This window comes from Zhengella mangrovi (assembly GCF_002727065.1).
Lineage (GTDB): Bacteria > Pseudomonadota > Alphaproteobacteria > Rhizobiales > Rhizobiaceae > Zhengella > Zhengella mangrovi.
In genome coordinates this window covers 1-55404 of sequence record NZ_PDVP01000002.1, presented here as the reverse complement: position 1 = coordinate 55404, position 55404 = coordinate 1, and the positions used below count along the sequence as shown (strand labels likewise).

56 protein-coding genes and 1 pseudogene (1 of these 57 only partly in view) are annotated in these 55404 nt (G+C 65.6%); 41 read left to right on the top strand and 16 right to left on the bottom strand.

All coding sequences use genetic code 11. The features are described 5' to 3' along the window. The 7 genes from CSC94_RS04160 to kdsA all read left to right on the top strand — a co-directional run. On the top strand, nt 1-446 hold the final stretch of the coding sequence (locus CSC94_RS04160; protein ID WP_099304127.1) for a hydantoinase B/oxoprolinase family protein. It extends 1315 nt beyond the left edge of the window; only the last 446 of its 1761 coding nucleotides appear in the window; its start codon lies beyond the left edge, outside the window; its stop codon occupies nt 444-446. Between the two features lie 90 nt (nt 447-536). Continuing rightward, entirely contained in the window at nt 537-1835 is a 1299-nt protein-coding gene (locus tag CSC94_RS04155; protein WP_099304125.1) for a flavin-dependent oxidoreductase, read from the top strand. Nucleotides 1836-1966: 131 nt separating this feature from the next. Further along, nucleotides 1967-3802, top strand: a complete 1836-nt coding sequence (gene ilvD, locus CSC94_RS04150; protein WP_099304123.1) for a dihydroxy-acid dehydratase — start codon at nt 1967-1969, stop codon at nt 3800-3802. Nucleotides 3803-3911: 109 nt separating this feature from the next. After that, on the top strand, nt 3912-4064 hold the full coding sequence (locus CSC94_RS24495; RefSeq protein ID WP_165784313.1) for a hypothetical protein: 153 nt from the start codon (nt 3912-3914) through the stop codon (nt 4062-4064). 33 nt (nt 4065-4097) lie between these two features. Continuing rightward, nucleotides 4098-4241 carry a YdgA family protein gene (locus tag CSC94_RS24490; RefSeq protein ID WP_165784312.1) on the top strand — a complete coding sequence of 48 codons (144 nt, stop codon included), beginning with the start codon at nt 4098-4100 and terminating at the stop codon, nt 4239-4241. A 57-nt stretch (nt 4242-4298) separates the two neighbouring features. Then, nucleotides 4299-5141 (top strand): VOC family protein, encoded by an 843-nt coding sequence (locus tag CSC94_RS04145; protein ID WP_099304121.1) that lies wholly within the window; start codon nt 4299-4301, stop codon nt 5139-5141. Between the two features lie 6 nt (nt 5142-5147). After that, the gene (kdsA, locus tag CSC94_RS04140) at nt 5148-5990 is read left to right on the top strand and encodes a 3-deoxy-8-phosphooctulonate synthase (RefSeq protein ID WP_099304119.1); all 843 of its coding nucleotides are present in this window, start codon (nt 5148-5150) and stop codon (nt 5988-5990) included. Between the two features lie 11 nt (nt 5991-6001). Here the strand turns inward: kdsA and CSC94_RS25140 are convergent, their stop codons facing one another. Beyond that, nucleotides 6002-6130, bottom strand: a complete 129-nt coding sequence (locus tag CSC94_RS25140) for a hypothetical protein (RefSeq protein ID WP_280949974.1) — start codon at nt 6128-6130, stop codon at nt 6002-6004. Between the two features lie 230 nt (nt 6131-6360). Here CSC94_RS25140 and eno point away from each other — a divergent pair, with 230 nt between their 5' ends. From eno to CSC94_RS04105, 7 genes are all read left to right on the top strand, one after another. Beyond that, nucleotides 6361-7635, top strand: a complete 1275-nt coding sequence (eno, locus tag CSC94_RS04135; RefSeq protein ID WP_099304117.1) for a phosphopyruvate hydratase — start codon at nt 6361-6363, stop codon at nt 7633-7635. A 162-nt stretch (nt 7636-7797) separates the two neighbouring features. Beyond that, nucleotides 7798-8118, top strand: coding sequence for an FtsB family cell division protein (locus CSC94_RS04130; RefSeq protein ID WP_099304115.1), 321 nt, complete (start codon nt 7798-7800; stop codon nt 8116-8118). Nucleotides 8119-8320: 202 nt separating this feature from the next. Beyond that, entirely contained in the window at nt 8321-9364 is a 1044-nt protein-coding gene (gene pdhA / locus CSC94_RS04125) for a pyruvate dehydrogenase (acetyl-transferring) E1 component subunit alpha (RefSeq protein ID WP_099304113.1), read from the top strand. Between the two features lie 12 nt (nt 9365-9376). Beyond that, complete coding sequence (locus CSC94_RS04120) at nt 9377-10825, top strand: pyruvate dehydrogenase complex E1 component subunit beta (protein WP_099304111.1); 1449 nt, start codon at nt 9377-9379, stop codon at nt 10823-10825. A gap of 10 nt (nt 10826-10835) precedes the next feature. Then, nucleotides 10836-12203 carry a pyruvate dehydrogenase complex dihydrolipoamide acetyltransferase gene (locus CSC94_RS04115; protein ID WP_099304109.1) on the top strand — a complete coding sequence of 456 codons (1368 nt, stop codon included), beginning with the start codon at nt 10836-10838 and terminating at the stop codon, nt 12201-12203. A gap of 3 nt (nt 12204-12206) precedes the next feature. Beyond that, nucleotides 12207-12848, top strand: coding sequence for an SGNH/GDSL hydrolase family protein (locus CSC94_RS04110; RefSeq protein WP_099304107.1), 642 nt, complete (start codon nt 12207-12209; stop codon nt 12846-12848). A gap of 70 nt (nt 12849-12918) precedes the next feature. Further along, nucleotides 12919-13155: an HP1242/YdcH family protein gene (locus CSC94_RS04105; protein WP_099304105.1), complete on the top strand. Its 237-nt coding sequence runs from the start codon at nt 12919-12921 to the stop codon at nt 13153-13155. On the opposite strand, the gene CSC94_RS04100 is transcribed toward CSC94_RS04105, so the two are convergent. Next, nucleotides 13134-13463, bottom strand: a complete 330-nt coding sequence (locus tag CSC94_RS04100; protein WP_099304103.1) for a hypothetical protein — start codon at nt 13461-13463, stop codon at nt 13134-13136. The two genes, CSC94_RS04105 and CSC94_RS04100, sit on opposite strands and share 22 nt — an antisense overlap. Between CSC94_RS04100 and lpdA the strand changes: the two genes are divergently transcribed. The 5 genes from lpdA to CSC94_RS04075 all read left to right on the top strand — a co-directional run bounded on the left by lpdA (nt 13462) and on the right by CSC94_RS04075 (nt 17255). Further along, complete coding sequence (lpdA, locus tag CSC94_RS04095; protein WP_099304101.1) at nt 13462-14910, top strand: dihydrolipoyl dehydrogenase; 1449 nt, start codon at nt 13462-13464, stop codon at nt 14908-14910. The genes CSC94_RS04100 and lpdA overlap by 2 nt on opposite strands. A gap of 92 nt (nt 14911-15002) precedes the next feature. Beyond that, nucleotides 15003-15431 (top strand): hypothetical protein, encoded by a 429-nt coding sequence (locus CSC94_RS04090; RefSeq protein ID WP_205853229.1) that lies wholly within the window; start codon nt 15003-15005, stop codon nt 15429-15431. A gap of 66 nt (nt 15432-15497) precedes the next feature. Further along, complete coding sequence (locus tag CSC94_RS04085) at nt 15498-15794, top strand: GlsB/YeaQ/YmgE family stress response membrane protein (protein ID WP_099305196.1); 297 nt, start codon at nt 15498-15500, stop codon at nt 15792-15794. Nucleotides 15795-15820: 26 nt separating this feature from the next. Next, nucleotides 15821-16789: a lipoyl synthase gene (lipA, locus tag CSC94_RS04080; RefSeq protein ID WP_099304099.1), complete on the top strand. Its 969-nt coding sequence runs from the start codon at nt 15821-15823 to the stop codon at nt 16787-16789. Between the two features lie 10 nt (nt 16790-16799). After that, the gene (locus CSC94_RS04075) at nt 16800-17255 is read left to right on the top strand and encodes a type II toxin-antitoxin system RatA family toxin (RefSeq protein ID WP_099304097.1); all 456 of its coding nucleotides are present in this window, start codon (nt 16800-16802) and stop codon (nt 17253-17255) included. Between the two features lie 35 nt (nt 17256-17290). Here the strand turns inward: CSC94_RS04075 and CSC94_RS04070 are convergent, their stop codons facing one another. From CSC94_RS04070 to CSC94_RS04050, 5 genes are all read right to left on the bottom strand, one after another. After that, complete coding sequence (locus CSC94_RS04070; RefSeq protein ID WP_099304095.1) at nt 17291-18109, bottom strand: class I SAM-dependent methyltransferase; 819 nt, start codon at nt 18107-18109, stop codon at nt 17291-17293. 142 nt (nt 18110-18251) lie between these two features. After that, nucleotides 18252-19037, bottom strand: a complete 786-nt coding sequence (locus CSC94_RS04065) for an MliC family protein (RefSeq protein WP_099304093.1) — start codon at nt 19035-19037, stop codon at nt 18252-18254. Then, nucleotides 19034-19819 (bottom strand): SH3 domain-containing protein, encoded by a 786-nt coding sequence (locus CSC94_RS04060; RefSeq protein ID WP_099304091.1) that lies wholly within the window; start codon nt 19817-19819, stop codon nt 19034-19036. The genes CSC94_RS04065 and CSC94_RS04060 overlap by 4 nt, the downstream gene beginning before the upstream one ends. Before the next feature lie 209 nt (nt 19820-20028). Further along, nucleotides 20029-21264, bottom strand: coding sequence for a vWA domain-containing protein (locus tag CSC94_RS04055; RefSeq protein WP_165784311.1), 1236 nt, complete (start codon nt 21262-21264; stop codon nt 20029-20031). Between the two features lie 264 nt (nt 21265-21528). After that, nucleotides 21529-22473 carry a hypothetical protein gene (locus tag CSC94_RS04050; RefSeq protein WP_245408250.1) on the bottom strand — a complete coding sequence of 315 codons (945 nt, stop codon included), beginning with the start codon at nt 22471-22473 and terminating at the stop codon, nt 21529-21531. Between the two features lie 171 nt (nt 22474-22644). Between CSC94_RS04050 and CSC94_RS04045 the strand changes: the two genes are divergently transcribed. The 15 genes from CSC94_RS04045 to CSC94_RS03975 all read left to right on the top strand — a co-directional run bounded on the left by CSC94_RS04045 (nt 22645) and on the right by CSC94_RS03975 (nt 37093). Next, nucleotides 22645-23175: a nitroreductase family protein gene (locus CSC94_RS04045; RefSeq protein WP_099305192.1), complete on the top strand. Its 531-nt coding sequence runs from the start codon at nt 22645-22647 to the stop codon at nt 23173-23175. Next, a complete protein-coding gene (locus tag CSC94_RS04040; protein WP_099304087.1) occupies nt 23175-23777 on the top strand; it encodes a flavin reductase family protein in 603 nt (200 codons plus the stop codon). Before CSC94_RS04045 ends, CSC94_RS04040 begins: the two co-directional genes overlap by 1 nt. 173 nt (nt 23778-23950) lie before the next feature. Next, entirely contained in the window at nt 23951-24736 is a 786-nt protein-coding gene (rpsB, locus tag CSC94_RS04035) for a 30S ribosomal protein S2 (protein WP_099304085.1), read from the top strand. Nucleotides 24737-24890: 154 nt separating this feature from the next. Then, complete coding sequence (gene tsf, locus CSC94_RS04030) at nt 24891-25814, top strand: translation elongation factor Ts (protein ID WP_099304083.1); 924 nt, start codon at nt 24891-24893, stop codon at nt 25812-25814. 112 nt (nt 25815-25926) lie between these two features. Then, the gene (gene pyrH, locus CSC94_RS04025) at nt 25927-26649 is read left to right on the top strand and encodes a UMP kinase (protein WP_099305190.1); all 723 of its coding nucleotides are present in this window, start codon (nt 25927-25929) and stop codon (nt 26647-26649) included. A 40-nt stretch (nt 26650-26689) separates the two neighbouring features. Further along, the gene (gene frr / locus CSC94_RS04020; protein ID WP_099304081.1) at nt 26690-27250 is read left to right on the top strand and encodes a ribosome recycling factor; all 561 of its coding nucleotides are present in this window, start codon (nt 26690-26692) and stop codon (nt 27248-27250) included. A 51-nt stretch (nt 27251-27301) separates the two neighbouring features. Next, nucleotides 27302-28021, top strand: coding sequence for an isoprenyl transferase (locus tag CSC94_RS04015; protein WP_099304079.1), 720 nt, complete (start codon nt 27302-27304; stop codon nt 28019-28021). Continuing rightward, a complete protein-coding gene (locus CSC94_RS04010; protein WP_099304077.1) occupies nt 28018-28839 on the top strand; it encodes a phosphatidate cytidylyltransferase in 822 nt (273 codons plus the stop codon). Before CSC94_RS04015 ends, CSC94_RS04010 begins: the two co-directional genes overlap by 4 nt. A gap of 91 nt (nt 28840-28930) precedes the next feature. After that, entirely contained in the window at nt 28931-30061 is a 1131-nt protein-coding gene (rseP, locus tag CSC94_RS04005) for an RIP metalloprotease RseP (protein WP_245408280.1), read from the top strand. A gap of 215 nt (nt 30062-30276) precedes the next feature. Beyond that, nucleotides 30277-32655, top strand: a complete 2379-nt coding sequence (gene bamA, locus CSC94_RS04000) for an outer membrane protein assembly factor BamA (RefSeq protein WP_099305186.1) — start codon at nt 30277-30279, stop codon at nt 32653-32655. A 51-nt stretch (nt 32656-32706) separates the two neighbouring features. Further along, nucleotides 32707-33768 carry a UDP-3-O-(3-hydroxymyristoyl)glucosamine N-acyltransferase gene (gene lpxD, locus CSC94_RS03995; RefSeq protein ID WP_099304075.1) on the top strand — a complete coding sequence of 354 codons (1062 nt, stop codon included), beginning with the start codon at nt 32707-32709 and terminating at the stop codon, nt 33766-33768. Further along, nucleotides 33761-34231: a 3-hydroxyacyl-ACP dehydratase FabZ gene (fabZ, locus tag CSC94_RS03990; protein ID WP_099304073.1), complete on the top strand. Its 471-nt coding sequence runs from the start codon at nt 33761-33763 to the stop codon at nt 34229-34231. Before lpxD ends, fabZ begins: the two co-directional genes overlap by 8 nt. Further along, a complete protein-coding gene (gene lpxA, locus CSC94_RS03985; protein ID WP_342585944.1) occupies nt 34232-35074 on the top strand; it encodes an acyl-ACP--UDP-N-acetylglucosamine O-acyltransferase in 843 nt (280 codons plus the stop codon). Beyond that, the gene (locus tag CSC94_RS03980) at nt 35061-35939 is read left to right on the top strand and encodes an LpxI family protein (RefSeq protein WP_099304071.1); all 879 of its coding nucleotides are present in this window, start codon (nt 35061-35063) and stop codon (nt 35937-35939) included. Before lpxA ends, CSC94_RS03980 begins: the two co-directional genes overlap by 14 nt. Next, complete coding sequence (locus CSC94_RS03975) at nt 35936-37093, top strand: lipid-A-disaccharide synthase (RefSeq protein WP_099304069.1); 1158 nt, start codon at nt 35936-35938, stop codon at nt 37091-37093. The genes CSC94_RS03980 and CSC94_RS03975 overlap by 4 nt, the downstream gene beginning before the upstream one ends. A 76-nt stretch (nt 37094-37169) precedes the next feature. Here CSC94_RS03975 and gltA read toward each other — a convergent pair whose 3' ends face one another. Both gltA and gltX read right to left on the bottom strand, forming a co-directional pair. Then, nucleotides 37170-38459: a citrate synthase gene (gene gltA, locus CSC94_RS03970; RefSeq protein ID WP_099304067.1), complete on the bottom strand. Its 1290-nt coding sequence runs from the start codon at nt 38457-38459 to the stop codon at nt 37170-37172. A gap of 180 nt (nt 38460-38639) precedes the next feature. Further along, nucleotides 38640-40061 (bottom strand): glutamate--tRNA ligase, encoded by a 1422-nt coding sequence (gene gltX, locus CSC94_RS03965; RefSeq protein WP_099304065.1) that lies wholly within the window; start codon nt 40059-40061, stop codon nt 38640-38642. A 146-nt stretch (nt 40062-40207) separates the two neighbouring features. Between gltX and CSC94_RS03960 the strand changes: the two genes are divergently transcribed. After that, the gene (locus CSC94_RS03960) at nt 40208-42604 is read left to right on the top strand and encodes a ComEC/Rec2 family competence protein (protein ID WP_133122815.1); all 2397 of its coding nucleotides are present in this window, start codon (nt 40208-40210) and stop codon (nt 42602-42604) included. A 67-nt stretch (nt 42605-42671) separates the two neighbouring features. Next, nucleotides 42672-43487, top strand: coding sequence for an FTR1 family iron permease (locus CSC94_RS03955; RefSeq protein WP_342585943.1), 816 nt, complete (start codon nt 42672-42674; stop codon nt 43485-43487). 310 nt (nt 43488-43797) lie between these two features. Here the strand turns inward: CSC94_RS03955 and lexA are convergent, their stop codons facing one another. From lexA to CSC94_RS03925, 6 genes are all read right to left on the bottom strand, one after another. Beyond that, nucleotides 43798-44505, bottom strand: a complete 708-nt coding sequence (gene lexA, locus CSC94_RS03950; protein WP_099305182.1) for a transcriptional repressor LexA — start codon at nt 44503-44505, stop codon at nt 43798-43800. 90 nt (nt 44506-44595) lie between these two features. Next, the gene (locus CSC94_RS03945) at nt 44596-45816 is read right to left on the bottom strand and encodes a molybdopterin molybdotransferase MoeA (protein ID WP_099304059.1); all 1221 of its coding nucleotides are present in this window, start codon (nt 45814-45816) and stop codon (nt 44596-44598) included. Nucleotides 45817-45820: 4 nt separating this feature from the next. Beyond that, nucleotides 45821-46303, bottom strand: a complete 483-nt coding sequence (gene moaC, locus CSC94_RS03940; RefSeq protein ID WP_099304057.1) for a cyclic pyranopterin monophosphate synthase MoaC — start codon at nt 46301-46303, stop codon at nt 45821-45823. Between the two features lie 2 nt (nt 46304-46305). Then, nucleotides 46306-47121, bottom strand: coding sequence for an indole-3-glycerol phosphate synthase TrpC (gene trpC, locus CSC94_RS03935; RefSeq protein ID WP_099304055.1), 816 nt, complete (start codon nt 47119-47121; stop codon nt 46306-46308). Nucleotides 47122-47124: 3 nt separating this feature from the next. Beyond that, nucleotides 47125-48147 (bottom strand): anthranilate phosphoribosyltransferase, encoded by a 1023-nt coding sequence (gene trpD / locus CSC94_RS03930; RefSeq protein WP_099304053.1) that lies wholly within the window; start codon nt 48145-48147, stop codon nt 47125-47127. A 40-nt stretch (nt 48148-48187) separates the two neighbouring features. After that, on the bottom strand, nt 48188-50077 hold the full coding sequence (locus CSC94_RS03925) for a peptidylprolyl isomerase (RefSeq protein ID WP_099304051.1): 1890 nt from the start codon (nt 50075-50077) through the stop codon (nt 48188-48190). Between the two features lie 149 nt (nt 50078-50226). On the opposite strand from CSC94_RS03925, the gene tpiA reads away from it, so the two are divergent. From tpiA to CSC94_RS03910, 3 genes are all read left to right on the top strand, one after another. Then, nucleotides 50227-50991 (top strand): triose-phosphate isomerase, encoded by a 765-nt coding sequence (gene tpiA, locus CSC94_RS03920; RefSeq protein ID WP_099305180.1) that lies wholly within the window; start codon nt 50227-50229, stop codon nt 50989-50991. Between the two features lie 159 nt (nt 50992-51150). Beyond that, nucleotides 51151-51594, top strand: a complete 444-nt coding sequence (gene secG / locus CSC94_RS03915; protein ID WP_099304049.1) for a preprotein translocase subunit SecG — start codon at nt 51151-51153, stop codon at nt 51592-51594. 136 nt (nt 51595-51730) lie between these two features. Continuing rightward, nucleotides 51731-52465 (top strand): cytochrome c biogenesis CcdA family protein, encoded by a 735-nt coding sequence (locus tag CSC94_RS03910; protein ID WP_099304047.1) that lies wholly within the window; start codon nt 51731-51733, stop codon nt 52463-52465. Nucleotides 52466-52468: 3 nt separating this feature from the next. On the opposite strand, the gene CSC94_RS03905 is transcribed toward CSC94_RS03910, so the two are convergent. Beyond that, entirely contained in the window at nt 52469-53374 is a 906-nt protein-coding gene (locus CSC94_RS03905) for a DMT family transporter (protein WP_099304045.1), read from the bottom strand. A 237-nt stretch (nt 53375-53611) separates the two neighbouring features. Here CSC94_RS03905 and glmU point away from each other — a divergent pair, with 237 nt between their 5' ends. Both glmU and CSC94_RS03895 read left to right on the top strand, forming a co-directional pair. Beyond that, nucleotides 53612-54976: a bifunctional UDP-N-acetylglucosamine diphosphorylase/glucosamine-1-phosphate N-acetyltransferase GlmU gene (gene glmU, locus CSC94_RS03900; protein ID WP_099304043.1), complete on the top strand. Its 1365-nt coding sequence runs from the start codon at nt 53612-53614 to the stop codon at nt 54974-54976. Between the two features lie 192 nt (nt 54977-55168). Continuing rightward, a pseudogene (locus tag CSC94_RS03895) lies at nt 55169-55404 on the top strand (glutamine--fructose-6-phosphate transaminase (isomerizing)); the annotation flags it as partial.

Genomic DNA, 55404 nt, shown 5'->3' with positions numbered 1-55404 from the left:
GATCGGGTGGGGCAGGGCGTCACCGCGGCGGTTTCGGGCTCGACTACGAACTGGAACTGAGGGCCGGCAGCGGCCGCGCCTCCTTCGTCATGGATCATGGCCGTTTCGGGCCGCAGGGTGCACTGGGCGGTGCGGACGGCGCGGTCAACGAGGTGACCGTCTGGCGGTCGGGTGTGCCCCACACGCCGGAGCACCGCTCCAAGGAACAGGATATCCCGCTGGCGCCGGGCGACCGGGTCCACGTCCGCACGCCGGGCGGCGGCGGTTATGGCGATCCTCTGACGCGCGACCCGCTGGCCGTGGCCGAGGATGTGCGCCTGGAGCGCTACACGGTGGACGAGGCGCACCGCCTGTTCGGGGTCGTGCTCACGCCCGGTGGAGTTACGGTCGATGTCGAGGCCACGGAACGGCTGCGCCGCTCGATGACCGGCCGGCAGGAGGCCTGAGCGTCGACATCGCGGCGCGCGCAAGGCGTTGCGCGACAACGCGGCCTTGCCTATACCCCGGGCAACAAGAGCTCGAAACGGGATCGACCCATGTCCAAACCCCATGTCCTGATCGCCGGTGGCGGCATTGGCGGCCTCGCCGTTGCCCTGACCCTCAACCAGATCGGCGTTGACTGCACCGTGTTCGAACAGGTGCTCGAGTTGAAGCCGCTCGGCGTCGGCATCAACATCCAGCCCAATGCCGTCCGCGAGCTCTACGATCTCGGCTTCACGGCGGACGACCTGGACAAGGTCGGTGTGCCGGCACGGGAATGGGCGCTCGTCGGGCTGAACGGCAACGACATCTATTCCGAGACGCGCGGCCTGCTGGCCGGCTACAACTGGCCGCAATACGCGGTTCATCGGGGCAAGTTCCACATGATGCTGGCCGACGCCTTCATGGCGCGCGCCGGCACCGATGCGCTGCGCCTTGGCGCCAGGATCACCGGCTACCAGAACAATCCCGGCGGGACGGTCACCGCCATCGTCGAGCACGCCGACGGCTCCGTCACGCGGGAGACCGGCACGTTGCTGATCGGCGCCGACGGCATCCATTCCGCCATCCGTGCCCAGATGCACCCCGATCAGCCCCCGATCCACTGGGGCGGGGCGATCATGTGGCGCGGCACGACGCAGGGAAAGCCCATCCGCACCGGATCTTCCTTCGTCGGCCTGGGAACGCATCGCCATCGCATGGTGATCTACCCGATTTCCCATCCCGACCCGGAGACCGGTCTCGCGACCATCAACTGGATCGCCGAGATGACGCTGGACAACTCGGAGGGCTGGCAGTCAAGCGGCTGGTTCAGGCCGGTCGCGGTGGACGAATTCGTGCAGAACTTCGAAGGCTTCCGCTACGACTGGCTCGACGTGCCGGACATGCTGCGCAACGCCGACGTCGCCTACGAGAACCCGATGATCGACCGGGATCCTGTTTCCACCTGGGTGGACGGACGCGTGGCACTGATCGGCGATGCCGCCCATGCCATGTATCCGACGGGCTCCAACGGCGCCAGCCAGGCCGTGATCGATGCCCGCGTCCTGGGCGCCGCCATGATCGATCATGGGGTGACGCCCGAAGCGCTGAATGCCTATGACGGGCGGCTTTGCGGCCCGGTCTCCGACCTGATCCTGCGCAACCGTGGCGCCGGCCCCTTCGGCCTTCTCAACATGGTGGACGAACGTTGCGGCGGCGAGTTCGCCAACATCGACGACGTGATTCCCGCCGCCGAGCGCACCGAATTCATGGCGAAGTACAAGGCGGCGGCCGGCTTTGCCATCGAGAAGCTCAATTCCTCCGGACCCACCATCGCGCCCGGCGCCATGGTTGCCGGCACCGCCGCTGCCTGACAGGATCATCGGGCGGGCCGGTTCCAATCCGGCTGCCGCGGCCTATTTGATCGCCGGTGAAGGCGATTCCGGTTGAAATCGCGGCGCCGAAGCGCCAAAACGCCTGCCACTGAACACAAAAGGGTTTTGCCATGCCTGCCTATCGTTCCCGCACGACCACCCACGGCCGCAACATGGCCGGTGCCCGCGGACTCTGGCGCGCCACCGGCGTGAAGGATTCCGATTTCGGCAAGCCGATCATTGCCGTGGTCAACTCCTTCACCCAGTTCGTCCCGGGTCACGTGCACCTGAAGGACCTGGGCCAGCTCGTCGCGCGGGAGATCGAGGCTGCCGGCGGCATTGCCAAGGAATTCAACACCATCGCCGTGGACGATGGCATCGCCATGGGCCACGACGGCATGCTCTACTCGCTGCCGAGCCGCGAGGTCATCGCCGACAGCGTGGAATACATGGTCAACGCCCATTGCGCCGACGCCATGGTCTGCATTTCCAACTGCGACAAGATCACGCCCGGCATGCTGATGGCGGCCCTGCGCCTGAACATCCCGGTGGTCTTCGTCTCCGGCGGTCCGATGGAAGCGGGCAAGGTGGTCTGGGAAGACGGCAAGGAACAGGCGCTCGACCTGATCGATGCCATGGTCGCCGCCGCCGACGAAAAGGTCACCGATGCGCAGGTCGAACTCATCGAGCGCTCGGCCTGCCCGACCTGCGGCTCCTGCTCCGGCATGTTCACGGCCAATTCCATGAACTGCCTGACCGAGGCGCTGGGTCTCGCGTTGCCGGGCAACGGCTCGACGCTCGCCACCCATGGCGACCGCAAGCGCCTGTTCATCGAGGCCGGTCACCTGATCGTCGACCTGGCGCGCCGCTACTACGAGCAGGACGACGATAGCGTCCTGCCGCGCAACATCGCCAATTACGACGCGTTCGCCAACGCCATGTCGCTGGACATCGCCATGGGCGGGTCCACCAATACGGTTCTGCACTTGCTGGCAGCGGCCTATGAAGGCGAAGTCGACTTCACCATGTCCGACATCGACCGGCTGTCACGCCAGGTGCCGGTGCTCTGCAAGGTCGCGCCTGCGGTCAGCCATGTGCACATGGAGGACGTGCACCGCGCCGGCGGCATCATGGCCATCCTGGGCGAACTGGATCGCGCGGGCCTGATCAACACCAGCCTGCCGACGGTCCATTCGGCCTCCATGGGCGAGGCGCTGGAGCGCTGGGACGTCATGCGCACGCAGGCCAACAACGTGCGCGAATTCTTCTGTGCCGCGCCCGGTGGCGTGCGTACCGAGGTCGCCTTCTCCCAGTCGCGCCGTTACCCCGATCTCGACACCGACCGCGAGAAGGGCGTCATCCGCTCCAGGGAGAATGCCTACAGCCAGGATGGCGGGCTTGCCGTGCTGTTCGGCAACCTCGCCGAGGACGGCTGCATCGTGAAGACAGCCGGCGTGGACGAGTCGATCCTGAAATTCTCCGGTCCGGCGCGCATCTTCGAGAGCCAGGACGCCTCCGTGAAGGCCATCCTCTCAAACGAGATCAAGGCCGGCGACGTGGTGGTGATCCGCTACGAAGGGCCGCGCGGCGGCCCCGGCATGCAGGAAATGCTCTATCCGACGAGCTACCTGAAGTCGAAGGGCCTCGGCAAGGCCTGCGCGCTGATCACCGATGGCCGCTTCTCCGGTGGCACCTCGGGCCTGTCCATCGGCCACGTTTCACCGGAAGCCGCCGAGGGTGGCACCATCGGTCTGGTCCGCGAAGGCGACATGATCGAGATCGACATCCCCAACCGGACCATTCACCTGGCTGTCGACGATGCCGAACTGGCACATCGCCGCGAGATGCAGGCCGAGGCCGGCTGGCACCCGGTGGAAAAGCGCAAGCGCAAGATCTCGACCGCGCTGAAGGCCTATGCCGCGCTGACGACCTCTGCCGCGAAGGGCGCGGTACGCGTCGTCGACTGAGACGCCGGCGAAAAATCCTGAACGGGCGGGGCGGGAAGCGATTGCTTCCCGCCCCGTTTGATTCTAGAGGTCGAAATCGAATACACGTATAAGTCGAAGCGATGTCTAAATGAGTAAAATGCGAGTACTGGCCGTGCTTGCCGGACTGGCGCTGCTGAGCCTCATCCTGTTCTACCCGATCATTGATGATTGTGGTCCGACGGTTGGCGGATGGGCCATACCCTGCAACCTGTTCGAGATTTTGCTCGTCCTGATTTTCTGACGGACCGCTCACCATGGAAGGAATGCACGCCGAATGAAAAAACTGCTCGTCGGCCTGGCTGTCGTGATCGTCCTCGGCGTCATTCTTTTCTTTCCCGGATCCGGTTGCCAGCAGCCCGTCGGCGGGTTCCCGGTCCCCTGCAACCTGTTCGAAGCGCTGGTCATGGGATTGCTCTGATACGACCGGTAGCGCGGGCAGCTTGAACGGCCTCGCTTTTTGAGGCAAACCCGCTGCATGAAACAGCCATCCCGCCCGCTCGATCACCTCGTCCTGCCTGTGCCTTCGCTCGCGGTGGCCCGGGACCGGCTTGCCCTGCTGGGTTTCACCTGCGCGCCGGACGGCATTCATCCCTTCGGCACCGTCAACACCTGCGTCTATTTCGCCGACGGCACCTTCCTGGAGCCGCTGGCGGTTGGCTATCCGCAACGCGCGGCGGAAACCGCACGCGAGGGCAATGCCTTCACCGCCGGAGATGCCCATTTTCGAGCCATCCGCGGCGACAACGGTTTCGCCGCACTCGTGCTCGGCAGCCAGGACGCCGATGCCGATGACGCGGCATTTCGTGCCGAAGGCTTCCCCGGCGGCACGCGGCTGGATTTCTCGCGCGGCTTCCGCACGCCGGACGGCGCGGAGGGGGAAGCCTCCTTCCGGCTCGCCTTTGCTGCCCCGCAAGCCGGCAATGCCGCCTTCTTCTTCGCCTGCCAGCGCGTCAACGTTCCCGTCGTCGACCGGACGGCCCTGGAAACCCATGAAAATGGCGTCACGGGGATCCGTGGCATCACGCTCGCTGCCGCCAACCCCCACACCCACCGGGCATTCCTGGAAGCATTCACCGGTGCCGAGGTCGATGCCTTTGAAGACCATGTCGAGGTGGTGCTCCCGAATGCGGCCATCGCCATCGTCCGTGATCCCGGCGTCACGGATCTGGCCTGCCTGGCCATCCGTTTCGCCTGTGCCGATCCGGACGCGCTGCGCAGGCGATTGACCGCCTCCTGCATCGATTTCAACGACGTTGACGGCACGCTCGCCGTTCCTCCGGCGCCCGGACAGGGCGCCCTGTTCCAGTTCGAGGCCTGATCCGAGATGACATCCCCCAACACCACCGTCGCCGCTGGCGCCGTTTCCTTCTCAAACGCCGCGCCGCTGTCCCTGATCGCCGGACCGTGCCAGATGGAAAGCCGCGATCATGCCTTCGACATGGCCGGCGCCTTGAAGGAAATCTGCGACCGGCTCGGAATCGGGCTTGTCTACAAGTCGTCCTTCGACAAGGCCAACCGCACCTCGCTTGGCGGCAGGCGCGGCATCGGGCTGGAAGGCGCCCTGCCGGTCTTCGCTGATATCCGCAGCGAGTTCGGCCTGCCGGTGCTGACAGACGTGCATACCGAGGAGCAGTGCGTGGTCGTCGGCGAGGTCTGCGATATCCTCCAGATCCCGGCTTTCCTGTGCCGCCAGACCGACCTGCTGATCGCGGCGGCGAAGACCGGCCGGGTCGTCAACATCAAGAAGGGTCAGTTTCTCGCACCCTGGGACATGAAGCATGTCCTGGCCAAGGTCACCGGCTCCGGAAATGCCAATGTGCTGCTGACCGAACGCGGCGCCTCCTTCGGCTACAACACGCTGGTCTCCGATATGCGGTCGCTGCCGATCATGGCCGAGACCGGCGCGCCGGTGATCTTCGACGCCACCCACTCGGTGCAGCAGCCGGGCGGGCAGGGCGGATCCTCCGGCGGTGACCGCCGCTTCGTCGAGACGCTGGCACGGGCGGCCGTTGCCGTCGGCGTGGCCGGCCTCTTCGTCGAGACCCACCAGGACCCGGACAATGCGCCGTCCGACGGCCCCAACATGGTGCCGCTCGACCGCATGGAAGCCCTGCTCGAGACGCTCATGGCCTTCGATGCGGTCGCCAAGCGGAATGCGGTGGATTAATCGATTTCTGGTTAATCGGACAGCGTGACTGCCGCGGGCAGCGGTTGACCTGCCGCGACGGTCTTGGCCGGCTCCTGCGAGCCGGTCAGGATGGCGGCGCTGAACAGCGCGAGAAGTGCAAGGCCGGTCAGGTTCGTCATGACGGTGGTCCTTCTGCTGATTGCCCGTCCACGTGGCCAGGATGCAGGCTTGTGGCGGCAGGATCGTGGCACCCCGGGTCAAAAAGGGTGACAGCCGGTAACGCCGGCATCCGCGAATGGTTTCAATCGGTTTTCCATCCGCATCGCGACTGTCCGGACTTTCGGGCGCGACCGCTTTCCGCTAAGGAGAGCCGGACTCTCCCTGACCTGTCTCGAAAAGGATCGATTCAATGACTGCGATCATCGACATTGCCGCCCGGGAAATCCTCGACAGCCGCGGCAATCCCACGGTGGAAGTGGATGTGCGCCTCGAGGACGGCTCGTTCGGCCGCGCGGCGGTACCCTCCGGCGCATCGACCGGTGCCCACGAAGCCGTCGAACTGCGCGACGGCGGCCCCCGCTTCCTCGGCAAGGGCGTTCAGAAGGCGGTCGAGGCGGTCAACGGCGAGATCTTCGAGGCCATCGGCGGCATGGATGCCGAGGACCAGATCCACGTCGACCAGGTCATGATCGATCTCGACGGAACGCCGAACAAGGCCCGCCTTGGCGCCAATGCCATCCTCGGCGTGTCGCTTGCCGTCGCCAAGGCCGCCGCGGCGGCCTCGGGCCTGCCGCTCTACCGCTACGTCGGCGGCCCCAACGCCCGCGTGCTTCCGGTGCCGATGATGAACATCATCAATGGCGGAGCCCACGCCGACAACCCGATCGATTTCCAGGAATTCATGATCATGCCCGTCGGTGCCTCCAGCATCGCCGAGGCCGTGCGCATGGGCGCGGAAGTCTTCCACACGCTCAAGAAGGACCTGTCGGCGGCCGGCCACAACACGTCGGTCGGCGATGAAGGCGGCTTTGCGCCGAACCTGAAGAGCGCCGAGGCGGCGCTCGACTTCATCATGAAGTCCGTCGAGAAGGCCGGCTACACCCCCGGCGACGACGTGGCGCTGGCACTCGATTGCGCCGCCACCGAGTTCTTCAAGGACGGCAGGTACAACTACGAGGGTGAGGGGGTCGTCCGTTCCGGCGACGAACAGGCGGCCTACCTGGCCAAGCTCTGCGAAGCCTATCCGATCATCTCGATCGAGGACGGCATGGCCGAGGACGACTGGGACGGCTGGGTTGCGCTGACCAAGGCAGTCGGGGACAAGGTACAGCTGGTCGGCGACGATCTCTTCGTCACCAATTCCGCCCGCCTGCGCGATGGCATCCGCATCGGCGCGGCCAACTCGATCCTCGTCAAGGTCAACCAGATCGGCACGCTGACCGAAACGCTGGACGCCGTGGAAACCGCGCACAAGGCGTCCTACACCGCCGTCATGTCGCACCGCTCCGGCGAGACCGAGGATGCCACCATCGCCGACCTCGCGGTCGCGACCAATTGCGGACAGATCAAGACCGGTTCGCTGGCCCGGTCCGACCGGCTCGCCAAGTATAACCAGCTGATCCGCATCGAGGAAGAACTGGGCGCCCAGTCTCGCTACGCCGGCCGGTCGGTCGTCAAGGCCTGATCCGCCATCGTCTGACGGGATCTGGTCCCTGGCCATCTCAAGCGGCCGCGCCGACCCTGGCGCGGCCGTTTTGTTTTCACTTTAGCGTATCCCGTAACCAAGCCTTAAGCATGATGGCGGCAGTATGCGGGCCTGTCATTTGTTTCGAGTTGCAGCCTGCCCATGTGGACCCGCCAGCATAAACGCCGGAAATCCGGCCGCCTTGTCCTCCCCGTCGTCGCCATCGCCGTCCTGGCCTATTTCGGCTTTCACGCCTTCGAGGGCGAATACGGCCTGAAGAACAAGGCGCGGCTCGAGGAGCAGGTCGCGCAACTCCAGCAGAAGCTGGCCGAAACCACCGCCACCCGCCAGCGCCTTGAAGCGCGCAACCACTTGCTGCAAGATGGCTCCATCGAGAAAGACATGCTCGATGAGCAGGTGCGCCGGCAACTGGGAAGGGTGAGAGCGGACGAGATCGTTATCCTGAGTCATCCCAAGATTTGATGGAATTGCCGAATTAACTGAAATTCGGTTCATGGTTGTTTTGATCAACCAAAATAGGCATTTGCGTGCATGGCACCCATGCGAGAAATGCACTTGCCGCATGGCTGAAACCTGTTAGCGTATCTTGAAACGGACGGGAGGCCGTTTGCCGAAGACAAGCGCTTCCCATGCCTGAGGAAACCATCAGCAGGGAGCGCGCAGCATGGCCGCAGCAGCTAAGAAGACCACAGCCCGCAAGGGGTCGGGCGGTTCGCCCGGCCTGATCCGCAAGGCGCCCGCGCCGGAGGAGTTCGGCAAGGACGACGAACTCAAGGCCTATCGCGACATGCTGCTGATCCGCCGCTTCGAGGAAAAGGCCGGCCAGCTCTACGGCATGGGCTTCATCGGCGGTTTCTGCCATCTCTACATCGGCCAGGAAGCCGTCGTCACCGGCATCGAGATGGCCAAGAAGGATGGCGACCAGTTCATCACCGGTTATCGCGATCACGGCCACATGCTGGCCGCCGGCATGAGCCCGCGCGGCGTCATGGCCGAACTGACCGGCCGACGCGGCGGGCTGTCCAAGGGCAAGGGCGGCTCCATGCACATGTTCTCCAAGGAGAAGCACTTCTACGGCGGCCATGGTATCGTCGGTGCGCAGGTGTCGCTGGGCACCGGCCTGGCCTTCGCCAACCGCTACCGTGACGCCGGGTCCGTTTCGGTCACCTTCTTCGGCGACGGCGCGGCAAACCAGGGCCAGGTCTACGAGAGCTTCAACATGGCCGCGCTGTGGAAACTGCCGGTCATCTACGTCATCGAGAACAACCGCTACGCCATGGGCACCTCGGTCAACCGCGCGTCGGCCGAGACCGATTTCTCCCACCGCGGCGTCTCCTTCAAGATCCCCGGCATGCAGGTCGACGGCATGGACGTGCGTGCCGTCAAGGCGGCCTCCGACGAGGCGTTCGAATGGTGCCGCGGCGGCAACGGCCCGATCATCCTGGAAATGATGACCTACCGCTATCGCGGCCACTCCATGTCCGATCCCGCGAAGTACCGCACCAAGGACGAAGTGCAGAAGATGCGCACCGAGCACGACCCGATCGAGCAGGTGAAGGCGCGCCTGCTGGAAAAGGAGTGGGCCACGGAGGACGCGCTCAAGAAGATCGACAAGGAGGTGCGCGACGTGGTCGCCGACTCCGCCGAGTTCGCCCAGAACGATCCGGAGCCGGATGCCTCCGAACTCTACACCGACATCCTGCTCTGAGGGGAAACGACGATGCCGATTGAAATCCTGATGCCCGCGCTTTCCCCGACCATGGAGGAGGGCAATCTCGCCAAGTGGGTGAAAAAGGAAGGCGACAGCGTAACCGCCGGCGACGTGATCGCCGAGATCGAGACCGACAAGGCGACCATGGAAGTGGAAGCCGTCGACGAGGGCGTGCTGGGCAAGATCCTGGTCGCCGAGGGCAGCGAAGGCGTGAAGGTCAACACGCCGATTGCATTGCTGCTTGCCGAGGGTGAAGACGCGTCGGCGCTGGAAGGCGCCGCGTCGGGCGGCGAGACGTCGCACGATCCGCATGGCGATCGTGGCTCCGATGGCGCCGCGGGCGAGGGGGCCGCGGGCGCAGGCGACGCCGTTGCCGAGATGGAGGCGCGCCGCGTGCCCGCCGAGGGCAAGGTCCACCCGGAACCGAAAAAGCCCGACGTGGGTGCGGATCCCGATATTCCGGACGGCACCAAGATGGTCAAGATGACCGTTCGCGAGGCGCTGAATACCGCCATGGCGGAGGAAATGCGCCGCGACGAGGACGTCTTCATCATGGGCGAGGAGGTCGCCGAGTACCAGGGCGCCTACAAGATCACCCAGAACCTGCTGGAGGAATTCGGCGCCAGGCGCGTGGTCGATACGCCGATCACCGAGCACGGCTTTGCCGGCATCGGTGTTGGCGCGGCCATGACCGGCCTCAAGCCCATCGTCGAGTTCATGACCTTCAACTTCGCCATGCAGGCGATCGACCAGATCATCAACTCCGCCGCCAAGACGCTCTACATGTCGGGTGGCCAGATGGGCGCGTCCATCGTGTTCCGCGGTCCGAACGGCGCCGCCGCCCGCGTCGGTGCCCAGCACAGCCAGGACTACGCTGCCTGGTACAGCCATGTTCCCGGTCTCAAGGTCATCCAGCCCTACACGGCCGCCGATGCCAAGGGCCTGCTGAAGGCCGCGATCCGCGATCCGAACCCGATCATCTTCCTGGAGAACGAGATTCTCTACGGCCAGTCGTTCGACGTGCCGGAGATGGAGGATTTCGTCCTGCCGATCGGCAAGGCGCGCATCCACAGGCCCGGCAAGGACGTGACCATCGTTTCCTTCGGCATCGGCATGACCTACGCGGTCAAGGCCGCCGAGGAACTGGCCGGCCAGGGCATCGATGCCGAGGTCATTGACCTGCGCACCATCCGCCCGATGGACCTCGACACGGTGATCGAGAGCGTGAAGAAGACCAACCGCCTGGTGACCGTGGAAGAGGGCTTTCCGCAATCCTCCGTCGGCGACCACATCGCCTCGCAGGTCATGCAGCGCGCGTTTGACTGGCTCGATGCGCCCGTGGTCACGATCTGCGGCAAGGATGTGCCGATGCCCTATGCGGCCAACCTTGAGAAACTCGCCCTGCCCAACGTGGCGGAAGTGATCGAGGCCGTGAAGGCCGTCACCTACAAGGCCTGAGGAGAGCGCCATGCCGATTGAAATCACCATGCCGGCGCTGTCCCCCACCATGGAAGAGGGCAACCTCGCCAAGTGGCTGGTCAAGGAAGGCGACAGCATTTCCGCCGGCGACGTGATCGCCGAGATCGAGACCGACAAGGCAACCATGGAAGTGGAAGCCGTCGACGAGGGAACGATTGCGAAGATCCTCGTTCCGGAGGGATCCGAGGGCGTCAAGGTCAACGCGGTGATCGCCATTCTCGCCGAGGAAGGCGAGGACGTGGCCGAAGCCGCCAGGGGCGGCGGCAAGGCAGCCGCGCCGAAGGACGAGAAACCCGCCGCCAGCGCACCTGCGGAAGGTCCGGCCAAGGAAACCGCCGGCCTGCTCGGCCCGGTCAGCGATGCGGCGCCGAAGACGCCGCAGTCCGGACCCGCGCCTTCTGCCGGCGGCGATCGCGTCTTCTCGTCACCGCTGGCCCGCCGGATCGCCAGGGATGCCGGTATCGATATTGCCGGCGTGTCAGGCTCCGGTCCGAAGGGCCGTGTCGTGAAGGCCGATGTCGAAGCCGCCATCAAGGGCGGCGGCGCGAAGGCCGAGGCACCGAAGGGAGCAGCCGGGAAGGCGCCTGCCGCTGCTCCCGCGCCCGCCATGGCCGCCGGTCCGTCGACCGATGCCGTGCTGCGCAACTTCCAGGAAGGCTCCTACGACCTGGTCAAGCATGACAACATGCGCAAGACCATCGCCAAGCGCCTGACTGAGGCCAAGCAGACCATTCCGCATTTCTATGTCTCGGTGGATTGCGAGCTCGATGCGCTGCTGGCCCTGCGCGGCCAGCTCAATGGCTCCGCGCCGCAGAAGGATGGCAAGCCGGCTTACAAGCTGTCGGTCAACGACATGATCATCAAGGCGCTGGCGCTTGCCCTGCGCGATGTTCCGGACGCCAACGTGTCCTGGACCGACGAGGCCATGGTCAAGCACCATCATGCCGATGTCGGCGTGGCCGTATCCATTCCCGGCGGCCTGATCACGCCGATCATCCGCCGCGCCGAGGAGAAGAGCCTGTCCACCATTTCCAACGAGATGAAGGACATGGGCGCACGCGCCAAGGAACGCAAGCTGAAGCCCGAGGAATACCAGGGCGGCACCACCGCCGTGTCCAACATGGGCATGATGGGCGTGTCCAACTTCTCCGCCGTGGTCAACCCGCCGCACGCCACCATCCTGGCGGTCGGCGCAGGTGAAAAGCGGGCCGTCGTCAAGGACGACGCCATCGCCATCGCGATGATGATGACGGTGACGCTGTCGACCGACCACCGTTGCGTGGACGGCGCGCTCGGCGCCGAACTGCTGGGCGCGTTCAAGGGCTATATCGAGAACCCGATGAGCATGCTGGTCTGAGCCATGAAGACGGTTCTGGCCTTCGGCGATTCACTGACCTGGGGATCCGATCCCGCCGGTGGCGGGCGGCATCCCGAGGCCATGCGCTGGCCGGATGCGCTCCAGGCGTCGCTTGGAGACCGGGTCCGGGTGATAGCGGACGGTCTGCGGGGCCGCACCACGGCCTATGACGAGCACCTGGCCGATTGCGACCGCAACGGGGCCAGGATCCTGCCGACGGCGCTCTATACCCACGCGCCGCTGGATCTCGTCATCCTCATGCTCGGCGCCAACGACATGAAGCCGCATATCGCCGGTACGGCGGTGGCCGCGCTTCAGGGCATGCGGCGGCTGGTCGCCATCGTGAAGAGCCACGTTCCCGGCATCGAGGGAGCGGAACCGCCGGCGGTTCTCATCGTCGCGCCGCCGCCGCTCTGCGAGACGGCCGATCCGTTCTTCGCCGCCATGTTTTCCGGCGGCGTGGAGCAGTCGTCCATGCTGGCGTCGCTCTATGCCGACCTGGCCGACGAAATGGATTGCGGCTTTTTCGACGCCGCCACCGTGGCCCGGGCCGCGCCGGCCGACGGCGTTCACATGGATGCGGAAAACACACGGGATCTGGGCAGGGCGCTGGCGCCGATGGTGCATGTGATGCTCGGCCTTTGATCCGGGTCAAGGGATTGGAAGAAGGCAGGCCATAGGGTATTCGCGAACGGACAACAAAGGAGGTTCGCCCATGTCCCATGTGCCGCACGAACTGGCGGAGGAATTCCCGGAACACGTCGACAAGATGCATGAGCTGAAGACGTCAAATGCTCATTTTGCCAAGCTTTTCGACGAGTACCACGATGTGAACCGCGCGATCCATCGCGCAGAGACCGATGTCGAGCCGACCGACGACTTCCACATGGAAGACATGCGCAAGCAGCGGCTTCGGCTGAAGGACGAAATCTACGGGATCCTCGCCGGCTGACCTGCGCCGGGGCGGTTTCCCGCAAGGAGTGGAGACCGCCTTTGCACCAGTGTGCAGACGATCGCGAATGCCATGCCGATGCCCTGCTGGCGCGGGGCATCCGGCGTCTTGGCGCATTGCGGCGGCGGCAGGCAGATCGCCTGGCTGTCCGGCCGGTAGCGCGCGAGGCCTTTCCTCTCCCCGACATGAATGAGCGACACGGGCTGGGAGCTGCGGGCAAGGATCCCGTGGCTGCCGCCCATGATCGGAACACCAGAGACGGGCCGCCGAAACAGGCCCATTTCCGAGGGAAAGGCGAGAGCGACCATGGCTGACAACTCCTATGACGTGATCATCATCGGTTCAGGTCCCGGCGGCTACGTGACGGCGATCCGGTCGGCCCAGCTCGGCTTCCGGACGGCCATCGTGGAGCGCGAGCACCTGGGCGGCATCTGCCTCAACTGGGGCTGCATTCCGACCAAGGCGCTGCTGCGGTCCGCGGAGATCATGCACTATGCCGAGCACATCAAGAATTACGGCCTGAAGCTGGACGGCAAGGTCACCGCCGACGTCAAGGCCGTGGTGGATCGCTCGCGCGGCGTGTCGGGCCGGCTCAACGGTGGCGTCGGCTTCCTGATGAAGAAGAACAAGATCGACGTCATCTGGGGCGAGGCAAAGCTGACCGGCAAGGGCAGGATCAGCGTCGGCAAGTCGTCCAAGCCGGCGATGCAGCCGCAGCACCCTGCGCCCAAGGGCACGAAAGGCGAGGGCGACTACACGGCAAAGCACATCATCGTCGCCACCGGCGCGCGCCCGCGTGCGCTGCCCGGCATCGAGCCCGACGGCAAGCTGATCTGGACCTATTTCGAGGCCATGGTGCCGCAGGAACTGCCGAAGAAGCTGCTCGTCATGGGATCGGGTGCCATCGGTATCGAGTTCGCGTCCTTCTACAACGCCATGGGTTGCGACGTGACGGTGGTCGAGGTCATGCCTACGATCATGCCGGTGGAGGATGCCGAGATTTCCGGCATCGCTCGCAAGCAGCTGGAAAAGGCCGGTCTCAAGATTCACACCGAGGCCAAGGTCTCCAGGGTCGAGAAGGGCGCAAGCTCCATCAAGGCCACTGTCGAGATGAAGGGCGGCAAGACCGAGGTGATCGAGGCCGACAGGATGATTTCCGCCGTCGGCGTGCAGGGCAACATCGAGAACCTCGGCCTCGAGGCCCTCGGCGTGAAGACCGACCGCGGCTGCATCGTCATCGACGGTTATGGCCGGACAAACGTGGACGGGCTCTACGCCATCGGCGATGTGGCCGGCCCGCCGATGCTGGCCCACAAGGCCGAGCACGAAGGCGTCGTCTGCATCGAGAAGATCGCCGGCCTGCCGAACGTCCATGCCATGGACAAGGGCAAGATTCCCGGCTGCACCTATTGCCATCCGCAGGTCGCCTCCGTCGGCCTGACCGAGGCGAAGGCGAAGGAAGCCGGCCGCGACATCCGCGTCGGGCGGTTCTCGTTCGGCGCCAACGGCAAGGCCATCGCGCTCGGCGAGGACCAGGGCCTCGTCAAGACGATTTTCGACAAGAAGACCGGCGAACTGCTGGGCGCGCACATGGTCGGCGCGGAGGTGACGGAACTCATTCAGGGCTTCGTCGTCGCCATGAACCTCGAGACGACCGAAGAGGAACTGATGCACACCATCTTCCCGCATCCGACCCTCTCGGAAATGATGAAGGAAAGCGTGCTCGACGCCTATGGACGGGTGCTGAACGCGTGACAGGCGTCATTGATGCCTCTCATTGTCGATTGCCGGTTTTCGTGTGAAACTTGCAACGATGCGGAATTCCCGTCAGCGACAAGGAGCCTGCCATGATGAAACGCCCCCTTCACGTGCTTATCGCCTTCGCAACGCTAGCCGCCGCATCGGCAAGCCTGCCGGCAACCGCCAGCGCTGACAGTTGCTGGGATCACAACGGGTCGGTCATGCGGCTCCAGGCTGAGGGAAACCGGCGCTGGTTCACCTATGAACGGCCCAAGGGATCGCTGCGTGCCGCCGGTGTCCGCCGGGGAACGCTGCTGTTCAACGGCCGCAAGTCCGGCGACTGGTATTCGGGCACGGCGCGGCGCTTCTCGCGCCACTGCCCGGGCGATCCGCTGGAATATCACGTCGAGGGCCCGGTTTCCCGCTCGCAGACGCGGGTGACGGTGCGCGGCACGCGCGAGATCTACGATCAATGCGAGCCGACGGGCGAATACACCGAGGACACGCTGGTTTTCACCTATCTTCGCCAGTGCTGACCGGGTGACAACGGCCCTGCCGGGCACCATATGCAGGGCAGGGCCACGAACACGGAGACAAACGCGATGATGCATTCCTACGGACCGGAATTCGGCATCATGGGCATGGCCGGTGTCGGCTTCTTCGGCATGTTGCTCATCGGCTTCCTGGCCGGCTATATCGCCGAACGCGCGATGAACCGGGACCATGGCCTTCTGACCAACATTCTCGTGGGCATCGCCGGCTCCTTCGTCGGCGGAACACTGGCAAGCCTGCTGAACATCGCCTATTACGGTTTCCTCGGAAACCTGGTGGTCGCTACGCTTGGCGCCATCGTCATCCTCTGGATTTTCGGCCGGAGCAGCCGCTCCTCCCGTTCCTGAACGTCAAAGCCGCAAAGGCAGGACCCATGGTCACCATTCTCGACACCGTCGCCGGAAAGCAGCGTCCGCGCCATCCGGAAAAGCAGAAGAACCCGGACAACGAGATCCAGCGCAAGCCGGCCTGGATCCGGGTCAAGGCACCGGTGTCGAAGACCTACCAGGAAACCCGCTCCATCGTGAAGGACAACAACCTCGTCACGGTCTGCGAGGAAGCCGGCTGCCCCAACATCGGCGAATGCTGGGACAAGAAGCACGCCACCTTCATGATCATGGGCGAGATCTGCACCCGCGCCTGCGCCTTCTGCAACGTCATCACCGGCAAGCCGAATGCGCTCGATGCCAGCGAGCCGGAAAACGTGGCCAAGGCCGTGCGCCAGATGGGCCTGCAGCACGTCGTCATCACCTCCGTCGACCGGGATGACCTCGCCGACGGTGGCGCGCGCCATTTCGCCGACGTCATCGCGGCGGTCCGCGCCGCGTCGCCGGAAACGACCATCGAGATCCTGACGCCCGATTTCCTGCGCAAGGACGGCGCCCTCGAAGTGGTCGTGGCGGCCAGGCCGGACGTCTTCAATCACAACCTGGAAACGGTTGCCTCGAACTACCTGACCGTTCGTCCGGGAGCGCGTTATTTCCACTCGATCCGCCTGTTGCAGCGGGTCAAGGAGCTCGATCCGGCGATTTTCACCAAGTCGGGCATCATGGTCGGCCTGGGCGAGGAGCGCAACGAGGTGCTGCAACTGATGGACGACCTGCGTTCTGCCGATGTCGATTTCATCACCATCGGCCAGTACCTGGCACCGACCCGCAAGCACCATCCGGTCAAGGCCTTCGTCACGCCGGACGAGTTCAGGTCCTACGAGACGGCGGCCTACGCCAAGGGCTTCCTGATGGTCTCGGCCAGCCCGCTGACGCGCTCGTCGCACCACGCCGGCGAGGACTTTGCCCGCCTGCGCGCGGCGCGGGAAGCCAGGCAGGCGGCAGCGAAAGGCTGAACGGAACGGCATGCCGAAATTCGAGACGAGACGACCGGTCGACCATGCCGCCGGCGACATGTTCGACCTTGTCGCCGATGTGGAGAAATACCCCGAGTTCCTGCCGATGTGCGAGGCGCTGACGGTGCGCTCGCGCCGCGAGCGCGATCACCGCGAGATGATCGTGGCGGACATGACGGTTGGCTACAAGGCGATCCGCGAGACTTTCACCAGCCAGGTGCTGCTGAACCGCGAGGCGCAGACCATCTCGGTCAAGTACCTCGACGGGCCCTTCCGCTACCTGACCAACGAATGGTCTTTCGAGCCGCGTGGCGGCGGCGCCTGCACGGTGCATTTCTACATCGACTACGAGTTCAAGAGCCGTATCCTGGGCGCGATGATGGGCGCGGTCTTTGATCGCGCTTTCCGCATGTTCGCCGAAGCCTTCGAAAAGCGCGCCGACGTGATCTACGGCACCGGTGCCTAGAGCATCGGGTTCGGGAGACGAAATGCCGGCCTGTCTCAAGCGGCTTTGGCGAAGATCATGGCGACGGGCGCGGGTACGCTGTACCGTGTGCCGTCGAAATGCTTCTCTGCCACCGTCTTGGCGATCGCTTCCGATATCTTCCCGATTGTTTCGGGCGTCTGGCTCCGGATCAGCATCCCCGCGCCGACGGTCGCGGTCAGGAAGATGTCGAACAGTTCATCGGGATCGTCGAGAACCCAAGCGGCCTCGTAGGTCTCGTGCTGCTCCATCTCCAGCCCGGCATCGGCCGTCATCGCGTCCGCCCTTGCCGGATCGGCGAACGCGAACAGATCCGGTTGCGCAGGAGCTGCAGAGAAATCGGCATGGGCCTTGAGGGCGCCGAAGACGGCAGCAAATGCGGGGGATGCCGCAGGACCGACCCAGGTCGCCATGGAGAACGCGCCGCCGGGCTTCAGTACGCGCCTGACCTCGGACAGGGCCTTGGGCTGATCGGCGATATGCATCATTCCGAAATTGCAGACGACCTTGTCAAACCGGGCGTCATTGAAAGGCAGTGCCATCGCGTCGCCTTCCACGATCGTGGCGGCTGGCGCGGCCGCCCGCGCCCTCGAAAGCATCTCCGGGGAAAAATCGATTCCGGTTACCCTGGCACCTTGGTCCGCGATGACCGAGGTCAGCGTCCCCTGGCCGCAGCACAGGTCCAGGACGTCATCGCCAGGTGATATCTGCCTGCCTGCAATCTCATTGCCAACGGCGTTGGTGATGGGAACGAAGTGCTTGATGTAGGCTTCGACAATCCCGCCATCCGACCAGCCGTCATGCTCGCGAGAACCGAACTCTGAAAAGTCAGCCATGGCAAACCTCCCCTCGAAGTCAGCCGGGTCACTATAGCACTTCGGGGCGAAACACCCAAAATGCCGGATGGATGCGACCCGCGTGCCAGCATCGCCGGTCCGCACCGGCAGGACGTGATCGGGGCTTGCCAGGCGCCGGAAGCTACCCCCCGCGCGAGCAGCGCACCGTTTCTTTCGGGCTGATCATCAGCGCCTCGTCGCCCTTGGTGTGCATCTCCACCGTGCCGTTGGAATAGAGAACGCCGCTGCCGCTTGGCACCTGCACCAGCGTTGCCGCCCGCCCGTTCATGACGATGGTCGCAACCGAGTAGGAGCGCGAATTGTCGATCGTCAACTGGAATGCCGAGCCGTCCTCGCAACGGTAGGTTTCCGGGGCTCCGGGCGCCGCGGGCGTCCTCTTGTCTGTGGCCGCGAAGGTCTCGCGGCATTTGTCGACGAAACGGCGAACCGGCGCGCCTGCGCCGCGCAGCGGAACGGATCGCATGGTTTCCCCGCTGATGCCGAACTGCAGCGTCTGCCCGCGGTTGAGGGCGAACCAGAAGGCATCGTCGAGGCCGATGTTGACGAGGACCCCGGCAAACTCATCGCCCTGGATGGAGACGGTGCCGGCAAGGCGCGTGGTGAAATCGCCGGCCCGGAAGTCGATATCAACCGGGTCGCCGTTCTTGCGCTGGCCGAAGTCGAGCGCCAGCATCAGCGGGATGGAGGGGCCTGCCGCGCCGGCTTCACACAGGGCGCTCAGGGACCACGCGTCGGTCTCCGGAATGGCATAGCTGAGTGTCTGCGTCCGGCCGTTTGCCGCGTCGAACCCGGATTGCTGCCAGCGGGCGCCATCGTCCGATTGCGCGCGGGCGGGCAGGGCACTGGCACCGGCCATCAGCGCGATGAAGGTTGCAGCCCCGAGCCGCCTGGGCGAGGCCCTCGTCATCGCGTGCAAACCCCGAACGTGCCGCTGATCGTCACGCCGGGCGGCTGGCAGATGATGCCGCCCCACTGGTAGCCTTCACCGCCGGCGAACTGGATGCGGAACCACGGGTAGCCGTTCATCATGCTGTGCGGAACTTCCTCGATCACGGTGATCGGGTCCATTTCCCGCAGCGAGCCGATCTGCCGGCCGTCCATGCTCGGGTCGTTGCGAACCTTGCCGCCCCAGGATCGGGTGCGGATTGGCAGCATCGCCGATTGCGGCATGCCGTCGCCGCCCGATGAACCCGTTTCCGGCGGCTCGATGCCGGCGCCGCTCCAGGCGCAGTTCCGCGAGAAGGCGGCAAAGGCCGCGCGGGAACCGGTCAGCGGAAACTGCACGCTGCCGCCGTCGTAGGCGACATCGACATAGGTGCCCGATTGCATGGCATCGAGAAGCGTCTCGTCCTGCCCGACCGGGATCACGGGCACGTAGCCGATCTGGCCCCACAATTCGAAGGACGGCTCATAGGGGAAGGATACGCCGTCGACGGAGAAGACCAGTTGCGAAGCGGCAGGGGATCGGCCCGGATCATTCTCCTGCGCAAGGAAGGGAACATAGAGCATGGCCGGCTGGCCCTCGCCGCGGCAGGAAAGCATGATGCCGATGTCCTCGTCGCAATCCGCGCAATCGGTGACGACGATGTCCTGGCCGCTGCCACTGGCGGTCCATTGTTCGGTTCGCGCCTGGGCCGTTCCTGTCAGTGTGGCCATGATGGCCATGCCGATCAATTGCCTGCCGATCATGTCTGCCTCCTGCTTTCGGCATCACGGCATGTCGGCCCGATGCGCGTTTCTGTTCAACTGCTTCGCCAGATGGCTTGACTGCCAAGATGCACATGCATCCTGTCAGTTTCCTGAACAGAAATACTGTTTGCAATGAAAATAGACTGGCCTGTCTGTTTTCGTCGCAGGCAGACAGGCACCGCGCCCGGCAGAAACGCGGTGCCAGGAGGTTACTGCGTGAGGCGCAGGCGGGTCAGGTTGGTGGCAATTTCCTGGAAGACCTCGTCAAGCTTCGACGTACTGGCCGCGTCGTAGAAATTGGCCGGGTTGCTGGCACAGCGCTTCATCAGGTTCTTCGCCGAGATCGGCACCTGCGTGCCGTAGGTGACCGTGTAGATCTCGATTCCCTGCTGGCTGGCGTAGTTGCAGGCCTGCTGGGTCCAGGTATCGGCCCGGGACTGGCTCGTGCCGTTGTGGTCCGGCGAATTGGGCAGGTTCGGCGCCCGTGTGTTCTCGCCGTCCGTCATCACCACCATGATCTTGTGGACCTCGGCATCCACCGTCGCGGGATCGACCGCCTCGGTGAAGGGCGCCACCGGTGTCAGCAGCCGCAGGCCCCACATCACGCCATCGGCGATGTAGGTCATGCCGCTGGCATTCATCGCGGAGACCTTCGCCAGCACGTCGGTGCGGCTGCTCGACAGCGGTAGCAGCGGCTGCGGGCAGGTCGCGTTCATGATCCCGGGAAACAGGACCGAGGGCGTGTCGTCGGTCAGCGCCAGCTTGTCCGTGGCGCTGCCGCGCGATCCGACGCACCCGTTCCAGTGCAGCGAGTTTGTGTCGGCGGGAACATCCATCCACGCGGCGTTCCGGTTGCCCATGCCCACGTTGACGTATTGCGCGAAGGGAACGACGCCGATGCGCACCGCCACGGTCGCCTTGGTGGCATCGAAAAGGGTGTTGGTGAAATTGGTCGCGGCGACCTTGAGGCCCTGGATCTTGCCGCTCGATGCCATCGACCCGGTATTGTCGAGCACGAGAGCGACCTCGACGCGCGTGTCCTTGGAGACGAACGCGGCGGAGTGAACCCCGAGGCTGTAGTCCTGCTGGACGACGGCGGACATGATGTAGGGGGTGTAGGTCACCTTGGTGTCGAGCACCACCTGGTTGTCGGCATAGTCGTAGTCCTTGATCACGATCGTGCCGAAATCGCTGTTCGACATCAGGAAATCGAGGATCTCGGACTGCGGCGGCAGGCTCTTGTTCAGTTCGTAATACCGCGCGGCATAGAGCGTCGCGGCATCCGTCGCGTTCTGGAGCTGGCCCCGCACGCGCAGCATGTTGTTGTAGTCGACCGTGAAGGCGACGGCGGCCAGCAACGGAAGCGACAGCAGCGCGAACATCATCGTGAAATTGCCTTCCTTGCGGTCACGCAGAAAGGCGAGGAATGAACGGGTCTTGCGCATGATGATCCTTCGTCGGAGGGCCATAAATCTTAGAAATAAATAGATGAGAGATATCTAAATATTGCTAAGCCGCCTGGTGAAGGATGCCTTGCGCCGTTCATGAAAATGCCGACCATCCGTACCGGTACAGTCGGACGCCGGGGGGGCTCGGCCCACCTTGACGACCGTCGCTGCAACGCGGTCAGGGGTCCGTCCGCCGAACGTGTGGGGTTGGGAAAGGATCAGTGGACCCGGGACGGCTGCCGGCCCGGCCGGGCAGGGGCGTCAGTCAGCCAGCACTTCCACGTCCTGGTTCTTGCCGGCCACGACCGTGAAATCGCGCTGGTAGATGTGATCGCGGTTCTTGGCCACGATCACGTAATTGCCCTCGGCAAGGACCATGGAGGCGAAGGCGCCGACGTTCTCGCGCACGATGTCGCCGGCCTCGGTCATGACCGCCCAGGAGGTGTCGGCGATCGCTTCGCCGCCGTGGTCGCGCACCAGCTTCAGCGTCAGTTGTGCCGCGCGGTGCTCCACCACCGCCTCGGTCAGCTTGCCGGCCTCCACGCGGATATCCGAGCGGATGACGGCGTTGACCGCGCCATAGGTCGAAACGATGTGGTAGGTGCCGGCATTGAGCCGGACCACGGTCCCCGGCTTGACGTCGGGGATGATCAGGGCGTGCTCGCCGTTGACGTCCTCGTGCACGTCATAGATCGAGAATTTCAGTTTCTGGGGCGGAATCCGCACGCCGCCGGACAGCGTTGCATTGAGCTTCAGTCCGCCGGCATCGAGAACCACAGTCTCGGCGCGGGTCTCGCCCGGCTTGATCGTCACCCGCTTGGTGGCGCCGGCCCGGCCGAAGGCCGCGTGGACGAGATAGGCGCCCGGCGCCAGGTCGAAGCTGGCATCGCCGCCCTGCGCGCTGGCGACCAGCGGCAGGCGGCCGTCGTCACCAGTGGTGGTCAGGAAAACCCGCCAGGTCATGCCGCGCGGGATCGGGTCCGATCCCTGCACGAGGCTGGCCTTGAGCGTAAGACGGCCGGAACGCAGTGCCTGCGGTCCCGCATCGCGCGCCGGTGCATAGGCCTTGATGCCGGGCAGGTCGATCGGCGGAACGTCGGTCGCAGTCGCATTCTGCGCGCGCGCCGCTGGCATCGCCATGGCCAGGGCGGCCGCCGCGACCAGGGCTGCTCGAATCGTGTGACGGACAAGGGACATGGCGCTCATGGCTTGCCATGAAGCCCAAGGCAGTGGCAATTTCAAGGCGAATTTTTCACATGGCCCGGGTTGCCGGCCGCAGGCCGGCCGAACGGACCGCCACCCCGCGAAAACGAGAAAGAAGCCGTCTTGACTGCACTTGCCGAATATCTGCTCACGCGCCAGTCGCCCGCCATCCAGATGCTGAAGGAACCTGGACCGTCGCAGGCCGAAATCGAAACCCTCGTGCGCATCGCCTCGCGTGTCCCGGACCATGGCAAGCTCCAGCCTTGGCGTTTCATCCTCTATCGCGGCGACGTCCGCCATCGCGTCGGCGAGATGCTGGCGAAACGCCTGGAGGAGCGCGACGGCCCGCTGACGCCTGGCGCGCGCGAGAAGGAATGCGAGCGGTTTTCCCGCGCGCCCCTCGTCATCGGTGTCATCTTCTGTCCGCGCGAAAGCGACAAGATCCCGCAATGGGAGATGTTCCTCTCCGCCGGTGCCGCCAGCATGAACCTGGTCCATGCCGCCCATGCGCTGGGCTATGGCGCGAACTGGATCACCAACTGGTATGCCGATGATGCCGAGGCCCGGCGCCTGCTCGGGTTGAAGCCCGACGAGCGCGTCGCCGGCTTCGTTCACATCGGCACGGTCGAAGGCGAGCGCCCGGACCGGCCGCGCCCCGAGCCGGCCGATCTCATGAGCGATTACACCGGACCGGAGGCCGCCTGATGTTCTACCAGCCGAACAGGGGCCACGGGCTCCCGCATGACCCGTTCAAGGCCATCGTGGCGCCACGTCCGATCGGATGGATATCGACCCGGTCCAAGGACGGCAGCGTCAATCTCGCGCCCTATTCCTTCTTCAATGCGATCTCCACCCATCCCCACCTCCTCTTCTTTTCTTCCGAAGGCGAGAAGGACAGCGTCACGTTCGCCCGCGAGACCGGCGATTTCGTTTGCAACCTGGTCTCTGCCGACCTCTTCGAGCAGATGAACAAGAGTTCGGTCGATGCACCGCGCGGGACCTCCGAGTTCGACTATGCCGGCCTGACACCGACGCCCTCGAAGCTTGTCCGCGCGCCCCGCGTCGCCGAAGCGCATGCCGCGCTGGAATGCCGGGTGACCGATATCCAGCAGCCGCGCGGGCTGGAAGGACGGGCAAGCGGGGTCTTCCTCGTCTTTGGCGAGGTCGTCGGCGTGCACATCGACGAGGCGATCATGACCGACGGCCTCGTCGACGCGGTCAAGGCCGCCTCCATGTCGCGGCTCGGCTACATGGATTACGCGCGGGTCACGGAGACGTTTTCGGCCCGCCGGCCGCGCTGGGAATAGGCCGAAGGCGCCATTTGGCATCGCCGGGCTTGCCTTTTGCGCTGCAATACCGTAAGGCGCGGCTATTCCACACACGGGCTTCGGGCCTGGCCGGGAGACATCCGGTCCGGTCCTCCGGTGGCGGGGGTCCCGTCATTGCCCGTGGAGGTTCAACCGGAAAGGATAAAAAGCAGATGGCTCTGCCCGATTTCTCCATGCGTCAGCTCCTGGAAGCCGGCGTCCACTTTGGTCACCAGACCCACCGCTGGAACCCGAAGATGTCGAACTACATCTTTGGCGCCCGCAACAACATCCACATCATCGACCTGTCGCAGACGGTTCCGCTGCTGCACCAGGCCCTGAAGGCCGTGTCCGACACCGTTGCCGGCGGCGGCCGCGTGCTGTTCGTCGGGACCAAGCGCCAGGCCTCCGACCTGGTTGCCGACGCGGCCAAGCGGTCCGCGCAGTACTACGTCAACGCGCGCTGGCTCGGCGGCATGCTGACGAACTGGAAGACGATCTCCAATTCGATCCAGCGCCTGCGCAAGCTGGAAGAACTGCTGGCCGGCGAGGCCCAGGGCTTCACCAAGAAGGAACGCCTCAACCTGGAGCGTGAGCGCGACAAGCTCGACCGCGCCTTGGGCGGCATCAAGGACATGGGGTCCACGCCGGACCTGATGTTCGTGATCGACACCAACAAGGAAGCGATCGCCATCCAGGAAGCCAAGCGTCTCGGCATCCCGGTCGTCGCCATCCTCGATTCCAACTGCGATCCGGACATGGTCGACTACCCGATCCCGGGCAATGACGACGCCGCCCGCGCCATCTCGCTTTACTGCGACCTGATCGCCCGGGCATCGCTGGACGGCATCGCCCGCCAGCAGGGCTCCATGGGTGTCGATCTCGGCGAATCGGCCGAGACCCCCGTCGAGCCGGCGCTGGACGAGACCCCGGCCGAAGGCGGCGAAAGCCAGGCCTGATCGCGAAGTCCGTAACGCCGGTGTCATCCCGGCGTCATGGGCCGGATCGTATTCAAACCGGACGCGGGCGGGCTCCGCGTCCATTCTCCGGCGCATCTCGGCGGCATCCGGCCGTGGTGATGCGCCCTCGCATTTCGACATGACGAGGCGACTTATGACGATTACCGCTGCAATGGTGAAGGAACTGCGCGAAAAGACCGGCGCAGGCATGATGGACTGCAAGACCGCGCTCAACGAGAACGCCGGTGACATGGAAGCCGCGATTGACTGGCTGCGTGCCAAGGGCATCGCCAAGGCCGACAAGAAGGCCGGCCGCACGGCTGCCGAGGGCCTGATCGGCGCCGCTTCCGACGCGACCTCCGCGGTTCTGGTGGAAGTGAATTCCGAAACCGATTTCGTGGCGCGCAACGATGCCTTCCAGGACCTCGTGATGGGCATTGCCGGCACCGCGCTCGGCACCGACGGTACCTTCGACGCGGTGTCCGCCGCCACCTATCCGGCAACGGGCAAGTCGGTGGCCGATTCGGTCAAGGACGCCGTCGGCACCATCGGTGAGAACCTCACGTTCCGCCGCTCCGCCAAGCTTTCGGTCGGCAAGGGCGCCGTTGCGACCTACATCCACAACTCCGTCGCCGACGGCCTCGGCAAGCTCGGCGTGCTGGTCGGCATCGAGACCGAGGGCGATGCCGAGAAGGCCTCCGCCTTTGCCCGCCAGGTCGCCATGCACGTCGCCGCGACCAACCCGCTGGCCCTGACCGACAGCGAAGTGGATGCCGATGTTGCCGCCCGTGAAAAGGCGATCTTCATCGAGCAGGCCCGCGAATCGGGCAAGCCGGACAACATCATCGAGAAGATGGTCGAAGGCCGCATGCGCAAGTTCTACGAGGAAGTCGTGCTGCTCAAGCAGGCCTTCGTCATGAACCCCGACCTGACGGTCGAGAAGGCCCTGGCCGAAGCGGTCAAGGAAATCGGTGCGCCGGCGAAGCTGACCGGGTTCGTGCGCTTTGCCGTTGGCGAGGGCATCGAGAAGGAAGAAAGCGACTTCGCAGCCGAAGTCGCCGCCGCGGCCAAGGGCTGACCGGCCGCCTGCAGCAAATCTGCTGGAAAATGCATCAGGGCGCCGCGTGACAACGCGGCGCCCTTCGTGTATCCGCTTGCGCGGCCTGCCCATTTCATTCGAGGTATTTTTCATGACGTCCAAACCGACATTCCGCCGCGTCCTGCTCAAGGCTTCCGGTGAAGCTCTGATGGGAGGGCAGGGGTTCGGGATCGACGTTTCCGTTGCAGACCGGATTGCCGCCGACATTGCCGAGGCGCGCGCGATGGGCGTCGAGGTCGGCGTCGTGATCGGCGGCGGCAACATTTTCCGCGGTGTCGCCGTGGCCTCGAAGGGCGGCGACCGCGTGACCGGTGACCACATGGGCATGCTTGCCACCGTCATCAACTCGCTGGCGCTGCGCACCTCGCTGGTCAAGCTCGGCATCGACGCCGTCGTCCTGTCCGCCATCGCCATGCCGGAAATCTGCGAAAGCTTTTCGCAGCGCCAGGCCACGGCCTACATGAACGCCGGCAAGGTCGTGATCTTCGCCGGCGGAACGGGCAATCCCTTCTTCACGACGGATTCGGCCGCGGCCCTGCGCGCAGCCGAGATCGGTGCCGACGCCCTGTTCAAGGGAACCCAGGTCGATGGTATCTATTCGGCGGATCCGAAGACACACCCGGACGCCGAGCGGTTCGAGCGGATCACCCATGACGAGGTGATCTCGCGCGGCCTCAACGTGATGGACACGGCGGCGATTGCGCTTGCCCGTGAGAACAACATTCCGATAATCGTCTATTCGATCCATGAAAAGGGCGGATTCGGCGAGATTCTGCGTGGGAATGGCCGCTGCACGGTGGTTCGCGACGCCTGACGGCACGCCACCCGACCGGCCAAACTGGAGGTTTGAGAGCATGAGTGACGGCATTGACATGAAAGACCTTGAGCGCCGCATGGAAGGCGCCATCAACGCGTTCAAGAACGACCTGGCATCGATCCGGACGGGGCGGGCCTCGTCCAACCTGCTCGACGCCATCCATGTCGAGGCCTACGGCTCGCCGATGCCGATCAACCAGGTCGCGACCGTGTCGGTGCCGGAGCCGCGCATGATCTCGGTGTCGGTCTGGGACAAGACGATGGTCGGCGCCGTCGACAAGGCGATCCGCGAATCCAACCTCGGCTTCAACCCGATCATGGACGGAACGACGCTGCGCATCCCGATCCCGGAACTCAACGAGGAACGCCGCAAGGAACTCGTAAAGATTTCCCATCAGTATGCCGAGCAGGCGCGCATCGCGGTCCGCCACGTGCGTCGGGATGGCATGGACCACCTCAAGAAGGCGGAAAAAGACAGCGACATCAGCCAGGATGAGCATCGCGTTCTGTCGGAGAAGGTCCAGAAGATGACCGACGACACGATTGCGCGTATCGACAAGCTCGGCCAGGAAAAGGAAGCCGAGATCATGCAGGTCTGACGCGGCAAGGCGCCGCAGCGGACGCCTTGAACGGAAACATCGGGATACGTCATGACACAGCCCGCCCACGTGGCGATCATCATGGATGGCAACGGCCGCTGGGCCAAGCAGCGCCATCTGCCGCGAAGCGCCGGACACAAGGCCGGCGTCGAGGCCCTGCGCAGGGCCGTGCGCGCGGCGGGCGACATCGGCCTGGAATACCTGTCGGTCTTTGCCTTCTCCTCGGAGAACTGGAACAGGCCGGCCGGCGAGGTGTCCGACCTCCTCGGGCTCTTCCGGCTCTTCGTCCGGCGTGACCTGGCCGAACTCCATGCCAACGGCGTCCGGGTGCGCATGATCGGCGATCGCGACGGCCTGTCCGCCGACCTGGTGTCGCTGATCGACGAGGCCGAGGTGCTGACCCGGGACAACACCGGGCTGACGCTCGTCATCGCGTTCAATTACGGCTCCCAGGACGAGATCACCCGGGCGATGCGGCGTATCGCCCTGCGCGTCGAACGCGGCGAACTGGCACCCGCCGACATCACGCCGGAAACGGTCAGTGCCCATCTCGACACCGCCGGCATTCCCGACCCCGATCTCCTGATCCGCACCAGCGGCGAGCTCCGGCTGTCCAACTTCCTGCTCTGGCAGGCGGCCTACACGGAGTTTCTCTTCCTCGATTGCTACTGGCCGGATTTCTCCGAACGCACCCTGCGCGAAGCCGTGGAGGCCTTCTCGGCCCGTGACCGCCGGTTCGGCGGTGTTGCGCCACAGGACATCGCGCTGTGAGCAACCTGCAGCAACGCATCATTTCCGCTCTCGTCCTGGCTGCCGTCGTGCTGACGCTGACCTGGTTGGGCGGCATCTGGTTCCGCCTTGTCGCGGCCGTCATTGGCGTTGCCATGGTCTATGAATGGCTGGGGATGCATCGCGACCGGATCACGGCGCCCCTGACGCTGCTGTCCTGGGCAGCAATTGCCGCGGTCGCGCTGGCCTTGCTCGCCGGCATTGCGTCCTGGCAGACCGGACTGCTGATCGCGGGCGGCACGGCCGTGCTGCTTGCTGTCGGCCTCGTGCGTGGGCAGGGCGGTCTGGCGGCGCTGGGGCTGGCCTATGCTTCCGTTCCGGCCCTGGCGCTGGCAAAGCTGCGCGGCGGCGATGATGCGGGCCTCGTGGCGATCCTCTTCCTTTTCGCCGTCGTCTGGGGCACCGACATCTTTGCCTATTTCTGCGGCCGGGCGATCGGCGGCCCCAAGCTGGCCCCGTCCATCTCGCCGGGCAAGACGATTTCCGGGGCCATCGGCGGCGCCATTGGCGGCGTGGCGGCAGGGCTGGCCGTTCTGGCGGCCGCCGGGGTTCCGCTCGCCTGGGGCATTGCCGGGCTCGCACTCGCCATGTCGGTCTTCTCGCAGGCCGGAGACCTGTTCGAATCGGCGATCAAGCGCCGCGCCGGCGTGAAGGACAGTTCGCACCTCATTCCCGGTCACGGCGGCGTCCTCGACCGCGTCGATGCCCTTGTCGTGGCTGCCGTGCTTCTCTACCTTGTGGCGGCCTTCTACGGGGGCGCTGATCATCCTGTCATGGGGATCTACCGGGCTGGCCTGTAGGGCGGGCCTGCCACGGAAATGCCGTGCTTGATGGCGAACCTCGGTACCGGGAAGGCCTGGGCCGGAAACGCAGGATGCCGGATGTGCTGAAATCGACTTCGGGGGAGACTTCTTTTTGCTGGACGTGATCGTTCCGTTTCTCTTCGTGCTCATCATTGTCGTCTTCGTGCACGAGATGGGCCACTATCTCGTCGGGCGCTGGTGCGGCATTGCCGCCTCCTCGTTTTCCATCGGCTTCGGTCCGGAGATATGGGGCTTCAACGACCGGCATGGAACCCGCTGGAAGCTGTCGCTCATTCCGCTCGGCGGCTACGTGAAATTCCTCGGTGACATGAATGCGACGAGCAGCGCGCCCGACGAGGGCGAACTCGCCGGCCTCAGCGAGGAGGAACGCGCGCGCGCCTTCCACGTCCAGCCGGTCTGGAAGCGCTTCCTCACCGTGCTGGCCGGCCCGGTTTTCAATTTCCTGCTGACCATCCTCGTCTTTTCGGTGATGTTCGCGACCAATGGCCGCTACGAGCTGGACCCGCTGGTCGGCGAACTCATGCCAGACGGCCCGGCGGTCGCGGCCGGTTTCCAGCCCGGCGACCGCTTTGTCTCCATGGACGGCATCCCGATCACCGAGTTCGGTGACGTGCAGCGATACGTGCCGCTCAGCGGCGGCGAACCGATCCATTTCATCGTCAACCGCGACGGCAAGGATGTCGAGCTGACCGTGACACCGAGCCGCAGGGAAGAGACCGACCCGCTTGGCAACAAGGTGATGCGCTACCTGATCGGCATCAAGGCCGACACCTCGCCTGCCGCCATGCGCCGGCTCGACTACGGACCGCTCGAATCGGTGGGTGCCGCCATCCAGGAAACCGCCTTCCTGGTGACGTCGACCGGTCAATTCATGAAACTTCTTGTCACGGGCCGTGAAGACAGCTGCCAGCTCGGCGGACCGGTGAAAATCGCCGACATGGCCGGAAAAGCAGCGGCCAAGGGCTTTATCTGGGTGGTTCAGCTGATCGCCATGCTTTCGGTTGGAATAGGGATTCTCAATCTCTTGCCCATACCGCCCCTTGATGGCGGCCACCTGATGTTCTACGCCATCGAGGCAGTGCGGGGACGGCCGGTTTCCGAAGCTGCCCTGGAATATGTCTACCGGGCAGGATTCCTGGTCGTACTCGTGTTTATGGGGTTCGTTTTCTGGAACGACCTTTTTGGTTGCAGCATGTGAATGTGGAGGTTTCCAGAGGGGCAGCGGATTAAGCGGGCGTTTACCATGGTTGCAGACTGGCGTGGCCCGAAAGCCACGGCGGCGCACATCGTAAACAGAAATTAACCGTCAGCCTTGCTTGTGTGGAAAATCCGGGTATTACGGTGTGTAGCAAACACCGGATATTGCCCGGGATTCTCGCCTGGGGACTTCGAGAAACAAGGTAATTGAACCTGATGAAGGCATCATCCAATTTCATGAGCGCCGTTTCCGCGGTTGCCCTCTCGGCCGGTCTTGCGGTTTCGGGTTCGTTTGCGCTGCAATTCGCCACCATCGCGGAAGTTCAGGCCGCTGTCGTCCGCTCCATCGAGGTTCGTGGCAACACCCGCGTGGATGACGAGACGATCCGGTCCTACATCGACATCAAGCCCGGGCGCTCGTTCAGCCCCGCGGATATCGACGAGGCAGTGAAGCGTTTGTTCTCCACCGGTCTGTTTTCCGACGTGAGCATCAATCCCGTCGGTTCCACGCTCGTGGTCCAGGTTGCCGAGTACCAGGTCGTCAACCAGGTCCTGTTCCAGGGCAACAAGAAGATCAAGGACGAGCAGCTGGCCGCCCGCGTCCAGACGCAGCCGCGCGGTCCCTATTCGCCGTCGACGCTCAACGTCGATGTCGACACGATCAAGGAATCCTACAACCGGATCGGCCGCTCCGACGCCGTTGTCACCACCGACATCATCGACGTCGGCCAGAACCGCGTGAACGTCGTCTTCAACATCCAGGAAGGCGGCCGCACGAAGATCGCCAACATCGACTTTGTCGGCAACAATGCCTATTCCGACCGCCGCCTTCGCGATGTCATCTCGACCAAGCGGTCGACGCTGCTGTCGTTTCTGATGCGCGACGACGTCTATGACGAGAACAAGCTGCGCGCCGACGAGGAAGCGCTGCGCCGTTACTATTACAACCACGGTTATGCCGATTTCCGCGTGATTTCGGCCGACGCCCAGCTCGACGAGTCCGCCAACGAGTACACGATCACCTTCACCATCGACGAGGGCGAGCGCTACACGTTCGGCGACATCGAGGTGGAGAGCACGATCCCCGGCGTTGACGCGGCACAGCTCAAGCGCGCTGTCGAGACCGACCAGGGCGACGTTTACAGCGCCAAGAACGTCGAGGACAGCATCATCGGCCTGACGGAAGCCGTCGCCGGCGATGGTTATGCCTTCGCGCAGGTGACGCCGCGCGGCGACCGTGACTTCAACAACCGCAAGATTTCCGTCGTCTACACGGTCGATCAGGGGCCGCGCGCCTACGTCGAGCGGATCGAGATCCGCGGCAACGACCGCACGCGTGACTATGTCATCCGGCGCGAGTTTGACCTTGCCGAGGGCGACGCCTTCAACCAGGTGCTGATCAAGCGCGCCAAGCGCCGCCTGGAAGATCTCAACTACTTCGACAGCGTCAACATCACGACGCAGCAGGGCTCGGAAGCCGACCAGGTCGTCATCATCGTCGACGTCAAGGAAAAGTCGACCGGCGAGTTCTCGATCGGCGGCGGTTACGTCACCGGCGGTGAAAATCCCGGCCCGCGCGTCGAGCTCTCGGTCGCCGAGCGCAACTTCCTCGGTCGCGGTCAGTACATCAAGTTCTCCGCCGGCGGCGGCAAGGACTCCCGCGACTATGCCGTGTCCTTCACGGAGCCCTATTTCCTTGGCCGCCGCATCGCTGCCGGCTTCGATATTTCGCGCCAGACGACCAAGGGCGACAATTACGACACCGAGGTCACGTCGGGCACGATCCGTTTCGGCCTGCCGATCACCAATGCGCTGACGACCCAGGTTGCCTACAACCTGTCCAGCGAGCGCTATACGCTGGCGGGCAAGGCGATCACCGACTGTAGCCCGATTGTGACCGCCGCCTGTAAGCTGCCGCTCGCAACCCTGGATGCGATCAACAACAGCCCCTGGGTCAAGTCGTCGGTCAGCGGTGCGCTGCTCTACAACACCATCGACGACATGAAGAACCCGCACAACGGCATCTTCGCCAAGTTCGATGCGGAATACGCCGGTCTCGGTGGCGATGCCCACTTCATGAAGTTCACCGCGCGCACGCAGTACTACCGCCAGCTCAACGACGAGATGGACCTGGTGGGTCTCGTGACGGCAGGCGCCGGCCACACCATCCAGAGCGGCAACAATCCGCTGCGCCAGTTCGACCTCTTCAAGAGTTCCGACCGCATCATTCGCGGCTTCGCCTACAACGGCATCGGTCCCTACCAGAACCTTCCGTCGGGTGGCATCGAGCACGTTGGTGGCATGACCTATTTCCACGGGTCGGCCGAACTGCAGTTCCCGATGCCGGTCCTGCCGGAATCGCTGGGCATGCGTGGCGCCGTCTTTACCGACGTGGCCACGCTCTACGGCGTGCCGACCGGTACGGCCTATGCCGGTTCGCTGGGCACGACCAGCCAGTGGCGCGCCTCGGCCGGTGCCTCGATCATCTGGCAGTCGCCTTTCGGTCCGCTGCGCATCGATTACGCGATCCCCTATCTCAAGCAGACGGGCGACGTGGTCGAGAATATCAACTTCGGCATTTCGGGCCGCTTCTGACGCGGCCTGACCTGTCGGTTCGCACATGAGAACGGACCGGGCGCCGGCGCAATGACAGAGCTGTCCTTCTTCCGCATGGCTTCGGCGTTCGGCGTCGGCGATATCGCCGCGCTGTGCGCCGCCCATGTCGAGGCCAATGGCGGCAACCCGGAAGCGCAGGTGACCGGCATTGCCTCGGCGGCCAGTTGCAGCGCCGGCCAGCTTGCCTTCGTCGAAGGTCGGCGCAACCGCCATCTGCTCGACGGGATCGAAGCCGCGGCCGTGCTCGTCTCCGAGGATCTTCTGGACCATGTGCCCAAGGGCGTCGTTGCGCTGGTGGTTCGCCATCCGCACCAGGCGTTCGCACGGGTCGCTCGAGCCATGTACCCGTCGGCCATCCGCCCCGAACCGGTGACGGGCGAGAACGGCATATCGCCGAAGGCTTTCGTCCACGCCCAGGCCCGCCTTGAAAAGGGTGTGATCGTCGAGGCTGGCGCGGTTGTCGGTGCGGGCGCCGAGATCGGTGCCGGAACGATCGTCGGTCCGGGTGCCGTGGTCGGGCCGGATTGCCGCGTCGGACGCAATAGCTTCATCGGTGCCCACGCGTCGCTGCTGGCCACGCTTGCCGGCAACCGGGTTGTCATCCATCCCGGTGCCAGGATCGGCCAGGACGGGTTCGGATACGTTCCGGGCGCTGCCGGGCTGGAAAAGGTTCCGCAGATAGGCCGCGTCGTCCTGCAGGACGATGTCGAGATCGGCGCCAACACCACGATCGATCGCGGCGCGCTCGGCGATACCGTGGTGGGCGAGGGCACCAAGATCGACAATCTGGTGCAGATCGGGCACAACGTGAAAATCGGGCGGTGCTGTGCCATTGCCGCGCAATGCGGCATTTCCGGCTCCGTCACCATCGGCAATTACGTCATGCTGGGCGGGCGCGCGGGCATCGCCGATCACCTGACGATTGGCGACGGGGTCCAGCTCGCCGCGGCCGCCGGTCTGATGCACGATATTCCCGCCGGGGAAAAATGGGCCGGCGCCCCGGCCATGCCGGTAAAGAAGTTCTTCCGCCAGACCGCGGCACTGAAGAACCTGTCGGAGGCGCCGCGCAAGAAGGATCGTGACGATGACTGAAAAGACGACGCTTGAAACCATGGATATCATGCGGATCATGGCCTTGCTGCCGCATCGCTATCCGTTTCTTCTCATCGATCGCGTCATCGAGGTGGATGGCGACCGTTCGGCCATCGGCATCAAGAACGTCACCGTCAACGAACCGCATTTCCAGGGTCATTTCCCGGCTGCACCGGTGATGCCGGGCGTGCTGATCATCGAGGCGATGGCCCAGACGGCCGGTGCGATCTGCATCAGTTCCACCACGGCCGGTGGCGACGCACCGAGCGTCGTCTATTTCATGACCATCGACAATGCGAAGTTCCGCAAGCCCGTCGTTCCCGGCGACCGCCTGGAGATCCACGTCAGCAAGCAGAAGCAGCGCGGCGCTATCTGGAAGTTTGCCTGCGAGGCGAAGGTCGACGGCGCGAAAGTGGCAGAGGCGGTCATCTCCGCCATGATGACCGTGCCGGAAAAGGACTGAGTGCCGATCGTGGGTGACACCTCCATTCACTCATCGGCGGTGGTTAAAGGCGGGGCGCAACTGGGGCACGGTGTCCGGATCGGGCCCTTTTGCCATGTCGGTGCCAACGTGGTGCTCGGCGACAATGTCGAGCTGATCAGCGGCGTGACCATCCTCGGCCACACGAGCCTGGGCGAGGGCTGCCGCGTCTATCCCGGTGCCGTTCTTGGCTGCGATCCGCAGAACCATGCCCACAAGGGCGGCCGGACCACGCTCGAGATCGGCCGCAACGCGACCATCCGCGAAGGCGTGACCATGCATGTCGGCAGCGACAACGATCGCGGCCGCACGACCGTGGGCGACGATTGCAGCTTCCTGGCCTACTCGCACGTCGCGCACGATTGCAGCCTTGGCGACCGGGTGACGCTGACGCAGGGCGCGCTGCTCGGCGGCCATTGCCAGGTCGGCGATGCCGCCATTCTCGGTGGCATGGCAGCCGTCCACCAGTTCGTCCGGATCGGCCACCACGCCTTCGTCGGCGGCATGACGGGCGTCGAACGCGACCTGATCCCCTTTGGCATGATTACCGGCAATCGCGGCAAGTTGCGCGGGCTCAACGTGGTCGGCATGCGGCGCTCCGGCATGGCGCGTGACGAGATCCGCACGGTGCGCGCGGCCTACAAGATGATCTTTGACCCGGTGACACCGCTGGGCGCCAATATCGAGCAGGCCAGGAATGCTTTTCCAGGCTCCCAGGCCGTGCAGGACATCATAGCCTTCATGACCAGCGATGCGCGGCGCAAGTTCGTCATGCCACCGGTTTCCGGGCGGACCCGCCCGGACGACGGCGATGACGAGGACTGACGACAGCTCCATGCCGCGCGAACGTGGCGGCCGCATCGCGGTCGTCGGCGGAAGCGGCGCCTTGCCGTTGGCCCTGGCCGAGGACCTGGCAGGCGCCGGCGAGGCGCCCGTTCTCCTGGCGATCCGCGGCGAGGCCGACGAAGCCTTCTCACGGCGTGCCGACGCCGTTCTGGACATCGAGACGATCGGGAAGCTGCCGGCGCGCCTGAAGGCGCTCGGGGCGGACCGCGTCGTCTTTGCCGGCGGGGTCAGGCGGCGCCCGAAACTCCATCGCATCGGCCTGACCCTGGGCGTGCTGCGCATGATGCCGCGAGCCGTACGGGCGCTCGGCGCAGGCGACGACGCCCTGTTGCGCCTGGTCGCCGATTTCATGCAACAGGAAGGCATCCGCGTCGTCGGCGCACAGGAGATCATGCCGCGCCTGCTTGCGCCCGAAGGCGCCATTGCTGCCATCGCACCCGGCAGCGAGGACTGGCCGGCGATACGCGCCGGCTTCGAGGCGGCCAAGGCCATCGGCGCGCTCGACATCGGCCAGGCCGCTGTCGCCTTCGGCAGCCGTGCCATCGCGCTGGAAGGCATCGAGGGGACCGAGGGCCTGTTGGAGCGGACGCGCGAGATGCGCCATCACGGACGCCTGACATCGACGCGCCGCGGCGTCCTGGTCAAATGCTGCAAGCCGGGGCAGGACATGCGCGCCGACCTGCCGTCGATCGGCCCGCAGACCGTGACCGCCGCCCATGCCGCCGGCCTCTCCGGGATCGCCGTGGAGGCAGGACGGTCGCTGATCCTTGAAATCGACAAGGTGCGGGAGCATGCTGATCGGCTCGGCCTCTATGTCGTCGGTGTCACGGAGGCCATGCTGTGAGCGCGCCGATCCGCCTGGCCGTGGTTGCCGGCGAGGAGTCCGGTGATCTGCTCGCCGCCGACCTCGTCGCCGCGTTGCGCCGCCTGACGGGGCGGGACATCGTCCTGACCGGCGTGGGAGGCGGGCATCTGGCGGCCGAAGGCCTCACAAGCCTCTTCGATCCCTCCGAAATAGCGCTCATGGGCATTTCGGCGGTCGTTTCCCGGCTGCCATCGCTCATCCGTCGCATTTCGACGACGGCCGACGCAATCGTCCAGGCCCGGCCCGACCTCTTGCTCATCGTCGACAGCCCCGACTTCACCCATCGCGTGGCACGCAAGGTGCGCGCGCGCATGTCCGGACTGCCGATCGTGGATTATGTCTGCCCGTCCGTCTGGGCCTGGCGGCCCGGCCGGGCGAAGGCCATGACGGGCTATGTCGATCACGTGCTGTGCCTGCTGCCGTTCGAGCCGGAGGCGTTGAAGCGGCTGGACGGCCCGCCGGCGACCTATGTCGGGCATCGCCTGGCCCGCGATCCCGGTCTGGAAGGCGTCTGGCAGGCGCAGTTGGAGCGCGCCGGGGATCCGCGCAGCCCTGTCCTCTGCCTTCTGCCCGGCTCCCGCCGGTCGGAAGTCAGCGGCCTGCTGTCCTTCTACCGTGATACCGTCGAGGAACTCTCGCGCATCGGATCGACACCGGACCTGCTCCTGCCGACGGTTCCCCATGTCGAGCCGCTGGTGCGCGACCTGACCGCCGGCTGGCCCTGGAAGCCTGAGATCGCGGTGGGAGAGGCGGCCCGTCATGCCATGTTTGCCCGTGCGGATGCGGCGCTGGCGGCCTCCGGCACGGTCACGCTGGAACTGGCCCTGGCCGGCGTTCCGCTGGTGTCATGTTACCGCACCGACTGGCTGGCGCGTATGCTGCGCCACCTGATCGTGGCCTGGTCGGCGTCGCTGCCGAACCTGATCGCCGGCTATCCGGTGGTCCCGGAACTCTATGATTACAGCCTGCGTCCAGGCTACGCGGCACGCTACCTCGCCGCGCTGATGAAGGACGGGGCGTTCCGCCAGGCCCAGCGGGAAGGCTTTGCCGCCATCCGCGACGTCATGACCACGACGCGGCCCGCCGGCGAGATCGCGGCCGAAACCGTTGCCGGGCTGCTCCGGGACGGATGACGTCAGCGATAGGCCCGGAATGAAAAAGGCGCCGAGTGGGCGCCTTTTTGGTCTTCTAGGATCGGATCCAATCCGCTCAGCGGTTTTCCACCGCGACGTAGTCACGCTGCGGCGCACCGGTATAGAGCTGGCGCGGACGGCCGATCTTCTGGCGCGGATCCTCGATCATTTCCTTCCACTGGGCGATCCAGCCGACGGTACGGGCAACGGCGAACAGCACGGTGAACATGTTGGTCGGGAAGCCGAGCGCCTTGAGCGTGATGCCGGAATAGAAGTCGATGTTCGGGTAGAGCTTCTTCTCGATGAAATACTCGTCGGTCAGCGCGATCCGCTCCAGTTCGATGGCCACGTCGAGCAGCGGATCGTCCTTGATACCGAGCGTCTGCAGCACCTCGTGGCAGGTCTTCTGCATGATCTTGGCGCGCGGATCGTAGTTCTTGTAGACGCGGTGACCGAAGCCCATCAGGCGGAACGGATCGTTCTTGTCCTTGGCGCGGTTGATGAACTCGGGAATGCGGTCGACCGAGCCGATCTCCGACAGCATGTTCAGCGCCGCCTCGTTGGCACCGCCATGCGCCGGACCCCACAGGCAGGCGATGCCCGCCGCGATGCAGGCGAACGGGTTGGCGCCGGACGAACCCGCCAGGCGAACCGTCGACGTCGAGGCATTCTGCTCGTGGTCGGCATGCAGGATGAAGATACGGTCCATGGCACGGGCCAGAATCGGATCGATCTTGTACTCCTCGCACGGCACGGCGAAGCACATGTGCAGAAAGTTGGAGGCGTAATCCAGATCGTTGCGCGGATACACGAACGGCTGGCCGATGTGATACTTGTAGGCCATCGCCGCGATCGTCGGCATCTTGGCGATCATGCGCATCGAGGCGACCATGCGCTGGTGCGGATCGGAGATGTCGGTGGAGTCGTGGTAGAAGGCCGACATGGCGCCGATCACGCCGCACATGATGGCCATCGGGTGGGCGTCGCGGCGGAAGCCGGAGAAGAACCGGCTCATCTGCTCATGCACCATGGTGTGGCGCGTGATCCGGTAGTGGAAGTCCTCGTTCTGCGCCTTGGTCGGCAGTTCGCCGTAGAGCAGCAGGTAGCATGTTTCCATGAAGTCGCCGTGCTCGGCGAGCTGCTCGATCGGGTAGCCGCGGTGCAGCAGCACGCCGGCGTCGCCGTCGATGTAGGTGATCTTGGATTCGCAGCTTCCCGTCGACGTGTAGCCCGGGTCGTAGGTGAACGTTCCGGTCTTGGCATACAGCGCGGTGATGTCGATGACGTCCGGTCCGATGGTACCTGAATGGACCGGCAGATCGATGGCCTCGCCGCCGACTTCGAGTTTTGCGGTTTTCTCGTTCATTCAGGTCTCCTTTCGTGACGCATGACGTCAGACGTTTCGATTTTGCAATGCAAAATTATCGGCTAGGTAGCTAGCCTATTTAAGCTCTCCTGCCAAGCGTACCGGCACCGTATTCAGCCCGGTTCCGCGTAGGCCTTTTGTCGTGCCAAAACCTGTCGCAACGTCAGGCATGGCGGTGTTTCAGGCGGTTTGATCGCCGATTCTCGCCAGGCTCTCCTCGCGTCCCAGCACGGCCAGGACATCGAAGACGCCGGGCGACGTCGCGCGCCCGGTCAGCGCCGCGCGCAGCGGCTGGGCCACCTTGCCGAGTTTGAGGTCCCGGGCCTCCGCGAACGTGCGGACGACCCGCTCCGTCGACTCGGCCGACCACTCGGTCACCGCGGCCAGATCCGGCAGGATGTCCCCCAGCAGGGCCCGGGCGTCGTCGTCCAGGAGGCTGGACGCCTTCTCGTCGAGCGCGAGCGGGCGCTCGTCGAACAGGAAGGCCGCGCCCGCGACCAGTTCGTTGAGGGTTCGCGCCCGCTCCTTGAGCCCCGGCATGGCGGCGAGGAACTGTGCCTTGCGCTCGTCCGTCAGCTTCTCCAGCAGGGCGGGGCCTTCCGGGAGATGCGGCAGCGTGTCCATGAGGACCGCCATCAGCTCGTCAGCGCCGGCATTGCGCATGTGGATGCCGTTGAGCGCTTCCAGCTTCTTGAAATCGAAGCGGGCCGCGCCCTTGTTGATGTCCTCGATCTCGAACCAGGCGATCATGTCGTCCAGGCTCATCACCTCGTCGTCGCCATGGCTCCAGCCGAGCCGCACGAGATAGTTGCGCAATGCCGAGGGCAGGTAGCCCATCTCGCGGTAGGCTTCCACGCCAAGCGCTCCGTGACGCTTCGAGAGCTTGGCGCCATCCGGGCCGTGAATGAGCGGGATATGCGCCATCACCGGCACGTCCCAGCCCATGGCCTCGTAGATCATGGTCTGGCGCGCCGCGTTCGTCAGGTGATCGTCGCCGCGGATGATATGCGTGACGCCCATGTCGTGATCGTCCACCACGACCGCCAGCATGTAGGTGGGCGTGCCGTCGGAACGCAGGATGATGAAGTCGTCGAGATCCTTGTTCGGAAACCGGACATCGCCCTGCACCTTGTCGGCGACCAGCGTTTCCCCTTCGAGCGGCGCCTTGATGCGGACGACCGGCTTGATGCCCGCCGGCGCCTCGGAGGGATCACGGTCACGCCAGGTGCCGTCGTAGCGCGGCGGCCGCTTTTCCTCGCGCGCCTTCTCGCGCATCGCCGCCAGTTCTTCCTGCGAGCTGTAGCAGTAGTAGGCCTTGCCGGCGGCCACCAGGTCATGGGCGACCTCGGCATGGCGGCCGGCACGCTCGAACTGGGAGATCGGCACGCCGTCCCACTTGAGACCGAGCCATTCCAGCCCCTCGAGAATGGCGGCCGTGGCCGCGTCCGTGGACCGCTCCCGGTCGGTGTCCTCGATGCGAAGCAGCATCTTCCCGCCGGTGTGGCGGGCATAGAGCCAGTTGAACAGGGCGGTTCTGGCGCCGCCGATATGCAGGTAGCCGGTGGGCGAGGGCGCAAAGCGGGTAATGACGGGTGTGGTCATGGCAAGCCGGTCCGTTGGTCTGGAAATGGGCCCGGTGATGAAACAGGCGGGCTGGCAAAATCGTGCGCTCCATGTAGCATAGAGGCCGTGGGGCGCAAGTGCTGGCCGGAAGGCTGGGGCGTTTGGGCGTCGACGAGAAAAGCGGAGTGCGTGACGAGCGGTCGATGTTCGCGCCCGGTCTGCCGCCGGTTGCCCCGCCATCCCCCGATCTTCCTGCCGCCGAAACGGCCCGCGATCTCGTCCCCGCATCGAAACCCGGCCTGGCGCCTCGGCGCCGGTCCGTGCGCATCGCTGGGACGTCCTTTCCGGCTGCCGTTCTGCGCGCCCTAGAGCAGGAACGCGAGCGAGGAGTTCTCTTCCTCCTCATGCCGCTCCTGTCGGGCAGCGGAGCTGCCGCCTACTATGCCCTTTCTTTCGAACCGGACCTGTCGGCGCTCCTGGCCGGTCTGGCAGCCATGGCCGTCCTGTACCGGCTCGCGAGCGCGCGCGACGCATTGCGGCTGGTCCTGGCCGGGATGGCGCTGACGATCGGGGGCATGACGGTCGCGAAACTGGAAGTCCTGCGCGGGCCGGCCGAAATCGCCGGCAGTGCGGTCTCGACGCGTCTGGCCGGCCGGATCGTCGAGGCGGAACCGCTGGCGAGCGGGCGTGTCCGTCTCGTCATCGCCACGACCGGCTCTGCCCGGCCCCGACTCTCGCATCTGCCGGCGACTGTCCGGATCACGGCACCGGCGCGCGTGGCAACCGCCCGTGCCGGGGATCGTTTCAGCGGAAGGGTCCGCCTCCTGCCGCCGCCGGGCCCGGTGCGCCCGGGCGGCTACGATTACAGTTTCGAGAGCTACTTCGACGGCTACGGCGCCACCGGTTTCGTGCTTGGCACGCCACGCATCCAAACCGCCGGGGAGGGCATCGGGCTGGCGGAACGTGTCGAACGGCTGCGCCATGCACTTGCCGAACGGATCCGGCAGCGGATCGGCGGACAGGAAGGGGTGATTGCCGCGGCCCTCGTCACCGGCTTCAAGGGCGAGATCGATCCGGCCGCGGCCGAGGACCTCCGCCTTAGCGGACTGGCTCACATCCTGTCCATCTCCGGGCTGCACATGGCGCTCGTTGCGGGCACCATGGCCGGGGGGCTGCGCGCCCTGTTCGCCGTCTTCCCCGTGTTCTCGGCACGTCATCCGGTCCGCAAGTTTTCCGCCTGGGCCGCGCTTTTGGCCGTGACCGCCTACCTGCTGGTCTCCGGCGGCGCCATCGCGACCCGGCGCAGCTACGTCATGCTGGCGGTCATGCTGCTCGCCCTGTCGCTTGACCGCGCCGCCCTGACCATGCGCAACATTGCCATCGCCGCGCTGTTGATCCTGTGCTGGTCACCCCATGAAATCGCCGGTCCGGGATTCCAGATGTCCTTTGCAGCCACCGCTGCGCTCGTGGCCGCCTACAATACCCTGCAGCAGGCCCGCGGGGGCCGGCGCCATCGCCTCTCCGGCGGCATGGCGGGGCGCTTCGCCGGCGCCGTATCCGGCCTGTTGTTCACATCGCTTGTTGCCGGATCGGCCACCGGTCTCTACGCCGCCTATCATTTCCAGCGCTTCGCGCCGCTCGGAACGGTGGCCAATCTCCTGGCCATGCCCGTCGTTTCGCTGCTGGTCATGCCGTCGGCGCTGGTGGCCCACCTGTTGATCCCGTTCGGCCTGGACGGCCCCGTATTCCGGCTGATGGGTGTGGGCGTACATGCCGTGATGTCCATTGCCCATGGCATCGCGACATGGTCGGGCGACGGCGAAACAGGCACGGTTCCCCGCTCCGCGATGATCCTCGCGAGCCTGGGACTGGCCGCCGCAACGATCCTGACCACGCGGCTGCGCCTGCTGTCCGTGCCGCTGGCCGTCGCCGCCCTTGTCCTGCTGCGGGCCGGTGATCTCCCGGACGGATGGATCTCCGAGGATGGAAAGACCATCGCGGTGCGCACGGAAAGCGGCGCGCTGGCTTTCAACAGGAAGCGCATCTCAGGATTTTTGAAGGAGAACTGGGGCAGGGCGGCCGGAACGCAGGAAATCACCAGGGCCGCCACCGTCCCGGCAAAAACGTTTCTGCGGGCGCTCGCTCGCCTCGACGATGCCGGTGCAGGCCGTTTCGCCTGTACGCGCCGATCCTGTTTCATCCGGACTGCGGACACCATGATCGTCCAGACGGACGACCGCGCCATCGCGGAAAGGGCGTGTGGTCGGGCGGCCCTGGTCGTCTACCGGCGTGCTACCGACCGTCCGGCCTGCCCGGAAGCGTCGCCGACCCGCCTCCTTACCCTGCGCGATCTCGCCATACGGGGTGCCGCATCCTTCCGGTTGCCGTCGCCGGGTGCGACGGACGTGATCCTGCGCCATGCCGTATCGAAACCCTATCGGCCATGGCACCAGTACCGGACCTGGTCCCGGGCGGCGCGGGGACTGAAAACGCGGTCACCGACAAAGCGGGTGAAGGGCAAGCCGGCGCGCAAGACGCAAGGGCAGGCTCCAGTCTGGAAACGTTACAAACTGGACCATTGAAGCTTGCAATGGTGCCGCATCTCGGGCTTGGGTCGCGGCAGAAGGAACATCACAAGGAATTTGAACCATGCCGATGTATTCCGCTGCACTGGAATCCGCGCTCATCCTTTTTCGCGAGGGTCTCGAGGCCCTTCTCGTCATCTCGGCCCTTGCCGCCTTCCTGCACCGCGCTGGGATCGGCCACAAGGCCCAGGTTCTCTATGGCGGCGCCGGTCTCGCCCTGCTGGCGAGCATCGCCGGGGCCGTCGTCTTCGAGATTTTCCTGGGCGGCGCCCATGACGACCGCCTGGAAGCCGTGGTCATGGTCTTCGCGGCGGGCCTGATGTTCTACATGTCCGGCTGGCTGTTCCTGAAGCAGGATCCGCGCGCCTGGCAGGCGGCCCTGCGCGGTGTCGCCGATCGCGCCGTCAGCGCAGGGACAACCGCGTCGCTGGCCATGATTGCCTTCCTCGCCGTCTTCCGCGAGGGTGCCGAGACCATTCTCTTCCTGCACGCCAGCGCCGCGTCGTCGGGTGGCTGGCATCTCGGCTTCTGGGCCGGCATCGCCGCCGCGACAGCCGCCCTGGCCGTCGTCTGGGTGGCCGTCAACGCCTTCGCCGCCCGCCTGCCGCTGCGCTTCATCTTCCTCGCGACCTCGGCTTTCCTCTTCGTCATGGGGCTGAAATTCATCGGCGGCGCGGTGCAGGAGTTCCAGGAACTGCAAATGGTGGCCTATGATGAGATTGCCGTTCCGGGTGCGCTGGTCGACGCCGGTCTCAACCCGACCTGGGAAGCACTCCTGCCGCAATTCCTCATCATCGTCCTGGCTGCCGTCGGTGCGGTCTTTGCCCTCGCGCGAAAGCCGGGCAGCCGGTCGTCGGAAAAGGCCGGCGCGGCGGAATAGGGCGGGACTGCAGGACAAGCGAGGGCAGGGCGCAAAGGCCACGGCCTGGCTATCCAACCCGTTGCACCGCTTCCGGCCCTCTGACGCGGCGCTGTGGCTGATCCCGCATCACAAGGCGAACCCGATGATGCGCGTCCTGCCGTGCTTCAACCTCCGCCACCCGGCAAGTGTCGGCGCGACGGCCACGGCCTGCCTATCCAGCCGGTAGCACGGGCCTCGGACCTGTGACGGAGCGTCGTAGCTGATCCTGCATCACAAGGCGAACCCGATGATGCGCGACCTCCGCCACCCGGCAAGTGCCGGCGGCGCGTCAGTAGCGGCGGATCAGGCCGACTAGCCGCCCCTGCACCTTGACGCGATGCGGCGGAAAGATCCGGGTTTCAAAGGCCGGGTTGGCAGCTTCGAGGGCAATCGATCCGCCCTTGCGGCGAAACCGCTTCAGCGTCGCTTCCTCCTCGTCGACCAGCGCGACGACGATATCGCCCGGGTTGGCGGTCTGGCCGTTGCGGATGATCACCGTGTCGCCGTCGAAGATCCCGGCTTCGATCATCGAGTCGCCGCGAACCTCCAGAGCGTAGTGCTCGCCGCCGCCAAGCATGTCCGGCGGAACGGAAATCATGTGGGTCTGATGCTGGATGGCATCAATGGGAACACCGGCGGCAATCCGTCCCATGACGGGAATGCCGATGGCCTGGCTGGCCTCGTCGGGCATGTCGGCCGGCCTTGCCGGGGCGCTGGCGGCCATCCGGCCACCCTCGATCACGCTGGGCGAGAACTTACGTGCCTGCGGTGCATTGGCCATGGATTCGGGAAGCTTGATCACTTCCAGCGCCCGCGCCCTGTTTGGCAGGCGCCGGATGAAGCCGCGCTCTTCCAGCGCCGTGATCAGGCGGTGAATGCCCGATTTCGAGGCCAGGTCGAGCGCATCCTTCATTTCGTCGAAGGAGGGGGGGATGCCGGTCTCCTTCAGCCGTTCATGGATGAAGAGAAGCAGTTCATGCTGTTTGCGGGTGAGCACGGGAACCTCCGGCGAGTCGGAATACAAAACCGGAACAAACATATCTGTTCCCGTCCTGTTCCGCAAGTGGCAGGTTGAAACGGCCCGTTGTCAATCGCCGGGCTGGCGCAGCATGAGGCAGGAAACCGTCTCTCCGGCCTCGGCCGCCGGTGCGCCGGGGCGCCGGATCACCAGGCAATTGGCGTCGGCCAGCGTGCTGAGCATCGAGGAATCCTGGCGCGCGAACGGCGCCACAGTCAGCGCCTCGTTGTCGCCGGGGGTGCATTTCGCCCGCACGTAATCCTGCCGGTCGCCGTTTGGCCCCATCGGCGATGCCAGCGCAGCGGTGCGGATGTCCGCGATGTCCCGGGTGCCGCACAGGGCGGCGATGAGCGGCTTGAGGAAGAGATGCGCACAGACGAGGCTGGACACCGGGTTGCCCGGAAGGCCGAGAACGCGGGTCTCTCCGAACCGGCCGACCATCAGCGGCTTTCCGGGCCGCATGGCGATCTTCCAGAAATCCAGTTCCATGCCGGCACCCGCGAGCACGTCCCTGACCAGGTCGTGATCGCCGACCGAGGCGCCGCCGAGCGTGACGATGATATCGGCGCCGGCCGCACGCGCCCGGTTGATCTCCGCCTCGATCAGCCCGTGATCGTCCCGGGCAATGCCGAGGTCGATCACCGCGGCGCCGGCCGCCGTGGCAAGCGCGGCGACACCGAAGGAATTGGAAGCGATGATCTGGTCCGGCCCGGGTTCAGATCCTGGCGGCAGCAGTTCGTCGCCGGTGGCCAGGATCGCCACCAGCGGCCGGCGGGCCACGCTGAGGCGAACATGGTTGGCCGCGGCCGCCAGTGAAAGCGCGGCCGGGTCCAGGCGGCGCCCGGCCGGAAGGATTACCGCGCCGAGCGCGAAATCGAGACCTTCGCGCCGGACGTGGCGCCCTTCCGCTTCCGTCTCGTTGGCCCGGATGAGCCCGTCGCCGAGGACCGTGGCATCTTCCTGGATGAGCACCGTGTCAGCGCCGGGTGGTACGGGAGCGCCGGTAAAGATGCGCACGCATTCGCCCGCGCCGACCTTGCCGGAAAAGCGGTGGCCCGCAGCCGATTCGCCGATGACCCGCAATTCCGCCGGCACCGTGGCGATATCGGCCGCGCGGACCGCGTAACCGTCCATCGCCGAGGCCGGAAAGGGCGGCTGGGTTCGAAGCGCACGAAGGTCTTCGGCCAGGACACGGCCGGCCGCGTCGGCGATGTGAACCTCTTCGGTTCCGAGCGTGCCGGCGCTGTCCAGCAGGCGGGCGAGGGCGTCTTCGACCGGGAGCAGTGCCATTGCTTCAGTCCTCCGCGCGCCAGTGGCCGGATTTGCCGCCTTCCTTTTCCAGCAGGCGGATGCCGGTCAGGACCATGCCGCGATCGATGGCCTTGGCCATGTCGTAGATCGTCAGGCAGGTGACGGAGGCGGCGGTCAGCGCTTCCATTTCCACACCGGTCTGGCCGGTCACGCGGGCAAGGGCCCGGACGCGAAGGCCCGGAAGGCTCTCGTCCGGCTCGATGTCGACCGTGACCTTGGTCAGCAGCAGCGGATGGCAGAGCGGAACCAGTTCGTGCGTCTTCTTTGCCGCCATGATGCCGGCGATCCGCGCGGTGGCGATCACGTCGCCTTTCTTGGCGTTGCCGGCAAGGATCGCCGCCAGCGTCGCTGGCTGCATCACCACGGCGCCCTCGGCGATTGCGGTTCGGCTGGTGGTGGCCTTGTCGCCGACATCGACCATGTGGGCTTCGCCTGTTTCGGCGATATGCGTCAGTCGGTCCGCCATGGTCAGGCCGTCGCCCGCTCCGCCGGCCGGCCCTGCAGCAGCGTGCGCGTGGCCTCGGTCACGTCCGCCTGGCGCATCAGGCTTTCGCCGACCAGGAAGGTGGAGACGCCGCACGCCGCAAGGCGCGTGCAGTCGTCATGGGTGAAGATCCCGCTCTCGCCGACCAGCAGGTGATCGCCCGAAACCATGCCGGCAAGCCGTTCCGTCGTCTCCAGGCTCACCTCGAAGGTGCGCAGGTTGCGGTTGTTGACGCCGAGCAGCCGCGAGGAAAGGCCAAGCGCACGTTCCATTTCCGTCTCGTCGTGAACCTCGATGAGCGCATCCATGCCCGCCTCGAAGGCGGCGTCCTCGAGCATCCGGGCCTCGTCGTCAGACAGGCTGGCCATGATGATCAGGATGCAGTCGGCGCCCCATGACCGCGCTTCCCAGACCTGGTAGGGCTCGAACATGAAATCCTTGCGCAGTGCCGGCAGGGCGCAGGCAACCCGGGCCGCCGTCAGGAACTCCGGCGCCCCCTGGAAACTCGGCCGGTCTGTCAGCACCGACAGGCAGGCAGCGCCGCCGGCCTCGTAGGCCCGTGCCAGCGCCGGCGGATCGAAATCGGCGCGGATCAGGCCCTTGGACGGGCTGGCCTTCTTGATCTCGGCGATCAGCCCGAAGCGGCCGTCCGCCTTGCGTGCCTGCAACGCCTTCAGGAACCCGCGCGGCGGCTCGGCGTCCCGCGCACGGGCCACCACGTCGGCCAGCGGCAGCGCAGCCTTGGCAGCGGCGATTTCCTCGCGCTTGTAGGCTTCGATCTTTCGCAGGATATCGGCCATGGATCAGGTGTCCCTGCCGCTGTTGGAGACGGCGATCAGCCGCTCGAGTGCCTGGAAGGCATGCCCCTCGTCGATCGATGCGGCGGCCATGGCGACGCCTTCGGGAATGTCGGATGCCTTGCCGGCGACGACCAGCGACGCGCCGGCATTGAGCAGCGAGATGTCGCGATAGGCATTCTTCTCGCCCTGGAGCACGGCGCGGAGCGCCCGGGCATTGTGGGTACCGTCGCCGCCCTTCAGTTCCGCCAGGCTGGCGCGCGGCAATCCCGCGTCTTCCGGCGTCACCTCGAAGCGGCGGATTGCCCCGTCGTTCAGTTCCACGACCTCGGTCGTGCCCGTCGTGGTCATCTCGTCCAGGCCATCGCCGTGGACCAGCCACACCCGCTTCGAGCCGAGATCGCGCAGCACGTGGGCGAGCGGTTCCAGCCACTGCGGCGAATAGACCCCGACCAGCTGGCGCGTCACGCTCGCGGGGTTCGACAGCGGTCCCAGCAGGTTGAAGATCGTCCGCGTGCCAAGCTCGACGCGGGTCGGACCGACGAAACGCATGGCCGAGTGGTGTGCCGGCGCGAACATGAACCCGAGGCCGGCTTCGCGGATGCAACGTGCGATCCCGGCCGGCTTGAGTTCCAGGTTGATGCCAAGTGCGCCGAGCGCGTCGGCGGCGCCGGATTTCGACGACAGGGCACGGTTGCCGTGCTTGGCGACGGGCACGCCGCAGCCGGCAACGATGAACGCCGCGCAGGTGGAGACATTGTAGGTGCCCGACGCGTCGCCGCCTGTGCCGACGATGTCGATGGCATCGGCGGGCGCATCGACCCTCAGCATCTTCTCGCGCATGGTCGAGACCGCGCCGGTGATTTCGCCGACGGTCTCGCCGCGCACCCGCAGAGCCATCAGGAAACCGCCGATCTGGCTCGGCGTGGCATTGCCCGACATCATGGTATCGAAGGCCTGCTTCGCTTCTTCCGTGCTCAGCGGCGTTCCGTCGGCCACCTTGGCAATTGCGCTCTTCAGTTCGCTCATCGCCCCCTCCGGCGTGTCGTGTTCCCGGTGATGGCCGTCATCAGAACGACATGGCCCGCCCGAGGGCGTTCTTGTCGACGGTGACCGCGTACTTGTCGCGCAGCATGGCCACGAGCTGTTCCAGCAGGTCATCGGAGAACGTGCTGGTCAGCTGCTTGCGCTCGTCCGGCGAAATCGATTCGGCACTGGCGCCGGCCGGTTCGAAGACTTCCGTGACCCGGAACAGCACCTGGCTGTTGCCGGACGGTCCGGGTACGAGACCGCTCTTACCCTGGGTGACGGAGAACGCGGCCGCGACACCGGCCTTGCCGATGTCGGCATCGTCGGCACCGCGCTTGAGGCCGCGCTTGACCGTTTTCTCGAGGTTCAGTTCGGTTGCCAGGTCGTCCAGGCTCGCGCCGTCGGCAAGGCGCTTTTCCAGTTCGGCAGCCTTCTTCGACAGGCGGTCCTGGCGCTCCGCCGTGGTCCATGCCTCGACGACCTTGTCATGCACTTCGTCCAGCGTCCGGTCGCGGGCAGGAGTGACGCCCTCGACCTCGTACCAGAGGAAGCCTGTCCGTCCGTGGTTGATGGGCGGATTTTCCGCGCCCGGCTCGGCGTCGAACGCGGCCTTGAGCAGTTCGGCCTGCTCCGGCAGGCCCGTCACCGCCTTGTCCTGCGGGTCGTGCCCGGTCCGGTCGATGGCCTCGACCGTCTTCATCGGCAGCTTCAGCTTGGCAGCCGCTTCCGCCATCGTCGCGCCGCCGGCGCGGGCATCCTCGTAGGAGTCGTGAACATCGAGGATGACGCGATCCGCCTCGACCACTGCCAGTTCCTTGCGGATCTCGTCGGCGACCTCGTCGAGCGGGCGGGTCTTGGACGGGATAATCTTGGTGACGCGAAGGAGGACCGGGCCGAAAGCGCCGTCAACCACGTCGGAGACCTGGTTCTCGCTCAGCGAGAAGGCGGCATCGGCGATCTTGGCGTCGGGAATCGCGGAGCGCTCCACCGTGCCGAGATTGGTGTCTTCCGGCTTCTTGCCCTCCGAGGTGACGACCTCGTCGAAGGTCGCGCCGCCGGTGATGCGCTTGCGCGCGGCCTCGGCCTCCTCGCGTGTCTTGAAGACGAGCTGGTCGACGCTCCGCTTCTCCGCCTGGGTGTAGCTCGCCTTGCGCTTCTCGTAATCGGCCTTGACCTGTTCGTCGGAGATGGCGGCCGGATCCGCGATGGCCTGCGGATCGAGCACGACATAGCCGAGCTTGCGGTACTCCGGCGCGCGCCAGTCGGCCTTGTGTTCCTCGAAATAGGCCTTCAGCGTCGCGTCGTCCGGCTGCTCGATGGGATCGACCAGGGTGCCCGGAAGCTTGATGAACTCGATCGTCCTATCCTCGCCGCGGTAGAGCGCGGCCGCTTTCAGGTAGGTGTCCGGGATCTGCAGCCCGTCGGAAACGGCTTCGACGATCTGCTGGCGCACCGCCACCTGCTGCCGGTTGCGTAGGTAGTCTTCCGGACGCATGCCGACTTCGCGCAGCACGTAATCGAAGGCGCGGCGGTCGAAGCGTCCGTCCGGCCCCTTGAACGCGGGGTCGTCGGCGGTAAGCACCGCGAGGCGGTCCTTGGAAAGGCCGAGGTTCATCGTGCGGGCCTGTTCGTCGAGAACGGCGCCGGCAACCAGCTGCGACAGGACCTGCTGGTCGAGACCCAGCGCCTGGGCCTGCTCGCGCGTGATCCGCTGACCGAAGCGCTGCGACAGGATGCGCAGCTCGCGGTCATAGGCCAGGCGGTACTCGGTGATCGACACCGATGTATCGCCGGCCTGGAGCACGGAATTGCTCTGGAACCCGCTGGTGACCTGGCCGGAGATGCCCCAAACCGCGAAACTCAGCACGAGGAGGACGAGCAGGGCCTTGGCGACCCAGGTGCCGGCGGCGTTGCGAAGGGAGTCAAGCATGGACTAGTCCGTTTTCCTTGGTTGCGGTTCGCGCGCGTTGGTTTTAGGTGAGGCAGATAGCCCTGATCAAGGGCGGTGTATAGGGCGAATGCGGCGCGACGGCGGAAAACAGGCCATGCGCGCGGGCAGACGAGGAGGAATTGCAGATCATGACCCCGGGGATTAAGCCGCTCGTGGCGGGCAACTGGAAAATGAACGGAACCGGCAGTGACCTGACGGAAATCACCGCGATCGGCGGCGGATTCGATTCCGTCCTGTCGGCCGAATGCGACGGCCTTCTGTGTGTACCTGCAACGCTGCTGTCGCGGGCAGCCGCCATCCTCTCCTCCACGTCCGTCCGGGCGGGCGGCGAGGATTGCCATGCCAGACCTTCCGGCGCGCACACCGGCGACATTTCCGCCGAGATGATCAAGGATGCCGGCGGCAGCTTCGTGATCGTGGGGCATTCGGAACGCCGCACCGATCACGGCGAGAGCGACATGCTGGTCGAGGCCAAGGCGCTTGCTGCCTGGCGGGCCGGGCTGACCGCGATCATCTGCATCGGCGAGACGGAGGCCGAGCGCCAGTCGGGCCAGACGCTGGACGTGCTCACCCGCCAGGTGACGGGCTCCGTTCCCGATGGTGCCACGCCGGAGAACACGGTGATCGCCTACGAACCCGTCTGGGCGATCGGAACCGGGCTGACGCCGACCGTGCAGGATGTCGAGGACGCCCACGCGCACATCCGCGAGCGCCTGATCGACAGGCTGGGCGAGGGTGCGCGCCGCATGCGCATCCTCTACGGCGGCTCGGTGAAGCCGGGCAACGCCCGCGAACTGCTCGGCGTGGCCAATGTCGACGGGGCACTCGTCGGTGGCGCCAGCCTGAAGGCGTCTGATTTCCTCGGCATCGCCGACGCCTATTGCAAGATGTAGCAGCGTCTTGCAAAAGCGGCCCGCCCGACCGATATGCGGTGCGGGCCCGCCCGGGCATGTCCCCGGGGGCTTTCATTGCGGAACGATCCCGTGTATTGAGCCGCGAACCTTACAGCGCAACCATAATGTGCCCGCGCTTCAACGGGCCGGAAATTTCCGATGGAAACCGTTCTCATCGTCATTCATCTCATCATCGTGCTGGCGCTTGTCGGCGTGGTGCTGCTGCAGCGGTCCGAAGGCGGTGGCCTTGGCATCGGCGGCGGCTCGGGCTTCATGACCGCGCGCGGTGCGGCCAATGCCCTGACACGCACCACCGCCATCCTCGCCGCGGCCTTTTTCGTCACCTCGCTCGGCCTGTCGCTGATCGCGCGCTACGGCGAGCGGCCGACCGACATCCTCGATCGGGTGCCGCAGCAGAACGAGCAGACCCAGCCGGGCTCCGGCAACGGCATTCTCGACCAGCTGGGTGGTGCCAAGACCGACCAGCCGGCCGCAACGGGCGACCAGGCCTCCGGTGCGCAGCCGCCGGCTGCCGATTCGGCCGGTCAGGCCCAACCGCCGGCCGAGCCGGCGACGGAATCGCAGGTGCCGACCGGCCAGTAAGCCGCGTCGCAGACCTTCGGGGCAGGCGGCCGGACAACCGGCCGCCTGTTTCATTTTGTCTCGCGCATTGGTCATTGGCGCGTGATGGGTCACGGCGTTATAGAGGCGTCGTTGCCAACAGACGGGACCTTGCCAAATGGACTACGGATACCTGAGTGCGCTTGGTGCGGGGGCGCTGTCGTTTCTGTCGCCCTGCGTCCTGCCGCTCGTCCCGCCCTACCTGTGCTACATGGCGGGCGTGTCCGTGGACGATTTCCGGCAGGAAAACACTGTCACCGCCCGCCCGCGCACGCTGCTGGTCCTCGCTTCCCTCGCTTTCGTGGCAGGCTTTTCCACCGTCTTCGTCGCGCTCGGTGCCTCGGCTTATGCCATTGGCCGCCTGCTGCGTCTCTGGCAGGAGCCGCTGGCGATCGCGGCCGGCCTGGTCATCATTGTCATGGGCCTGAATTTCCTTGGCCTTATCCGCATCCCGTTCCTGTCGCGCGAGGCCCGCTTCCAGGCCGAGGGCAAGCCGGCGAGCATGCTCGCCGCCTACGTGATGGGACTGGCCTTTGCCTTCGGCTGGACCCCCTGCATCGGCCCGGTCCTTGGATCGATCCTGACGCTTGCCGGCTCCCGCGACACGGCCGGCGAGGGCGCGGCCATGCTCGCCGTCTACTCTGCCGGCCTCGGCATTCCCTTCCTGCTCGCCGCCTTCTTTTCCGGCGCTTTCATGCGTTTCCTGTCACGCTTCCGGGTTCACCTCGGCAAGGTCGAAAAGGCCATGGGCGCATTGTTGGTTGCTGCCGGGGTGCTGTTCATATCCGGCGGCATGCAGGCCATGAGCTTCTGGCTGCTGGAGCACTTCCCCGTTCTCCAGCAGATCGGCTGAACGTCAGGCGGCCTGCGGACGGCGCTTGCGTGTCAGCGCGCTCCGGAACCGTGCGACCGGAAACGTCGCCAGGATGATGCCGCCCATGACCATCACGATGCCGGCGGCATGGTAGGCGTGGAACGTCTCCCCGAGCACGAGCACCGCCAGCGTCACGCCGTAGGGCGGCAGCAGGTACATGAACACGGCGGCGACCGAGGGGCCGAGCACCCGCACGCCGAACTGGAACCCCCCGAAGGCGATCAGCGAGGCGCAGAACACGATGCCCGCCAGGCTGCTCCATGCCTTGACCGTGACCGGCATGGCGGCGCCGGAAAGAAACTCCGCCAGCGCGAAGGGGGCGAGGCAGGCCGCACCGAAACCGGCAACGAGGCCCAGCGAGGCGATGTTGCCGACGGTCTTGAACTCGTCGCGGCGCATCAGCACCGAGTAGATCGCCCAGGCCAGCGCCGCCAGGATGAACAGCAGGTCTCCGGGATTGAAGGTGAGGCTCGCCAGCGTCTCCACGTCGCCTTTGAGCACGATGACGGCTACCCCGGCAAAGGCGATCAGGCTGCCGAGCGCTTCGCGCCAGCCGATCGGCCGCTTGAAGAAGAGCGCCTCCAGGATGATGATCATCACCGGCGACGTCGTGTAGATCAGCGTGCCGTTCGTCGCCGTCGTCATCGTCAGCGCGACGTAGACGATCGCGCCGCAGATCCACATGCCGAGAAAACCCTCCACCAGCAGGACCGGCGAGTGCGTCCGGACCATCCGCATCACCTGGCCGCGCTGGACGACGAGCACCGGGACAAGGGCCATGGCCACGAACAGCCAGCGCAGGAAGGCCAGCGTGAACGGCGCGACCTCGCCGACGACCCCGCGCCCGAAGATCAGGTTCGAGGAGAAGAACAGCGGTGTGACGGTCATGACCGCGAAGGCGGTGGCCGTACGTAGGGGTGAGGGGGCTTCCAAGGTCAGACTTTCCTGAGGCCGGCCGCCAGGCGGCAGCCGCGATCATGCTTTCGCCGTCGGCGGTGTTGACCCGCGGCCGATTTGCCTGCACGAGTCCGCCCCGAACGGCTGGACGTGACTTAAAACCATGCTAGACGTCCCGTTGCAACGGGATCGTATCCAAATAGCCCTGCACCCGACAGAGGATGAGACATGAGCAATCGCAGTTGCCTTTCGGTCATTCTGGCCGCTGGCGAGGGAACCCGCATGAAGAGCAGCCGGTCCAAGGTGCTGCACGAGATTGCCGGGCTGGCCATGGCCGCCCATGTCGTGCGCGCTGCCGCGGCATCGGGCGCCGGTGACGTCGCCCTGGTGGTCGGCCGCGATGCCGACAAGGTGCGACAGGCCGTGGCGCCCTTCGCGCCGAATGCCGAGACCTTCGTCCAGGCCGAACGGCTCGGCACAGCCCATGCCGTGCTGGCAGCCCGGGCGGCGCTGGAAAAGGGTCACGACGACGTTCTGGTGATGTTCGGCGATACGCCGCTGATCGATCCGCAGGATCTCGCGGTCGCCCGCGATCGCCTGGCCAACGGCGCCGATGTCGTCGTCATGGGATTCCGCACCGCGGATCCGACCGGCTACGGCCGGCTGCTGGTCGAGGATGGCGAACTGGTCGCGATCCGCGAGCACAAGGATGCAACCGAGGCAGAGCGCGCCATCGATTTCTGCAATGGCGGGCTGATGGCCATCGCCGGCGCCCACGCTCTGTCGCTGCTGGACGCCGTCGGCAACGACAATTCCAAGGGCGAGTATTATCTCACCGACATCGTCGAGATCGCGCGCAGCCGCGGCCTGAAGGCCGTTGCCACGGAGGTTTCCTACGAATCGGTGCTCGGCATCAACAACCGTGTCGAACTGGCCGAGGCCGAGGGCATCTGGCAGCGCCGCCGCCGCCGCCAGGCCATGCTCGACGGTGTCACCCTGCATGCGCCCGAAACCGTCTTCTTTTCCTGGGACACGGACATCGCCGCCGAGACGGTCGTCGAACCGAACGTGGTTTTTGGCCCGGGGGTCCGGGTTGCCGGACCCGCCGCCATCCATGCCTTCTGCCACCTGGAGGGAACGCGGATCGAGGCCGGCGCATCGGTCGGTCCCTTCGCCCGGCTGCGTCCCGGCGCCGACCTGAAGGCCGGCTCGAAGGTCGGCAATTTCTGCGAGATCAAGAAGGCGGTGATCGAACCCGGCGCCAAGGTCAATCACCTGACCTATATCGGTGACGCCGAGATCGGTGCGGAAGCCAACATCGGCGCCGGCACGATCACCTGCAATTACGACGGCTACAACAAGCACGTGACGCGCATTGGCGCCGGCGCCTTCATCGGCTCGAACTCGGCTCTCGTGGCCCCCGTTTCCATCGGGGCCAATGCCTACGTGGCATCCGGCTCGGTCATCACCGATTCCGTGCCGGAAGATGCGGTCGCCTTCGGCCGCTCGCGGCAGGTCAACAAGCCGGGTCTCGGCGCAAGGCTGCGCGAGGATCTTGCCGCGCAGAAAGCCAGGGCAAGCAAGGGCGAGTAGTTTTTTCTGGCGTTGGTGTTGTTTGGCATTGTTTTCGGCCATGATTACGCCGGTTTGACTTGCTCTTTGGTGTTTAGGCGTGTTGAAACATCGCGACATGCAAGTTGATTTCGGGAGAGCCGCGGCCTCCTGTTATCCAGCGGAAAAGAGGTGCGGGACGCGGGTCCCGCCAGCGAGAGGATACTGGAACGCATGTGCGGAATCGTCGGCATCGTGGGCAGGCAGAGTGTGGCGCCCCTCCTGGTGGATGCGCTGAAGCGGCTGGAGTACCGCGGCTATGATTCGGCCGGCATCGCGACGCTGGAGAACGGTGCGCTGGCGCGCCGGCGCGCGCAGGGCAAGCTGGTCAACCTGGAGCAGCGCCTGCAGGGCGAGCCGCTGGCCGGCCACATCGGCATCGGCCACACCCGCTGGGCGACCCATGGCGC

Excerpts from the sequence above, each read along its gene's own strand:
- CSC94_RS04155 (WP_099304125.1), top strand. The coding sequence starts at position 537 with ATGTCCAAACCCCATGTCCTGATCGCCGGTGGCGGCATTGGCGGCCTC.
- ilvD (WP_099304123.1), top strand. The coding sequence starts at position 1,967 with ATGCCTGCCTATCGTTCCCGCACGACCACCCACGGCCGCAACATGGCC.
- CSC94_RS24495 (WP_165784313.1), top strand. The coding sequence starts at position 3,912 with ATGAGTAAAATGCGAGTACTGGCCGTGCTTGCCGGACTGGCGCTGCTG.
- CSC94_RS24490 (WP_165784312.1), top strand. The coding sequence starts at position 4,098 with ATGAAAAAACTGCTCGTCGGCCTGGCTGTCGTGATCGTCCTCGGCGTC.
- CSC94_RS04145 (WP_099304121.1), top strand. The coding sequence starts at position 4,299 with ATGAAACAGCCATCCCGCCCGCTCGATCACCTCGTCCTGCCTGTGCCT.
- kdsA (WP_099304119.1), top strand. The coding sequence starts at position 5,148 with ATGACATCCCCCAACACCACCGTCGCCGCTGGCGCCGTTTCCTTCTCA.
- CSC94_RS25140 (WP_280949974.1), bottom strand. The coding sequence starts at position 6,130 with ATGACGAACCTGACCGGCCTTGCACTTCTCGCGCTGTTCAGCGCCGCC.
- eno (WP_099304117.1), top strand. The coding sequence starts at position 6,361 with ATGACTGCGATCATCGACATTGCCGCCCGGGAAATCCTCGACAGCCGC.
- CSC94_RS04130 (WP_099304115.1), top strand. The coding sequence starts at position 7,798 with ATGTGGACCCGCCAGCATAAACGCCGGAAATCCGGCCGCCTTGTCCTC.
- pdhA (WP_099304113.1), top strand. The coding sequence starts at position 8,321 with ATGGCCGCAGCAGCTAAGAAGACCACAGCCCGCAAGGGGTCGGGCGGT.
- CSC94_RS04120 (WP_099304111.1), top strand. The coding sequence starts at position 9,377 with ATGCCGATTGAAATCCTGATGCCCGCGCTTTCCCCGACCATGGAGGAG.
- CSC94_RS04115 (WP_099304109.1), top strand. The coding sequence starts at position 10,836 with ATGCCGATTGAAATCACCATGCCGGCGCTGTCCCCCACCATGGAAGAG.
- CSC94_RS04110 (WP_099304107.1), top strand. The coding sequence starts at position 12,207 with ATGAAGACGGTTCTGGCCTTCGGCGATTCACTGACCTGGGGATCCGAT.
- CSC94_RS04105 (WP_099304105.1), top strand. The coding sequence starts at position 12,919 with ATGTCCCATGTGCCGCACGAACTGGCGGAGGAATTCCCGGAACACGTC.
- lpdA (WP_099304101.1), top strand. The coding sequence starts at position 13,462 with ATGGCTGACAACTCCTATGACGTGATCATCATCGGTTCAGGTCCCGGC.
- CSC94_RS04100 (WP_099304103.1), bottom strand. The coding sequence starts at position 13,463 with ATGGTCGCTCTCGCCTTTCCCTCGGAAATGGGCCTGTTTCGGCGGCCC.
- CSC94_RS04090 (WP_205853229.1), top strand. The coding sequence starts at position 15,003 with ATGATGAAACGCCCCCTTCACGTGCTTATCGCCTTCGCAACGCTAGCC.
- CSC94_RS04085 (WP_099305196.1), top strand. The coding sequence starts at position 15,498 with ATGATGCATTCCTACGGACCGGAATTCGGCATCATGGGCATGGCCGGT.
- lipA (WP_099304099.1), top strand. The coding sequence starts at position 15,821 with ATGGTCACCATTCTCGACACCGTCGCCGGAAAGCAGCGTCCGCGCCAT.
- CSC94_RS04075 (WP_099304097.1), top strand. The coding sequence starts at position 16,800 with ATGCCGAAATTCGAGACGAGACGACCGGTCGACCATGCCGCCGGCGAC.
- CSC94_RS04070 (WP_099304095.1), bottom strand. The coding sequence starts at position 18,109 with ATGGCTGACTTTTCAGAGTTCGGTTCTCGCGAGCATGACGGCTGGTCG.
- CSC94_RS04065 (WP_099304093.1), bottom strand. The coding sequence starts at position 19,037 with ATGACGAGGGCCTCGCCCAGGCGGCTCGGGGCTGCAACCTTCATCGCG.
- CSC94_RS04060 (WP_099304091.1), bottom strand. The coding sequence starts at position 19,819 with ATGATCGGCAGGCAATTGATCGGCATGGCCATCATGGCCACACTGACA.
- CSC94_RS04055 (WP_165784311.1), bottom strand. The coding sequence starts at position 21,264 with ATGCGCAAGACCCGTTCATTCCTCGCCTTTCTGCGTGACCGCAAGGAA.
- CSC94_RS04050 (WP_245408250.1), bottom strand. The coding sequence starts at position 22,473 with ATGAGCGCCATGTCCCTTGTCCGTCACACGATTCGAGCAGCCCTGGTC.
- CSC94_RS04045 (WP_099305192.1), top strand. The coding sequence starts at position 22,645 with ATGCTGAAGGAACCTGGACCGTCGCAGGCCGAAATCGAAACCCTCGTG.
- CSC94_RS04040 (WP_099304087.1), top strand. The coding sequence starts at position 23,175 with ATGTTCTACCAGCCGAACAGGGGCCACGGGCTCCCGCATGACCCGTTC.
- rpsB (WP_099304085.1), top strand. The coding sequence starts at position 23,951 with ATGGCTCTGCCCGATTTCTCCATGCGTCAGCTCCTGGAAGCCGGCGTC.
- tsf (WP_099304083.1), top strand. The coding sequence starts at position 24,891 with ATGACGATTACCGCTGCAATGGTGAAGGAACTGCGCGAAAAGACCGGC.
- pyrH (WP_099305190.1), top strand. The coding sequence starts at position 25,927 with ATGACGTCCAAACCGACATTCCGCCGCGTCCTGCTCAAGGCTTCCGGT.
- frr (WP_099304081.1), top strand. The coding sequence starts at position 26,690 with ATGAGTGACGGCATTGACATGAAAGACCTTGAGCGCCGCATGGAAGGC.
- CSC94_RS04015 (WP_099304079.1), top strand. The coding sequence starts at position 27,302 with ATGACACAGCCCGCCCACGTGGCGATCATCATGGATGGCAACGGCCGC.
- bamA (WP_099305186.1), top strand. The coding sequence starts at position 30,277 with ATGAAGGCATCATCCAATTTCATGAGCGCCGTTTCCGCGGTTGCCCTC.
- lpxD (WP_099304075.1), top strand. The coding sequence starts at position 32,707 with ATGACAGAGCTGTCCTTCTTCCGCATGGCTTCGGCGTTCGGCGTCGGC.
- fabZ (WP_099304073.1), top strand. The coding sequence starts at position 33,761 with ATGACTGAAAAGACGACGCTTGAAACCATGGATATCATGCGGATCATG.
- CSC94_RS03980 (WP_099304071.1), top strand. The coding sequence starts at position 35,061 with ATGACGAGGACTGACGACAGCTCCATGCCGCGCGAACGTGGCGGCCGC.
- gltA (WP_099304067.1), bottom strand. The coding sequence starts at position 38,459 with ATGAACGAGAAAACCGCAAAACTCGAAGTCGGCGGCGAGGCCATCGAT.
- gltX (WP_099304065.1), bottom strand. The coding sequence starts at position 40,061 with ATGACCACACCCGTCATTACCCGCTTTGCGCCCTCGCCCACCGGCTAC.
- CSC94_RS03955 (WP_342585943.1), top strand. The coding sequence starts at position 42,672 with ATGCCGATGTATTCCGCTGCACTGGAATCCGCGCTCATCCTTTTTCGC.
- CSC94_RS03945 (WP_099304059.1), bottom strand. The coding sequence starts at position 45,816 with ATGGCACTGCTCCCGGTCGAAGACGCCCTCGCCCGCCTGCTGGACAGC.
- moaC (WP_099304057.1), bottom strand. The coding sequence starts at position 46,303 with ATGGCGGACCGACTGACGCATATCGCCGAAACAGGCGAAGCCCACATG.
- trpC (WP_099304055.1), bottom strand. The coding sequence starts at position 47,121 with ATGGCCGATATCCTGCGAAAGATCGAAGCCTACAAGCGCGAGGAAATC.
- trpD (WP_099304053.1), bottom strand. The coding sequence starts at position 48,147 with ATGAGCGAACTGAAGAGCGCAATTGCCAAGGTGGCCGACGGAACGCCG.
- CSC94_RS03925 (WP_099304051.1), bottom strand. The coding sequence starts at position 50,077 with ATGCTTGACTCCCTTCGCAACGCCGCCGGCACCTGGGTCGCCAAGGCC.
- tpiA (WP_099305180.1), top strand. The coding sequence starts at position 50,227 with ATGACCCCGGGGATTAAGCCGCTCGTGGCGGGCAACTGGAAAATGAAC.
- secG (WP_099304049.1), top strand. The coding sequence starts at position 51,151 with ATGGAAACCGTTCTCATCGTCATTCATCTCATCATCGTGCTGGCGCTT.
- CSC94_RS03910 (WP_099304047.1), top strand. The coding sequence starts at position 51,731 with ATGGACTACGGATACCTGAGTGCGCTTGGTGCGGGGGCGCTGTCGTTT.
- CSC94_RS03905 (WP_099304045.1), bottom strand. The coding sequence starts at position 53,374 with ATGACCGTCACACCGCTGTTCTTCTCCTCGAACCTGATCTTCGGGCGC.
- glmU (WP_099304043.1), top strand. The coding sequence starts at position 53,612 with ATGAGCAATCGCAGTTGCCTTTCGGTCATTCTGGCCGCTGGCGAGGGA.